The sequence below is a fragment of the Bacteroidia bacterium genome, from assembly GCA_016218155.1.
Lineage (GTDB): Bacteria > Bacteroidota > Bacteroidia > Bacteroidales > GWA2-32-17 > GWA2-32-17.
Genome location: JACREQ010000074.1, coordinates 1 through 41,996 on the forward strand (window position 1 = coordinate 1; position 41,996 = coordinate 41,996).

Sequence of the window (41,996 nt, forward strand, 5' to 3'; positions counted from 1 at the left end):
ATAAAATATCAAGAAAAACCAAGCTTAACATGGTTATTAATTAGATTTTATCTACAGAAATTCATTTCATTTATTCTCAAAAATAAGTTTAATTGTTTTGTTTAAACTGCTTGATTTAATATTACAGAAATACATTCCAGAAGCTACTTTTTTATTTAAACTATCTGTTCCATCCCAATAAACATTATGCAGACCAATGTTTAAATAATTATCTGCAAGTTGTTTAACTTTCCTTCCATTAATATCAGTAATATTAATAACAACCTTTTCAGAATTTTCAACAGTAAAACCAATCTCAACTTTTTTATTAAACGGATTTGGTGAAACATTAAATGTAGTAATATTTTCAATTGAGTTAATATTTGTCGGCAATACTGTAAATACTGTAGAATCTGACCAATCGCTCCATCTTACATTATGATCACGATATCTGATTCTCCATTTATATGATGAATCGGGAATAAGGATACCTGACGAAACTGCTAATTGTTGAAGATTAATTCCTGAATTTACATTTATAGGATTAAAATCCGGAGCTCCGGTAGTACCATAAATATCTTCAGCATCTCTAATAATATCAACAACAGAGGCAGTCCACGAATTATATTTTCCTGCTAACTGAAATTGCGATGACATTAAAGAATCAGCGCCAGAAAAAGCAGAAGCAATAAGTGTAGGCGAATCATTTGAAGTACTGTTTGGAGTTAACGCAAATGGCTTTGCAGGAGCAAATTGATTAAGTTTGCGGTGCCATTTATCCAGTATAACATTATTTAGTGGTTTATCCGGATTTCCTAAACTGTACATTGTTGTTTCACAAGTTTTTTGACTCATATCAACATCAACGAGTATATAATTGTAGTGATCTAATGAGCGTTGAGTTTCGGCATAATCAGTCTGATTTGCATACATTCCCCATCGATCAAGGTCGCCACCTCCTCCTCCACTTAGTATTGTTCTGAAATCCCAGTTCTGAGCATGCACAGATTTAATAACAGCTCTTTCATAATTATGAGAATGTCCTGTAGAATGCATTGTAACTTTGGGAAAAGATTTTAATTCACCATACACGTTGTTCCAAACATATGAACTATTTCCATCAGGCCACAGTTCGCTTTCTCCAGGCTGATGTGAGAAAGTAAAAACAAAATCACATTGATTGTTTAAATCTGAATCAAGTAATTTCTGATGTAACCAGTTTGTTTGCACTACGTTGTTATACAAACCATTAGTATTCATTGCAATGAACTGACAATTACCAACATAAAACGAATAATATTTTTCACATAATAAATTTGTAGTAGGATAATCAGAAAATTCATCATATTTCATAAAAGAATAAAACGAGGCATTTTCTCCAACATGATTTCCAATACTTACCATAAATGGAACAGAACATGATATTTTTGAAAAGGGTATAAAATATTCACTCAAATATGTTCCAATATTTGATCCATCACCCATAATATCTCCTGTATGCATTACTAAACTAACAGAATCATACCAGTTAACACCGTACAAATTAATAAATGTTTTTAACATGGAATCAGCTGTTGCTGTTGCTCTTCCAACATATGTCTGAGAATCACCAATTACTGCAAATTTCACATGTCCATTCTGGTCTCCGGAAGCAACAGGAGTTTTAAAAGGATAAATATCTGATGTATCGGTACCACTTATACATCTGTAATAATACCTTGTTGCGGGTAATAATCCGTTTAACTTAACTGTATGCCATCTGTTAGTTGAAATAGATTCATAACTTCCTGTTGTTATATTTCCAAGTGCCGGAGTAGTTCCGTATTCTACTTTTGTTGAAGATATATCGTACGAATTCCAGCTTATATACATTGAATTTGGAGTAGGACTCTGCAAATAAGGCATAATGTTAGAATTAATCAATCCACCAAGTTGAGAAACTTCATTATCGTTTAACGGTGCATTAAAAAGTGCTATCTGCGACACATTTATTGTATTATCCTCACCATTATCGTCAGCAAAAAATAAAACTGAAGGAATATCTAAAGAGAATCTTCCATTAACGGCCTGACTTGTTGCATTAAGTATTAAATGACCATCCATGTAATATTTGAAGCTTGCTCCCAAATCAACAACAATGACCAATCTATGCCATGTATTTGACTGAACAGAATAACCAGTATAACCAGTTGAAGAAATACCAATATTTCCTGAAGTATTAATAAAAACTTCTCCATCATTAGAGTTTGTCATATTAGTCTGATAAAAGCAATGCCATATCATAGGGTCTGTAATCATAAAATCGTACATAATGGAGTATTCATTAACTGTTGTTCCTCCTCCATTTGCAGCTATACCATGATTACATGTATAATAACTTCCTGCTCCAATTGAAACGGCATTATCGCCAGCAATAATTCCGGGTACTAAAGTATGAGATCCATTTAATACAAGATCATTGCCCATTGTTGCTTGTGTTAGATTTGATATATTCTCAAAAGTCCAGCGACCAACAAGGCTTGCAGGAAATATTTGTGATAATAAATTATTTGAAATAACTGTTAATAATAATGTAAATATTAGTATGGTTTTCATAATTAATAGTTTTGGATTAACAAATATAATTATATTTATTTAATTACGTAAATGCTAACAGAATGAAGTTATTTTTCTGTTTATTATAATAGCAAATATGATGGCTCAATTTTAATTATTAATCTCAACTGTGCTATGATAATTAGTCTGTCCATTTATCTTATAATTACTTATAACTTGGTAATAATCACTCCTTGGTCTATATGGGAAACATGTATTACAGCCTTTTTCTTCAATATTAACATCAGTTATATTAAATATTTGTCCTGAATTAGATAAGATTATTTTAAAGTCAAAATCAGGAATACTTTTTTTAGTATAAACATAACAATATCCTGAATTATTTAATTCACCATTTGTTATAAAACTATCAACTAATACAGTAAAATTAGAATTTTTACTGTAAGAATAAATTATAATTGTATCTAGTTCATTCTGATTAAAATTACGAAAAGCAATGTCGTATAACCCTGCACTTTCACAGTCTTTTTTTGTGCAACATGAATAAAAATTAAAAACAACAAATATTAACATTAATGAAATAAGTGTTCTCATTTTGTTTTAATATTACACAATGTTATTTTTTTTGCGGTTGAAGTTTTAATATTTCCAACTTTGCCTTTTTAGCTTCTGCATTTGCTTTTGCAATCTCTAAGTTGACAGCTGCTTTTTTTGCATCAGCATCAGCTTTTACAGCATCGGCTTTGGCTTTTTCAGAAATAGCAATATCAGCTTTTGCTTTTAATATTTCGGCATTAGCTTTTGTTGCCTCAGCTTTCGCAATAGTAGCATCATCTTTAGCTTTTTGCGCTCTTGAAAGCAATTCCTGGGCTTTTAATTTATCAGCTTCTGCCTGTATTTTTAAAGCTTCGTATTTAGGTTTTTCTGTTTCAGCAAGTTGATTCTTCAAAATTAGTGCTGACTCTACTGCTTTAGCTTTATCTGACTCAGACTTTGCTTTATCAGCTTCTGTTTTTGATTTTAATTCCTCACTCTTTGCTTTGTCTGCTTCAGCTTTTGCTTTTAATGAAATTGATTGAGTTTGCAAAGCCTCAGCTTTTTTAATTTCCAAATCCGCTTTAACCTTTATGGCATCATCTTTTGCCTTTTGCGCATCAGCCAACTTAGCACTTGCATTAGCTTTTGTTATTTCTACTTTTGCAATAACTGCTTCGTCCTTTATTTTTTGAGCTGCTGCAATTAATTCCAGAGATTTCAATTTATCAGCCTCTGCTTTAGATTTTGTTGCTTCTGCCTGAATTTTTAAGGCTTCATATTTTGGTTTCTCTGTTTCTGCTAACTGATTTTTCAATAATAAAATTGACTCATCTGCTTTTGCTTTATCAGTAGCCAACTTAAGTTTGTCGGCTTCAATCTTTATTTTTGCTTCTTCGCTTTTTGCTTTATCTGCTTCAGCTTTTGCCTTTAATGCATTTGATTGTGCCAACAAAGATTCGCTTTTCTTTAATTCAGCTTCAACTTTTGCTTTTGCCAAATCATCCTTTGATTTCTGAGCTGCTGCAATTATAGCATCTGACTTAGCTTTAGCGGCATCAGCAGCAGCTTTTATTGCACTTTGTTTTGCAATTTCAGCTTCTGCCTTTTTAATTTCAGCATCAGCTTTCATTTTATCAGCTTCAATTTTTTTGCTATCTATTTCTGCTTTAATCCTTTCAGCTTCTGCACGAATTTTATCTGCTTCTAACTTTTGTTTTTCAATCTGGGCTTCACTTCTGGCAAGAGCATAAATAGAGTCCATTTTCATTTTTTCTTTTTCAATATCAACAAGCTCAACTTCTCTAATTACTTCTACTGTTGTTTCTATTGTTTCAATAACTTCTATTTCCTTTTCAACAGTTTTTTCAACTTCAAGTATGTCAGTCACAGCCATTTCTTTGGTCAATGTTACAACCTGACTGTTAGCATCAATATTTTCAATAGCAAACCCACCTCCTTCAATTTTATAAATATCGTAACTATCTTTTTCTTCACGAATTGTTGAATAGTATCTGGTCTGACCACCTATAATATAATAATTAACATCATCATAATTTGTATTTATCGGATAACCCATAGATTCTGGTTTTGTCCATGTCCCATTATCTTTTAATTCAGAATAATAAATATCATAACCACCCAATCCTGCAAAATAACCATTTGAACTAAAGAAAAGTGTTTTTCCGTCTGGATTAATAAAAGGTGAAATTTCACTATTTGAAGTATTTATTTCTTTGCCAATATTTTTTGGTTTCCCCCAATTCTTACCCGATTTAACACATTGGTAAATGTCATATTTACCATTACCTCCTTCGCGATCACTGCAAAAATAAAGATATTTACCATCGGCAGAAATCGTAACACCAGTTTCATTTGCAGAAGAATTTATTTTTGAAACAGGCTCAGGCTTACTCCATACTTTATCAATATACCGGCTCTCAAAAATATCTTTCTGACCATCATCATCAACATATAAATATAATGTTAAGCCATCTGATGAAAGACACAAAGGAGCTTCATCATTGTTAGTATTCCATTTAAATGGTAAAGACTTTTCCCATTTTCCTGAAGCATCTTTTATAGAATAATATATATCCTGATCAAATTTACCCGTTATATTGCTTATTGTTTTATTTCCTTCTTTTGAATCTCTTCTGGTAGCAAAAAATATAATAGAATTATCAAGTGTTATAACCGGATTAGTTTCAGAATAAAGTGAATTGATATTTTTACCTGGATTTTTTAAGACAATATCTCTTGGGTTTTTAAGAGCATTTTTTGAATTAATACAATTTCTAATTACTCTGTCAACAGGAATCGGAGCATTACCTGCAAACTGATCATCATATTTAAGAAAAGTAAAAATTGCACTATCAGACTCTCCAATAGTTAAATATGTGCATCCTAAAAAATACAAGGCATCGTAAGGAGCTGATTTTTCATCATTATTATTAAAATCATATTTTTCTTTTAAATTTTTTGTTGACTTTCTAAAATACACAAGAGCTTTTGATTGCTCATCAATTGAATTAAAATAACACAACCCCATTTTAAAATTGGCATTAGCATTTTCAGAATCCTGTTCAAGTACTTTTTGCCATATTGCAATTGCTGAGCTGAATTGCCCTTTAGTTAAAAGTTTATTTCCTTCATCAATTAAATCTTTTAATTCATTATTTTTATCTTCTACAGCAATAACATTCTCTGCACAAACAAAACAAAAGATAACAAATAAGAAAATTATATTAAAGTGTTTTTTCATAGTATAGTTAATTAGAGTTTGAGTATTAATTACTAAATTTTGTTATATTACAATTATTATTTCATGATAAAAAGAAATTGTCCACCCTCATCACCTGTATTCTTTACAGGAGCTAATTTTGGACTTTGCTCAGAGTTATTAATTACTGGTATTTTTATTTTGTTATATATCTGCCCTACGTCAAAAAACTTACTATCATTTTCCTTTAATGTTTTAAGCAAGTAATATGCAAAAACAGAATGCCCATCTTTACCACCATCCATAACAGGTTCTATACCACCAGAGGTCATTGCCTGACGTGATGATAAACTATGAACTTCTTTATAATATTTTTCAGATTCTTCGAAAGGGACAGTAACAGTTTTGCCTCTGAAAATATCTCCACTAAAACATGCATCAGCAACTAATAATGTATGTTTAGACTTAATACCACCCAGATAAGTTTGTAAATCGGCATTTGAAATATAGTTTGCCGAAGAATTAGTAGTAGCATCAATAGGCACCCAGAAACCTTTATTAAGTTCCTTTTTAAATTCGCCGTGACCGGAATAATAAATTAAAACATTATCCTGTTCTTTCACATTCTCTGTTAACCATTCAAGTTTATTAATTATTCCAACTCTTGTAGCTTGTTCATCATAAAGAGTCTGAAAATTATCAAATTTATATTTTTGTTTTAGCAGTACTTCAATTTCTTTTGCATCATTTACAGCATTCTGTAGTGGAGTCCAGTTTCCTTTATATTTATTAATTCCTATTATTAGAGCATAATATTTTCCTATAACCATATCTTTTGCTTTAGGAACATTCATTCCTGCTAATGGATCTCCACCACCTCTATATAACACTTCAGGTGTCTCGGTTTGAGTATTAGCTTCTGCAAAGGTCATATCAGTAGTTGGCAAATTTTCATTCATTTTAACTTCTAATATTAGGTCGTTTGCATTTGTATATGCACCTTCCAAATTTAAACCTATATTAATTTTTGGTTTATTAAATTCTTTAGTTGTATAAAATTCAACACTAACCTCTTTTTCTTCACCAGGTTCTAAAGTCGGAATTAATTCCGAGAGTTTATTTACAGCCATAACATTAGGTGGAAATATATAGCCGATTTTAGTGTTTTTTGCAATCCCACTTGATGTATTTTTAACCTTTAATTTTAGAGTAATAGGTGCTCCAATCTCAGCTTTTCCGGTTACAGAACTGTACGCCTGACTTGTAATCATAACATAACAATAACTTATACCACCACGAGACTGAAAATTAATTTTTACCGGTGCTACATTAAACCCGTTTGCTTCCTGAATTTCTACATTAAAAGTCCCTGATGCAGTTTCTAATAATGAATCTGTAGATATTGGTATAACAACGGTCATATATTTATCAGATTCAAGATTACCTATGGATATTTCTTTTTCAAAATGCAATCCTATTACAGTATTATCTATCGAAATTTTTGCAGTTAAATTATATGCCTGTCCTTTTCCAGAATTTTTTAGAATAAATTTTATAGTTGGATTCTCAGGATTCTCGATAATACCATTATGATTATCCTCATTTAATGTAACATTAGATACTGTTAATTTAGGTTCACCTGCGTCTTTTACGAATTTTTTCTTTCCAATTTTAAGATTACTGTCATCCCATATTTTCAAACTGGCATCATTGCTAACAGATAGCAAAATATTTCCTTTATCAGAAAAAGCAATTGAATTTATGTCACTTTCATGTGCATCAAATTCTTTTACAATTTGTTTAGATTCAATATTCCAGATTGAAATTTTCTTATCAGCACCTGCAATAGCGATGTATTGTACATCCGGACTAAAAGCTACAGTATTAACCTTTGACTTAAAATCAGTTTCCCAGAATTTATTTCCTGAAGATGCATCCCATATAATAACTGCACCAGTTGAACCACCACTTAAAATATATTTACCATCAGAACTCCAAGCAATAGCAGTAACCTCTTTAGAATCGGCATTGATAGTAGATTTTATCTGCCCGGTTACTGCATCCCATATCTTTATTGTATAATCAGATGATCCTGTAACAATATTCTTTCCATCAGAACTATACGCAACTGCGGTTACAGCTTTTGTGTGCTCTCTTAATGTAAATAATGAGCCACTTGAAACACCATCCCATATTTTTGCTGTATTATCCTTAGATCCCGTAACAATATAATCATTAATTGGATTAAATGATATAGAAGTTATATCAAGAGTATGTTCTTTCTGAATTTTCTTAATTTTCCATTCGACGGCATCAAAAATTATTAATTTACCATCAGAAGAACCGGTAGAAAACAATTTTCCATTAGAACTAAATGCTGTAGCAGTAACCGGAGCAGAGTGAGCAAAAACTTTTAATTTATCTCCTGTTTTTGCATCCCAAATCTGTGCACGTTTATCCATTCCACTGCTAACAATAAAACTTGCATCACTATTAATTGCGACTGAAAGAATCTCACCGGCATGCGCATTTTCTTTATTTTTTAGCAAAACCTGAGAAAAAGATGCTGTATAACACATTGCTAAAATAAAAAAAACTAACATTATTTTTTTCATAATTAAAAAATTAGATGGTAATTACCTTATACAAATCTATTAAAAAAAACAATTGATATCATATATTTAAAATTAATTTATCTAAGCTTATAAAAAATTAAAAATAAACGTTTTAAAATTTCACATTTTAAATTAATTATTCTAATTTTCAGATTATTTTCGAAAATAGTTATTGAATTAAGTTTTATGTTATGAAAAAAATTATTGCCTCAATTTTTACATTATTTTTTTATCAGTTTTGTTTTAGCCAAGTAGTTGATTTTACATATTCACAAACCTGTATTGGTTCTGTTCCAACAACTCTTACAGGCTCTTCTACTTATCCTGATTCAGACATACAGACTTGGGAATGGGATATTAATAGCGATGGATCATGGGACTATACAGGCAAAACAGTAACAGTATATAGTTTCATTTCACCAGGCGTTTATTCTATTCCGGTTACATTAAGAATAACTTTAATTACTGGTCCTAGTTTTTCAAAAATGAATAATGTGATTCTTGATCCTAAACCAACTGTTGATTTTATTGTTTCCAACCCATGCGTTAATGATATGGCAATATATACAAGCCAATCAAATATAATTTCAGGAAGTATCGTAAAGTATATCTGGGATTTTACAAACGATTTAATGCCAGATGACAGTTCAGGAAGCACTGTTAATTATTTTTGCAGTACAATTGGAAGCATTAATTCTAAGCTAAAAGCTGTATCAGATAAAGGTTGTAAAAATGAAATTATTAAAACTGTACAAATTTATTCAAAACCTATCGCATCATTTTTAGTACAGAATAATTGTACAAATAAAAACACTTTATTCATAAATTCATCATCAATTGGTTTTTATTATTGGAATTTTGGTGATGGCACTCAATCTACTTCTACTGGCCATGTTTCTCATATTTATAATAACTCTGGGAGTTATAATGTTACATTAATTAATACAAGTAACGGATGTAGTGATACAGTTACAAATAACATATCAATTTATCAGTCACCTACTGCCTCGTTTTCAATATCTAATATATGTCAAGGACAAAATACAATGTTTAATCCAACCCAGATTGCTAATAATTACCACTGGGATTTTGGTGACGGTAATCAAGTAAATACTTCAGGGAGTGCTACACATACTTATATTAATTCTGGTAATTATTATGTGACCTTAGTTGCTTCTAATAACAACCCATGTAATGATACAATAACAAATAACATAAACATTAATCCAACTCCAATTGTTAGTATTTCAGCACCAGATACTATGATATACGGAAACGGACAAATACAACTTACTGCAAATGGTGGAGGAAATGTTCAATGGTCAAACGGAATGCAAAACCCAACTATTTCTGTAAATACTGCCGGACACTATTCCGTTACAATTACCGACCAGTATGGTTGTTCGGGAACATCAAGTATAAACATATATCAAACAGGCAATAATAATTCTGGTTCTAACATTATCGTATCATCTAATATTATTACTCCAAATGGTGATGGTGTTAACGACTATTTTACAATTAACAATTTGCAATCATTTTTCAACAACGGAAGCAACGGCAATAGCGGTTGTAGTGTTGAGATATACAACATGTGGAATGAAATAGTATATTCTTCAAATTATTATAATAATGACTGGAATTGTCAATATTTTGACGGAAAAAGTCTTCCTGATGGTGCATATTATTACTACATTCAGTGTGGAAGAGATACTTTAAAAGGGAATATAAATATCTTAACGCACAATAATAACAATAGATAAAATACATTCATTAAAATGAAAAACATAAAATACATTTTATTTATACTGACAATTGTTTTTTGTTTTGGGCAACTAAGTTCAATTGCCCAACAATTAACTTTAAGCAATCAGTATATTGTTAATAAATTTTCACTTTCACCTGCATATGCCGGTCTTAATGAAAAATTTGAAATTTATGGCTCAACAAGAAATGAATGGATAGGAGTTTATGGTGCACCTTTAACAAATTCAATATCGGCAAATGGTGCAATTGGTAAAAACATGGGGATTGGTGCAAGTATTTCAAATATGCAGGCAGGTATTTTTATCAATATTTCTACCAGTTTATATTACTCATATCATATTCGTTTATCAAAAACAAAATTTCTTAGTTTTGGTTTAGGATGTGGCATGCTTGAAAATCATATTGACTTAAATAATAACGATGCTCAATCAGATCCTATTTTTATGAGATCCGGATCAAAGAGTGCAATGATTGATGCTAGTTTTGGCATATTATATAGCAGTAAAAAATTACATATAGGTGCTTCTGCACCAAGATTATTAGGAAGAAGAACTGATAATAGCCTTTATGCTCTTTGGCCGCATTACCAAGCTTTTATGAGCTACAAACTGAATTTCAGTAAAACATGGGCTATAAATCCAACTGCAATAATTCATTATCCTGTAGATGCTCCTTCATTTTATAATTTTACTATTCCTATTATTTACGATCAAAAAGTTTGGTTTACATTAATTTATAAAGAAACTGGTGACGCTGGAATCGGTATTGGAGCAAATCTTAAATCTAACCTTATTTTCAATTACACTTTTGAATGGTATGAGCATGGTTTGGCTCATAGATCAGGAGGCTCGCATGAATTAACACTAGGCTGGAGAATGAATAAAAAGAACACAGATCAACTTAAAAAGAATAAAAAGAAACCATATTACGAATGGGTTAACAAATAAAAAAGGAGGCAATGCCTCCTTTTTTATTTGTGTTTTATTTTGCTTAATTATTTACTATTGCTATTTTATTTGGTGGGTTATTATATGCTTCGGTAGTAACATCATTTAAAGATTTTGATTTCTTTGAAAGAACAAATCTGCATTTAGCAAATTTAGATACTGGCCAACCATACCATAATACATAATCACCATACTGGTCTTTCATGTTATAACGGGCAGTAGTTTGGTTATCCCATACCCAGGTCATTTTATCACCGTCATCATTAAAAGAAACACCAACATTTATAAATTTATGATAAACAACTGTTTTTAACCATTGTGCTTCTACATTGAATAAAGATAAAATTTCAGCTAATGTATTTGTAGCACCGCCTCCAACTCCTTCGAGTTTCATTTCAAGAGCAAAACGATCAGGTGTACCATCTGCTACAAAAAATTCACCTCCGTTAAATGTAAGGTTTGCATAATTAAACCACTGGTTAATATTTGAAGAAATTTGAGTGAATTTACTATCACCATAAACCAAGTATGTAACCATTGGACCAGCTGTTGACAATACAGTATTATCACTACTCAAATAAAAAGCAGTCAAAGGAAGTAAGCTATTTTGCATTTTAGGTAAAATGTTAACACCGGATGAGTCATAAGCCTCAGAAATTACCCAAACACCTTCCATTTTAGTTTTAGTAGGTGTTTCATCTTTTTCCTTCTTACAACTAGAAAAGAAGAAAGTAACAGAAACAAGTGTAACAATTGTTAAAAATAGTGTATTCGTTTTTTTCATATTTGTGGTTTTTATTATTAAACAAAAATAAAACTTTTATTAATACGAATTAAAATAAAAATTAGTTTCAATTGCAAAATTATATTCTAAAACTAAGAAAATGATATTTCACTTTTTTAATCTTTTCTTCTCCATATTTATTATAAAATTCTTCGAGGAAAGTATTAAAAAAAACCTTTCCCTCTTTTGCCTTTTCTTTGGCTTCAATTGTTATATCTGAAAATTCGATATTAACTGTTCTTTTAGGAGCTAAAAAAAAGAAATTAATAATCACAATAAATATGCCTTTTAAAAATGCCTTAAAAAATGAGGGAGATTTACCGGTTTTAGCTTTTGACCACATACTACCCCACAAACCACTAATTCTAACTCCAACAATCTCAGTATTTTCAGGAATTTCAGATACAACAACCCAAGCACTTTTTTTGTTTTTAATTTTTTCAAATCCTTGTTCTGCTGTTTGTCCTGATGGATAAAGCAATACATTTTTACCATCTTTTATTGCTTCTATAACACTTTTATTTATCCTGTCAAGCACTGATGTATCTCTGCTACCTGCCGTTAAATCACTAACAGGAACAGCTTTTATACTATTTAATACTTGCTTTAATAAAGGTATTTTAAAATATGTTTCAGTAACTATTGGCATTACAGGTGTGTACTTTGAAATATGCGTAAAAAGGATTTGCGGATCAACAATAGCCTGATGATTTGGCAAAAACAATTTTGGGTTTTTAGAACTAAGTAAATCAATTCCACGAATATTAACTTTGTACCGAAGCCTTAAAAGGTTTCTATATATAAAAATAACAATACCCATAGATTAATTCATGGTAAAATTCTATTAACTCTTTCCCTCATTTCAGGTACAAATCTTACAAGTAGAAATGTTATGACAATAACCGATAAAAGCAAAAACAAAAAAACCATATTTGTTCCAAATTTACCGGAAATAAAACCAAATAATCCTGAGCCAATAAAAAGCATTAAAAATGTAATAAAATTAGAATATGCAATCATGTCTCCCTGCTTTCGACCCTCAATTTTAGTCTGAATATAAGCACTTAACGGTACCATAAATATTCCGCTGAACATTGCTATAAAAAAGATAAAAACTGAAAACAAATAAACATTTGTTGGCTGAATTATGTAAACCAGAATTAAGAAAATTGCCATTCCAAAACCACCAATTGGAGTTAAAAGCAATTCTACTTTGCCTTTCGATATTAATCCCGAACTTAAACTTCCCAATCCGATTCCAATCAAGGCGATCGACATTACCATACTCATTTCTGTATTCGATAATTTAAGTATTCCGGGGCAATGAACAATTAAATTCATTTGTAACATACCATCTATCATCCAGAAAGAGCCTAAACCTAAAACAATCAGATTCATTCCCTTAAATCCTTTTACCCATTTAAATGAATTAATTAAAAACATAATTGGATTAATTGTTTCCGAAGAGCTTTTTAATGGCTCTGTTTCATTAGCTTTTATTAAAACAGTTGTAATAAAACTTAATACTGAAACTCCTATTAAAACAGCAGCCAGCAAATGGTAATTATAATGATCAGAAATTATTGAAGCCACTACAGGCCCCACAATGTTTCCGAAAAATACAAGCATTTCCATTGCTCCAGTTCCGAAAGAAATACCTCTATTACCACCAATATCGCGAATTAAACCATATTTTGCAGGTGAAAATAATGTACTCACAACTCCAAGCAAAAAAATACAAACCAAAACGACATAAATATTTTCAATATAAAATCCTAAAGCTCCAATCACGTAAATTGGAAACTCAACTATTCTGGAATACAAAATAATCTTCTTTTTATACATTATCTGCGCTAGTTTCCCTGCCAGTGGTGAGAAAAAAATGTACGGAACAAAAAATAAACCTGAAGCTAACGAAACAATATACGAATCGGCTCCTGAGTCTTTTGGAAACCAAGCTACCGAAATAGTAATTATCAGTAATTTGAAATAATTATTGTTGAATACTCCTAAAAAGTTAGTAGAAAGTAGTGGTATCCATTTAGTTCCAGACATTAAAATTATTTATAGTTTTTTATTATCTTGGCGCAAGTTAATTAAAAAATCATTTTTATATGACAGGAACCCCTTGGGTTGATGCTTTTATTTTTGGAATAATAAGCGCAGTTTCTTTACCGTTAGGTGCATTACTATCCTTTATTTGGAAGCCAAAATCAAAAATCACAGCAGCACTTATGGCTTTTGGTGGTGGCGCTCTTCTTGCTGCTTTAACAATTGATTTAGTTGCAGTTGCAGTTCACAATGGTCATTTTTGGATATTAGCAATGGGATGTATTATTGGAGGAATATTCTATTTCTTTCTAAATCAAATAGTAAATAACAATGGTGGATTTCTTAGAAAAACTGGTACAGCACTTTCTCATTTAAAAAAAGTAAGACGTAAAAATCTAAATGAATTAGCAAAAAGAATAAGCACAATTCCACTTTTTCAACAATTACCTGCAGATGAACTTCAGTCAATTATTCCCTACATTCAGAATAGGACTTATAAAACAGGAAAACACCTTGTACATCATGATGATCCTGGAGATAGATTATTAATAATTGAATCGGGAAAAGTTAAATTAATTGACGAAGATAAAAACCTAACATTATTTGCCGAACAAAATGCTGTACTGGGCGAAATAGAACTATTAACCGGAAGTAAGCACGAGTTTAGTATTATTGCCGAAACAGACGTATCTGTTTTTATGGTTTTAAAAACAGATTTTGATAAAATTGTTTCACAATCAGCTTTATTAACAAAAAAAGTTGAAGAAATTATTAATAATCAAATTGAATTATTAAAAGAAAATCATATAGTTAGCAACGAAAAAGCTGAAGCCTGGTATAAAAAAGCTATTTCCAACTTAGATGGAAAATCAAGCAGCATACATTCAAGCGACCTTAAAAGTCAATCAGTAAAACATGCGGGAGGCGCTGCACTTGCAATATGGTTAGGAATTATGTTGGATGGTATACCAGAATCAATTGTTATAGGTTCAAGCCTGCTAACAATGGGAACTATGAGCTTATCTTTACTTGCAGGTTTATTTTTATCAAATTTCCCGGAAGCATTATCTAGCTCAATAGGCTTAAGAGAACAAAAATTTTCAAAAATGAAAATATTGTTTATGTGGACAACCATAATGTTATTAACTGGTGTAGGAGCAATTGCTGGAAATGTTTTTTTTGCAAATGTAACTCATTCATACCTTGCTCTTATTGACGGATTAGCTGCAGGTGCTATGCTAACAATGATTGCAGAAACAATGTTACCTGAAGCATTTCATATGGGAGGATCGGTAACAGGATTATCTACATTAATCGGTTTTCTAACTACAATTGCCTGTAAATTCATTTAATTAAAACCTTGAATATTTATATTTAAAGAACCATAAATTCTGGATTAACAAAAAATATAAAAATGAATTCTATAAATTTTCAAGAAAAACTTAAAATATTCTCAAATTACTTTGAAGGTGACGTATATACCGACGAAACAACAAGACTACTATATGCAACAGATGCATCTGCTTATCGCGAAAAACCTATTGCAGTTATTCGTCCAAAAAATGTAAGCGATGTTAAAAAAGTTGTTGCATTTGCATCAAAAAATAATGTACCAATTATTCCCAGAACCGCCGGAACCTCATTAGCCGGACAAGTTGTGGGAAACGGAATTATTGTTGACGTTTCAAAATACCTTACCAAAGTTATTGAAATTAACGAACAAGAAAAATGGGTTAGAGTTGAACCAGGTGTGGTATTGGATGAATTAAACAAAATTCTTGCACCAAAAGGATTGTTTTTCGGACCCGAAACATCAACTTCTACAAGATGTATGATTGGCGGAATGGTTGGCAATAATTCCTGTGGGGCTCATTCTTTAATTTATGGAAGTACAAGAGATCATCTTTTAGAGTTAAATACTATTTTAAGTGATGGTTCAATTGCAGAGTTTAAACAAATTAATAATGATGAATTTAAACAAAAGCAAAAAGGTGATAAATTAGAAAATAAAATATACCAGAATATCAATGAAATCTTATCTGACAAATCAAATATTGAGGAAATAAATAAGCAATATCCTGATTCAAGAATTCATCGAAGAAATACTGGTTATGCAATTGACATACTGAGTTTAACCTCTCCATTTTCAGAAAATGAGACACCATTCAACTTTTGTAAATTATTAGCCGGATCTGAAGGAACTCTGGCTTTTACTACAGAAATAAAACTTAATCTTGTTGACTTACCGCCGAAAGAAATAGGTTTGGTTTGCATTCATATGAATTCTCTGGAAGATACTTTTAAAGGAAATCTTGTAGCCCTAAAACACAATCCTACTTCAATTGAGTTGATGGACAAAGCAATACTTGATCTTACAAAAGGAAATATTGAGCAAAACAAAAACCGTTTCTTTCTTGAAGGTGATCCTCAAGCACTTTTAATTGTTGAATTTGCAAAAGAAACCCGTGAAGAAATTATCGAAATTGCAAAAAGTCTTGAAACCGATATGCGTGCGAATGGTTTCGGATATCATTTTCCTGTTGTGTTTGGTGCCGATACAAAAAAGGTCTGGAATCTCAGAAAAGCAGGCTTAGGTGTACTAAGTACTTTACCAGGTGACGCTAAACCAGTTCCTGTAATTGAAGATACAGCTGTTCATCCTGATGTACTTCCTGAATACATGGCTGACTTAAACAATTTATTTAAGAAACATAATCTAAGTTGCATATACTATGCACATATTGCAACCGGAGAAATTCATATGCGCCCGGTTTTAAATCTCAAAATAAAGAAGGATGTAGAGCTTTTCAGAACAATTGCAAAAGAATCTGCGGAGCTAGTTAAAAAATATCGTGGCTCATTAAGTGGCGAACATGGTGATGGTAGGCTAAGAGGTGAATTTATTCCTTATATGATTGGCGATCACTGTTATTCGCTTTTAAAACAGATAAAAGAGACTTGGGACCCAAAACATATATTCAATCCTGGGAAAATTACTGACACACCTCCCATGAATTCGAGTTTAAGGTTTGAAACTGATAAAGAAATTAGAAAGATTGAAACCATTTTTGATTTCTCTCAGGATTTGGGAATTTTAGGTTCAGTAGAAAAATGTAACGGCTCTGCCGATTGTCGAAAATCTGAAATTATTGGAGGTACAATGTGCCCCAGTTTCATGGCGAGCAAAAATGAAAACCAATCTACCCGTGCAAGAGCAAATATTTTACGCGAATACTTGACTAATAGTAAAAAAATAAATCCATTCGCACATAAAGAAATTTATGAAATAATGGACCTTTGCTTATCGTGTAAAGCATGTAAATCAGAATGTCCAAGTGGTGTAGATGTTACAAAAATGAAGGCAGAATTCCTTCAACATTATTATGATGAGAATGGAACTCCTTTAAGGACAAAAATGATAGCTTTAAGTCCAAAAATTAATCAATTTGGATCCAATTTTTCCGGAATTTTTAATCTGTTTTCTAACCTAGGAAAATCGTTTATTGGATTTTCGACTAAGAGAAAAATTCCAAAAGTTTATAGTGAAACTCTTATTCAGTATTTTGAAAAAAACTCAAATCGTCATTCTGGACTTGTTTCAGAATCTCCTAAAAAGGTTTATTTATTTGCTGATGAATTCACAAATTTAAATGAACCTGAAATTGGTATTAAAGCTATCCTCCTGTTAAATAAATTAGGTTACGAGGTAATTATTCCAAAACATGTAGTTAGTGGCAGAACTTATTTCTCAAAGGGTTTATTACGAAAAGCAAAAGTTATTGCCGAGCAGAATATAAATTATCTCTCTGAAATAATAACAGAAGAAACTCCTTTAATTGGAATCGAACCATCAGCAATTTTAGCATTCAGAGATGAATATCCTGAAATTGTTGAAAAATCATTAGTCGAAAAATCCAAAGTATTAGCAAAAAGCACTTTAATGATTGATGAATTTATTGCTGCAGAATTTGCAAAAGGAAATATTAAATCAGAATCATTCACTTCAGAAGCTGCAGAAATAAAACTACATGGACATTGTCAGCAAAAATCTATTGCCTCCACTGCTCCTACTTTAAAAATGCTTACTATTCCAACAAATTATAAAGCTACCGAAATCCCTTCGGGATGTTGTGGTATGGCAGGCTCATTTGGTTATGAAAAGGAGCATTACGAACTATCAATGCAAATTGGTGAATTGGTATTATTTCCTGAAATCAGAAAAACAGATACCAAAACTATAATTGCTGCGACAGGAACAAGTTGTCGTTGCCAGATTGAAGATGGAACAGGAAGAAAAGCATTGCATCCAGTTGAAATTTTGTGGGAGGCGATGATTTAATGATGCTTACAAAAGTTATTCTTTTATAACTTTCCTAATTATTTTTTCATTATTAATATTTGTTACAACAATAAAATACAATCCCCCTTTAAAAGAACTAATATCTACATTTGAAAAATTCTGCGATATTTCCCTTATTTTCTCTAAATTGTTAAATATTTCAATTTTCTTTATTGTTCCAAAATCTTGTGAGATTTGTAAATTGATTATACCTGATGTTGGATTTGGATATATTTTAATAAAGTTATTAGTGTCAAGTAATTTTTCATCAATTTTTACGAAACCCCCATTGGCATCAGTTTTAATTAAATAAACATCATAATTTGCAGTTCCTGAAATGACAAATCCTCCATCAAAAGTTTGAGCAACACAATTTCCCCAGGAATGATAAGTTTTCACATAATTATTAGACCACAAAGTATCTCCATAGCTATTTGTCTTAATTAAATAGACATTATCTGCACCTGTAAACATATGTGACTTGGTTCCTGCAACTATAAATCCACCATCGTTAGTTTGTACAACAGAATTAAAATTAAAATAAAAATCTAACAAACTATAAATTTTTGTCCATATTATATTTCCATTTATATCAATTTTGTTTAAGAAAGCAGACCAATCAGTTACAGAGGTTTGAATATCTCCTGCTATAACAAAGCCTCCATCACTAGTTTTTGAAACTGATTTGCCAGAGTCGTCACCAGTTCCACCAAATGTTTTTGTCCATAATGTATCTCCATTTTCATCTGTACGTATTATATATACATCTGTTAAACCTGACCCAAAACTTTCTGTTACTCCAGTAATAATATACCCATTGTCATTTGTTTGAATAACAGAGTTCCCATAATCATGACTTTGCCCCCCATAAGATTTTGTCCACAAAGTATCTCCATTTACATCAATTTTAATAAGATACACATCCAAATCAACTGCACCATTGGTATGAGTTGATCCAGTTATAATGTAACCATTATCATTTGTTTGCGAAATAAAGAATCCTGCATTACCTTCAGGTCCACCAAAAGTTCTAGTCCATAAAGTATCTCCATTGTCATTAAACTTAATTAAATAAACATCATTACCACCTGCGCCAAAACTTCCTGTAAATCCTACTGCAATGTAACCACTATCGCTAGCTTTTGTTATAGAAAGTCCATATTCATCACCTGTACCACCTATTTTTCTTGTCCATATGGTATCTCCAATATTATTGGTTTTAATTAAATAAACATCACTATATCCTGAAATATTTACTTTTCGACCAGTTACAATATAACCGCTGTCTAGGGTTTGAATAACAGAAAAGCCATAATCATAATTTTCGTCTCCATAGGTTTTATCAAAATACATTTGTGACATAACTGAAAAAGTAAATAAAAAGCTACCAAGCAAAATAACGAGTTTTTTCATAATTAATATTTTAAAAACATTATACTAATAATTAGCTACCAAAATAGCTAAAAGTGTATTACAAAAAAAATAATTAATGTACATCTCTTTTAATTAAAAATAACTTATGTCCGAAATCTAATTCTTTATATACTTTAAAACCGTGTTTGTTATAAAATTCTATATTTTTCTGCATCGAGGTTTCTAAATATATTGGACGCTTTGTTATTTCACTTTCTTTAATAAGATCCTTTATCAGTGAACTTCCTATTCCTTTACTTTGTACTGTTGAGTTTACACCAATAAACCATAAATAAAATATTGGTTCTTTAGGATATGAATTTTTTATTTTTGAATTACGATCCTGTACTTTTTTTATTCTGGTTAAACCTATTGAGGAATAAGCCAATTTTAAATCAAGTAGAATAGTTTTTAATGTCGTTTTTTGCTTATCTGGGAATAAAGTCAAAGCGCAGGCATTTCTATCTTCCGACAAATAAACATTTCCAAACAAATAACAGATATCAAAAGAATATTCCATTAATTTTTTTATTCTTTGTTCTCTTTTGTTGTCTTGTTTTATCACATAATTTACACTGTTATTATCATCAAATACCTTAGTAAGAATATTTACAATATGAGATTTATCTTTATAGTCAGCTTTAATCACGTGTTATTTTTTTTGTTTAATTTAATTTTTAATATTTATTCGATATAAAAATAACATATTTATTAACGACATAAAACACCTTAATGTCATACTGTCCTCCGCTGTGGCGGAGCAGCGAAGCTATATATATCTAGTATATAGATTCTTCACTTCGTTACACTACGTTCAGAATGACAAAGAAGATATAGTATTTAGCATTTTATATTTTTTTAAAATCATTCCATCTCGTATTCTTCCAGCTTTTTTGCTCCTCTTTAGTTAAAAACGACCATGCTAAAATACGGCTTGTTTTATTTCCTTGTCCCATTGGAATAGTCTCCACTTCTGTTGCCTCAAGGTGCTTAAGCAATTCATAAAAACCTCGTAAATGTGTTTGCTTTGCAACTAATGAAGTGTACCAGAAACAATTTTTCGAAAACTTTTTGCTTTCGCGAATCATATTTCCGACAAATCGCTCCTCTCCGCCTTTATAGCAAAGTTCATTATACTGACCACCAAAATTTCTTATTGGCTCAGATATTTCATGCTTATTTAAATTAGATAATTTCCTTAATGTACCTGATTGTGCTTCCTTTATGGTTGGATGAAATGGAGGATTACAAATTGTAAAGTCAATTATTTCATCTTTAGAAATAACACTATAGAAAAAATCTTTAGGATTCTCCTGCATTCTGCATTCAACTTTTCCTTTTAATAATAAATTTTCAGAAATAATATTTTTTGCATTAGCAATAGAAATTGGATCGATATCTGAACCAATAAAGGACCAGCCATATTCTTTTACACCAATAATAGGGTAAATACTATTTGCTCCAATCCCAACATCCATGCATTTTATTTTTTCACCAACAGGAATTTTACCATAATTATTTCTGCATAACAAATCTGCAATATGATGTATATAATCTGCTCTACCAGGAATTGGCGGACATAAATAACCTTCGGGAATATCCCAGCTTTCAATTCCATAATGATATTTCAAAATTGCTTTATTAAGAACTTTTACAGCTTCCGGATTAGCAAAATCTATGGATTCATCATTATACAAATTCAATTTAACAAATGACACTAATTCCGGACAACAAGCTTTAAGTTCTTTAAAATTATAACGCTCACGGTTTTTATTACGTGGGTGTAATTTAGGTTTTACCGTAGGTATTTCTTTCTTTTTTTGTTGCATTCCTGATCTTAAAGTTTTAAATAGACTTCAAATTTAAACAAAAAAGCAAGACTCTTTTCAGAATCTTGCTTAAAATTAAAACACCGGTTTAATTATATAAACCTCTTCTTCCTTTTTTTATCCTTTTCTTCACTTTCTTTTTTTAGTCTTTTTGACTCATCGTATTTTTCAAGATTCTCGACAGAGTATTTAGCTTTTAATGAATATACAATTTGTATTCTAGGTTCTGCAAAATCGGCGTTTAAAACAACATCAAACTGATTAAATGGTATTTTGTTATAATATATTGTTTTATTCTTGTCAGAATATTTAACAATAAATTCGGTGTCATCTTCTTCGTCGTTATTATTAACATTAATGTTTACTGTTGCATTTTTTCCAGTAATAAATGTGTTCTTTCTTGCATATTCTTTTTTCTTTTTAGCAACTTTAATTTCTTCAATTGAACTTCCTGTGTAGAAAGCTGTATAGCTTGCATATCGCTCCAATGGGTATGTTGCGTTAAAGCCATCATACATGTTTAAAATATCAATTTTTAAACCCATTTTCGTAAAATCTCTTTCTTTGTTTTTTATAATATCAATTGCAGTATTTCGTATCGTATCGAAATATAGTTTTAAATTGTCTAAATTATAATCTACCTTAACAATATCGTAAATCTCAGCCTTTGCCATTATTGTGGTGAGTTTGTCAAGCAAGTCATAATTATAGATTAGCACGTGAATATTCTTTTTTAATTGAAAGCCAATTGGAATTTCGTTAGCTGTTTTACCGAATTTTTTTGCCTCAAGTTTTAACGAGTATGAAGGTACAAATGAAATAAGATCAATATGAATACTTGACTTATTTATTCCAATTGCAGCAAGTTCAGCACGAACAGTGTTAATTCTGACATTCATCAGGGAGTCGGTTTCTACTGCTGTTGACCCGTTTTGTGTAACACTAAAAATAACAGTGTAACTGCTTGCAGGAACATTCATAAGTACTTCTGCGCTTATTTCAGGGTTATTATCGTAAGCCTGCCTCATATTTACACTAAATTTCTGTGGAGTCATTACGTATGGATTGTTGTAAATCACATTTCCTGCGGATTGCCCATAACTTGAAATATCAAGCAAACAAAGCAATATTGCGGTTAAATAAATTATTATTTTCATATATTATGTATTTTGTTATACTAAACCATTTTAATTCTCAATCGCTTTATAACCTTTAATTTTAGCAACTTCCATTATTGAGATATTTACTGCATTGCCAAAATCATCCTGTGTATTGCTTGCCTTTGTTTGACTTGCAATATAATCCATACGTTTTTTTGAAAGTTGTGAAATTTCCTTTTGAATATCATCTCTTTCTTTAGTTTTCTTTTCTATTTCTTGCTGTAATTGTTCTTTGTTAAGATTCTGATATTCTTTCGGAAGTGTTTTTACATCAACATTTTTAATATAAGTAGAATCAGCAGAAATTTTATCAACCAAATCCCATGAAACATTATTATAAACCGATTTTGATTTTGAAACAACTCTTTCTGTGGCATTTGCAGTTGAAATTGATCCGGCATTCATATCCTGTGCACTTTGGTTTGTATAACCAGTATATCCTGCCGATCCATAATAAATATAAGTTTTATTTAATCTGATATTACAATTATTTATTTGCTCATCATAAGGTGTAACAACATATAAAACTTTTTCATTAGAATTTATACAAAAATATTTTCCTTTGCCTCTATCGGCTCCGTCTTTCCAACTTCCCTTCTCGCCTTCCAAACAGCTGCCACAATGAATTGTATTTATATAAATATCTTTACTTACAGCTTCACTAATTGCCTCTTTGTAACTAACACTTCCCTGAGTGAAAGGCTCATTGCCTGCAATATAAATAAGTTTCATATTATAACTTTCTCTTCCCCAGTCAAGTTTTTTTACAGCCTGTTCAATAACAGCACCGCAATACTCGGAGCCACCATTTGTTGTTATTGCAAATAATTTTTCAGAAATTAAATCCAAATCGCTTGTAAACGGAGTTACCTGTCTGATAAAATTTGTACTTGCCGACAAACCATCATTCCCATACATGTAAAGAGCTATCTCAATACCAGGTTCTTTACCTTCGTATTTAAGAGTTGTAAGTGTATTAATTATATTCCACAATCTGGATTTTGCCTGCTCAATCAAGCCATCCATACTGTTTGAAGCATCAAGTAATATTGCTACCTGAATTTTTTCACTTGTCAATTTTACTGCCGGAGCTACAACTGTTGTATCCTGTGCATTTCCACTACGACACCCAAATAATGTCATCAAGTAGAAAACCGCTGTAATTACTGTTATTTTTTTCATATTGATTATTGTTAAATGTTATAATATTTCAAACTTTGTTTTTATTTCAAATCTTAATTTGATTGATGGAACATGTGATTCACTATTGCCAGATCCTGAACCTGTGCTTGGTTGGTACATTACCGAATTAGAAGTCATATTACTGTAATTATTATTAAAATTGCCATACCATGAATTATTATTCAATATAGGTTCTTGTATTTCTATAACTTCCAATACTCTTCCACATTTCTGACCAATAGCCTCTAATAAAACCTGAGCTTTTTCTTTTGCAGCCTTTATAGCTTCTACTTTTACCTGTCTTCTGTAGTCTGTTATTTTTGAATGTGTGCTTTGTGTAATTCTTAAACTACGAATGAAATCTGTGTCGAAGTCTTTAATAAAACTCAAATCATACTTTGCACAATCAAATTTCAATTTATAAGTTTTTGTATCATAATAATGTCTATAATCCCACCACCAATAATACCAATAATAAGGATTATCCATAGAAATAAATGAAACTGCCATCTTTGGAATGTTATGAGCTTCGAGAACAGAAAAAAACTTTTTCTCAACTTCATCCATAGAATGCTTGGAACTTTTGTAATTAGAACTTAAAATAATTTCAAGTTCAATCTGGTCGGGAATAATACTCATTTCGGCACTTCCTGTAACCTCAATCATTGGTTGAGTTATGTCCTGTGAATAGATTTTGCTTACTATAAACAGGGCGAGAATAAAAAATAATGTTTTCATAATTTTGTGATTTAAAATTTGATCAAAAATACTTTCATAAATAATTGTATTTTAATACAAAAGGGTGTAATAGTATTTTGACTTGGTAAAACAGTTACCTTAAATGATAAAATTTCTTTTACTTTGGTATATAATTTCAAAACGATGTTTAAAAGAGCAATTATTCTTTTTTATCTGGTAGCTGTTTCTTGGTCTATTGCTACAGCTCAGTCAATCTCAGCAGATACTGTAAGCTTAATTAATAACAATAGCAGTATTAATAATAGTGCATTACAGCTTCAAAATTCATTAAGTTCAAATCAAAACAGTTCAGAAATTTCTGCAGGATATTTCGATTTAGCAATGGAATTAATCAAAACCGGAGATTTTGCAAAAGCCGAGGTTTATATGATTAAAGCTGTTCAAATTGAATCAGGAAAAAAGAAAAAAAGCAATAGAATAAGCGAATATTATAGAGAACTGGCAAAAATTCAGGAAATCCTTAAAAAAAATGATGTAGCATCAGACAATTTTTTAAAAGCATCTGAATACACTACTGATAAAACACAGAAACAAATAAACCAGAATGATGCATACCGCTTAAAAGGCAATACAAATACTAAGGTAAAACTTCAATATCTGCAACAAAATTCGGTATTATTAAATAATAGCAATAATAGTTCAGAAAAAGTACAAAACCTTACACAAATGGCTAATGCTAATTTAGCATTGAATAATAGCGATCAAGCTCTCGAAAATTATAATTCGGCTTTAAATATTGTTGATAGTAACAGTGAAAAATCAATGCTTATTAAAAGTGATATTGCTAATTTATATGCAGAAACAAATAATTTCGATAAAGCAATAACCGTTCAGAAAGAAGTTGTAGAACAATCATTAAACATTGCAAATGTTGAGACCCAGTTGCAGCAAATGCAAAAATTATCTTCATTATATTTTGCTAAAAATAGCGTTGATGAAGGACTTAAGGTATTGCTCGACGCTTACAAGCTTTCATTAGATAAAGGAAATATCAAAGCAGCAAAATCAAGTCTTGAAATGTTGGCAAATTATTACGAAAAAAATAAAGATAATCTGAATATTGTTAAGCTTTATAAGAATTTCATTGGTAATTTAGAAACACTTATATCAAAAGACAGTAGTCTTGTTGATAAACAAATATTTAATATTAACGAAAAAAAGATTTCTCAGCTTGAAAAAGAAAAAACTTTAAAAGACGAATTAATTGTAAGAAAAAACAATTACAATTATGTACTGGTAGGTTCTGTATTAATTTTATTATTTCTTCTGGCAATAATTATCAAAGCATGGATTTCTATAAAAAAGAGAAATATCAGAATCGCTTTGCAATCATTAAGACGCGAAATGAATCCACATTTTATTTTTAACAGTCTTAATAGTGTTAACCAGTTTATAGCCGAAAACAATGAACTTGAGGCAAACAAATATTTAACATCATATTCTAATTTAATGAGAAATATGATGGAAAATTCTAATAAAGATTATGTGACTTTAAGTTTAGAAATTGAGCAGTTAACCAAATATCTTGAACTTGAGAAACTTCGTTTTGCTGACAAATTTGAATATATTATTGAGGTTGATGAAAATATTGACAAGGATACTGTTCAAATACCAAACATGATTATTCAACCAAACCTCGAAAATGCTATCTGGCATGGCTTACGCTATAAAGAATCAAAAGGACTTTTAAAATTAAAATTCACAAAAGAAGGTAATAAAACTGTTGTTTTTATTGACGATAATGGAATTGGTTTACAAGAAAGTAAAAACATTAAAACAAAAAATCAGAAATTGCACGAATCGCGTGGATTAAAGAATGTACACGAAAGAATTTATTTGCTTAACAAATTATACAATAATAATATTCGTTTTGAAGTTACAGAAAAATCTGAAGTTGAAAGTGGGGTTATTGTTAGGATTGAGTTTTAAATCGTTTTGTCATTCTGTCCGCCGCAGCGGAGGAACATCACGATTTTGTCATTCTGAATGAAACGAAGTGGAGTGAAGAATCTATTCTAGAATAGATCCTTCACTTCGTTCTGGATGACATTCTAGTTTTTGTCAGTAATCAAAAACGGAGCTCATATTAAATTTTTTATTAATTTTATCAAAAACTACTGTCAGTTTAATTTCTAATGAAAATAAGAAGTGTAATAGTAGAAGATGAGCAATCGGCAAGGGAAGCATTAAAATCTTACCTAACTAAATACTGTCCGCAAATTGAGGTGGTGGGCGAAGCTAAAGATGCAAAACAAGCTGTACCACTTTTACATGAATTAAATCCGCAACTCGTTTTTCTTGATGTTGAATTACCATTTGGAAATGCCTTTGATGTATTAGATGAATGCAAAGATTTATATTTCGAAACAATCTTTGTAACCGCTTTCTCAGAATATTCATTAAAAGCGTTAAACCAGAGTGCTGCATATTATTTATTAAAACCTGTAAGTATTGAAGAACTTATTATTGCAGTTAACAAAGTTCAGGAACATGTTATAAACAAAGAAATTTTTGACAGAAACAGAGTTGTTGTTGAAAATTTTCGTGAGCAGGAACCTGAAAAGCGCCAGGTTATATTGCCTACACTTGAAGGTTTTGAAGTAATAAAAATGGAAGAAATTATTCGTTTGCAGGGTAACGGAAATTTTACAGATATCTATCTTAAAGATGGTAGCAAAAAAATGGCTTGCCGCTTTTTAAAACATTATGCAAAAATACTCCCCTACCCTTTTATACGTGTACATAAATCGCACATTATAAATTTAAATTGGGTAAAATCATACCATAAAGGTTTAGGCGGTTACGTAATACTAAACAACAATACCGAAATTGATATTTCTGCAAATTACAAAGACAGTTTTTTGAAATTCTTCAAATAATAAAAAAGAAATGAGATTAAGTATAATTTTAGCTTTCATTTTTATAGTAAATATTTGTAATGCCCAAACTGAAAAAACAACAGATATATTTGGCTATAAAATCACTTACCTAAGGTATTCTAATGGTAAAATTGAAGAAGAACAAGATCCCATTGTTGTAATTACTAACAAAAAAGAAACATTATTATCTTCTGAAAATATTCAGTCAAACAAAATATCTTATCCATTTGAATTAACAAGAATTAACCGGGCTGATAATTCTTATATTCAGATGGCATTTTTAAATAATAATAGTACTACAGCATTTATTGATTCTACATCTATTGCAAAACAGAACTTAGAAATAATTAACGAAACAAAAACAATACTTGGTCACATTTGTAAAAAAGCAAAAACTGTTATTAATTCAAATACCATTGAACTCTGGTACACAAACGAACTGGATGTTAAAGGCGCACCTGGAATGCTGGGTCAGAACTTAGGATTGGTTTTAGAAACTATTAGAAATGGGAATTATGTTATAACAGCATCAAAAATCGAAAAATTAACAAATTATAAGCCAAATATTGTGTCATCTGGTTTTAACACTACTCCCAAAACCGATGTTTTAACCTACCGTGACCTTATTTGGCAAAGTAGATTTACTACAATAAAAGTTTTTGATGAAGAACTTGTAAGATTTTCTGATGAAGCAAAATCAAACGATAGTATTTTAAGATTTGCAAAAGGGCTTATAATAATTCGTAAAATTAAATTTCCACCTATTAAAAAAGGACAAAATGTATTTATCGATATTCAACAATGCTCAAATGGCGATGCATACGATAGAACAGGTACTGCTTTTATTATACCAACCGATAAATCAACTTCATTTTTGGATGGTTTGCAAAAAGGCACTAAAGAATTACCAAAATACACAAACGGAAATGGCTCAGAATATCAGGGTGTAGTAGCAACAGAAAATTATCTGCCTTTACTGGAATTAATGAGATTTTTTACTCCATTTGGCATTTTAAAATACAATTATTTAGAACAAAAAGGTAAAAAATGGCATGAAATAACACCGTTCAGACAAGACATTACAGATCTTGCAAGTTATTTAAGCAATAGAGAACTCTGGGTTGGTGTAACTATTGGAAATTATGATAAAGGTGGGCATAAAATCTCGATGAACATTACAATTCATCCTGAAGAAAATCCATCGCTAAACAGCCAGGCCTTTTCAGAAAGCAAAGTATTGCCTTTATTCAATACTGTAAACATATTGGAAATGGATGGTCAGAATTACGGATCAATGTTCAGCAATGAAAAAGGTTTGGAAGTAACATTTAGCATAGATAAAGACATTAAAAGTGCAAAACTGAAATTCATAACAACAGGTCATGGTGGTTGGGAAAACGGTGATGAATTTCTACAAAAGAAAAATACAATTTTGCTGGATGATAAAACTGTCTTCTCATTTATTCCATGGAGACAAGACTGTGGCTCATACCGTTTATTTAACCCCTGCTCTGGGAATTTTCCAAATGGTTTATCATCATCTGATTTAAGCAGATCGAACTGGTGTCCCGGAACTGTAACAAATCCTACATACATTGATCTTGGAGATTTAAAAGCAGGTAAACATACTATAAAAGTTCAAATACCAATAGGTTTACCAGAGGGTGGAAGTTTTAGTTCATGGAATGTGTCGGGTTGCTTAATCTGGGAGTAAGAGCATTTATATTCTCTTAAAACAAAAGCATAGTAAATATTGATTTCTCTGCTTAATTATGAACTAAGCTGTGTGGGCATTGCTCACTCGCTGGTAGCGAGCGAATGCAAGGACGAGTGCATGGATTAATCAACCGATTCATTATAACTTGTAATTGTCTCAGATATAAATTGCCCTATTCCCAAAACATCTTTTATTGGGGATTTTGATTTCAATTCTTTTGAATATTCTAATAAGTTATAGTAGCTTTTTGGATCATTATCTTTATTATTAAATATAAATTCTAACTTTTCTTTATTATCATATTTTTCAATTATTCCATAATTTTTAGGTAATACTTCATATCCATATAAGAGTAATTCATTATGTATATCCAAGCTTTTATTAATTATATTAAGCTTTTCAAATACATTTTGTGTTTCAATTTCATCCCAGAAAATATATTGATTTTGTTTCCAATAATAAAACCCTGTTAGTTGTGGAAAATCTGATATTTTAGCCAATAATATGAACATTGAACTACATAAGTGAAAATATAAATAGTCCCAATATTTTTCCTCTACTAAACAAATCTGTGCATTTAAATTGTCTATTCTTGATGAAAATTCTAAATATTCAAATCGATCTAATTTTGGCAAAAACATTGATGCATTAATTAGATTTTTAAAGGATAAATCAAATTCTTTTTTTTCAAATAACAATTTCGATTTCAATATAATTAATTCTATTAAATATTTAAATTCAGTATTATTATATCTTTCTGTTATTTCAATAGTATTTATATACTCTAAGGCCTTTTCAATATCTGCTTTTTCATAAAGCATTGCTAACTTACAACAAAATGAGAGATTATAATCATTGTACTTTGAAAAGGAAAGATCAATAAATTCAATTCTATCAGCTGATCTAATTTTTTCTTTTTGCAAATAATTAAGAAAATTATTTACAAGTCTGTATGAGTCATCAAAGTTAAATTCAAGGTAATTTTTCAAGTAAAATTCCTGAAAATCAGCAAAAATATTCTGAAAGCCATTTTGTTTATAATTTTTGTCTAATAACTTATTAAAAGCTGTTATTTTTATACCATCACCTTTAAACAAGAAAATTTTGTCATATGTGCTTTCTTCTATAGTGCTCAAAATAATTTAACTTTAATTATTTCTAAAAACCAAATATAATCAATAACATATTAATTAAAAAACAAATATAAAAAATGATTAAAGTAAACTGATTTATGAACAAATACAATAATTACTCCTCTAATTTTGCATTAATTTCGGCACTAAGTTTTGGCAAATGATTAATAACAATACTCCAAATTAAATCGTCCGAAATTTTATCGTAACCATGTGCAATTCGATTACGTGTTCCAATAATTTTTTGAGCGTTTTCTATTTCAAAATTATTATCCTTTTTTAAGATTCGGTTTATTGCTTCTCCAATAATTTCAATATCTCTTTCGATTGCACGCTTTGTTTTAATATCTTTTAAATAATCTTCGAATTTCTTAGGTTTATCAATAAAATAACTTTCAATCTCACTAATGGCCTGTTGTATATCAAAAAGCCATGTTTTAATTTCGCTATCCATAAACAAGTTGTTTTGATGAATCAATTGATTTTCTTAAGTATGGATTACTAATTGCCTTATCTTCCAATAAATCTACTTTATGTTTAAAAATATTTTCAAGTGAAAATTTTAATTCAAAATAATTATCGGCATAATCATACAATTCAACACCATTAAAATCAACAACTAAATCAATATCACTATCGTTTTTAAATCTATTTGTTAGCACAGAACCAATAACAAATAGCCTAGCTACATTATGCTTTTTACATAAATCACGAATTTTGTCAATATTGCTTTCTATCAGATTCATAAAGCAAATATACTAATTTTAAAGAAACAATAAAAATGATTAAATAATTCTGATTTATAAACCTAAAAAGCACTCGCTCGCAGAATGCTAGTGTGAGCAAGAAAAAAATCAATTCAACTTAAAATTTAATGGTATTTGAAATAACACATTAACTAAATGCCCTTTATGTTTTCCTGGTTTCCATGCAGGCATAGCTGAAATTACTCTTATAGCTTCTTCATCCAAAATTGGATTGGCGCCTTTTAAAAGTTCAACTTCAGAGATATTACCATCTTTACCAATAATAAACTGAACAAAAACTTTTCCCTGTATACCTTTTTCTTTAGCAATTTCAGGATAAATTACAGTTTGGGCAACCCATTTCATCATTTCATATTCACCACCAGGAAATTCAGGTTTAGTTTCAACAACGTAAAAATTGATATTATCACTTGTAGTATCATTTTTATTAAACACAATATTTTCTTTGAATACTAACTCACCATTTGAAAACAAAGTGTATTTTTTATCTTTTATAGTTACAATAAATGTATCTTTTGAAAACCTTGTAACATTTGAGAACCATCTTTTTGACAATAAGCTATCATTCGTATTTATTACACCAAAAATGCTACTACCATCACCATAAGTATCTTCATTAGGATTATCCTTTCCTACTACTGCAAAACCATTTGAAAATTTTTCTACAATTTTATATTTATATGGAATTACTAATTCTCCTTTTGTATTAATATATCCATAATATCCTGTTCCAAATTTTTCGAACTTACGAACAAAGGCTAAACCATCTGAAAAAGAACCAGCATTGAAATATTCTTCAAGAAAAACTTTTTTCCCTTTTACATCAATAAAAGTATAAAAAGGTATAAAACCACTAGATTCCCTAACTAATGCGATTCCTTCACTAAAAAGCTCAGCCTGATAATATTGAAATTTTATTACTACTTTTCCTTTATTATTTACATAACCCCATTTACCATCTTTTTCTTTTGGAGTTAAAGTATTTACCTGGCAATAAATTAAACTATAATTAAAAAACAGAAGTAAATAACAAATAACAAATTTAAATTGTCTCATGACAAATATCTTAAAATTATATTTTTATAATAAAGTCATCTGCATCTTTCCACGCAGGAAATTTTTCTTTAGCATCGTTTAGTAATCCAAGATTTATTGTGCATGTTATTATTTCTTCTGCAAAAGGTTTTGCAAATGCCATTTCTCTACCAGCATAGTCTATAATCATGCTGTCGCCACTATGAGAAATTTGCTTACCATCATTACCGACTCTGTTTACTGCAGCTACATAGCACTGATTTTCCATAGCACGAGCATAAAGTAATTTTTTCCATGCATCATTTCTGCGCTCAGGCCAGTTTGCAACAAGTAACATTACATCATAATCATTTTTATTGCGCATCCACACTGGAAAACGTAAGTCGTAACAAATCTGCAGAAAAAATCTAAAACCTTTATATTTTACAATTGTGCGTGTATTTCCGGCTGTGTATTCGTTATGTTCACCGGTAATAGTAAATAAATGATGTTTATCGTAATAATGAATTAAACCTGAAGGTTCGGCAAAAATAAAACGATTAAAATATTTTCCGTTTTCTGTAATAATAACACTTCCGCCAATTGCAAAATTATTATGTGCAGATTGTTTGATAATCCAGCTTACAGTTTGTCCATCCATTGCTTCTGCAATCGGACGAGGATTCATGGAGAATCCTGTAGTAAACATTTCTGGCAATAAAACAATATCGGTTTTTCCTTTTAAGTCTGAAAAATTATTTTCAAACTTTTTCATATTTTCGGCAGGATTTTCCCAAACTAGATCGCTTTGTATAAGCGAAATTTTAATTTCTTCCATATTAGCTTTCTGTAGTAAAACCTTCAGGATGTTTAGCTTTTACACCAACATAACAAGCTTTTATTTTAAGCATATCGGCATCAAAGTCGCCGGTTGGCTCGAATATCCAAAGTGGTCCAAGTTGTTTTTTTCCGTAATCAACAGTTGATACAACAACAGGCACTTTAGCTTCAGTTGCTATCTGATAAAAACCTTTTTTCCACCGTTTCACTTTTTTACGTGTTCCTTCAGGAGTTATAACAAGGAAAAAAGAATCACGTTTTTTATATTCAGCAACCATTTGAGCAACCATATCGTTATGCCTGTCTCCCCTTTTCACAGGTATTGCACCTAATGCCCGAATTATCGGTCCTACCGGGAAAAAGAAAAACTCTTTTTTAATTACAAATTTTGCACTAATTCCAAAGCTGTGTAAACCCAGCCAACCCATAATAAAATCCATAATGCTGGTATGTGGTGCTGCAATAACCAAAAGCTTTTTGGCATCGGGAGGAAATGAACCAATTAAATGCCATCCCATTATTTTCACTACAGTTCTTGCAAATCTTTTAGCAGCCATTATCTAATTTAGAATTTACGATTTTCGAATTAGGATTTTATGAATTACAAATATAACTTAAAGTTTTATTTTAAATAACAACAAATTAATAACATATAAACTAATGTCATTCTGAGTGTAACGAAGAATCTAAATTCGAAAGCAGATTCTTCACTACGTTCAGAATGACAAAAAAAATGTAAAATAAAACAGTCAGGCCGAAAGACCTGACTGCATAAAAATATCAAAAAAAATACTACTATAGTCATGGTGAGCGGAGTCGAACCATGACCCTTCGACTTCCCTTCGTCAGGCTCAGGGCAGGCGCTCAGGGGGACTTTAGTGGCTTTTAGAAATTTTCTCCCAATAACTCAAAAAATGCTTTTGGATGTGCGCATACCGGGCAGTTTTCCAAAGCTTTTGTACCTTCATGAATATATCCGCACTCGCGGCACATCCATTTTACTTTTTCGTCTTTCTGAAAAACCTTTTCGTTTTCAATATTTGCCAATAATTTTCTGAATCTTGCTTCATGTTCTGCTTCAATTTTTGCAATTAATTTAAAAGCTGTTGCAACATCTTTAAAGCCTTCTTTTGAAGCTATCTCTGAAAATTCAGGATAAAGCATTGTCCATTCCTCGTTTTCGCCATTAGCTGCAGCTAAAAGATTCTGAGGAGTAGTTCCAATAATACCTGCAGGATAAATTGCAGTAATTTCTACAGGACCTCCTTCAAGAAAATTAAAAAATCTTTTTGCATGAGTTTTTTCCTGTAATGATGTCATCATAAACATTTCGGAAATTTGCTCGTAACCTTCTTTTTTAGCCACTTTAGAGAAAAATTCATAACGATTTCTTGCCTGTGATTCGCCTGCGAATGCTTTTAACAGGTTTTTTTCTGTTTGTGTTCCTTTTAGACTCATAGTTTATTTGTTAAATATCATTTTTTGTACTTCAACTCCATTTATTTTTTTAAGCTCTGATTCAAACAAATCCATTTCATCAACCAAGCCTGTTAACTCTAATATTACCAGTCCGCTTAAACTGCAATAATTGTCAACTACCTCATGTAAACCTAATCTTGTTTTAATAGAACAACCAAATTTAGTAAACAAATTCTGGATTGCAATAGCATCTTTATTTCTTTCAGAAACATATATGCCTAAAATTCTTATTTCTTTCATAGTTTTTATTGTTTCTGTCATTCTAGAATCTATTCTAGTTTACCCTTCGATCCGCCGCGGCGGACGCTCAGGGTGACTCTAGTACCACTCAGGATGACAAAATATTTATATCGAAAAATTCATTTCCTGAACTTCAATTCCACCAATTTCTGTAAGTTCCATTTTTAATTTAAAAAATTCTTCAGGTGCATCAACAATTTGTAGAATAATAAAACCTACTCTACTGCATGTGTTTTCAGAAACCTCATGAAAACCCAACCTTGTTTTAACAATGTGCGCATATTTCGACAAAATTATCTGAGTTTTATTTGCCTCTTTAATTCTGTCTTTTATTGCAATACCAATAATTTTATAGCTTGACATATTTTTATAAATTAAAAATATAAATCGTGTTTTCCTTGTTTAATAAGCTCAATTCGTTTTTTTAGTTCTTCGGTATTTGCATTATTCTCCAAACCGGCTAATTCTTTATCAATTGCTTTCCAACCCTCAATCTTAACATCAGGAGTAGCATAATCCATTAAATACTCAGCCAAAGTTAAAATTGCATTCGGAGTACAAAAACGTTTTATAAAGCCGGGAACAGAAAATTCCATAAAATGTTCTCCTGTTCTACCCTGTCTGTAACAAGCTGTACAGAATGAAGGCAAATAACCTGTATGTAACAAATCACGAATAATTTCATTCAATGATCTGTCATCATTAATCTTAAATTGCTCACGGTTTAAATCCTGCTCCTGATTCTTAAATTTGTAATATCCGCCAAGCTCAATTTTGGTTCCACCGTCGATCTGCGAAACTCCAAAACTAATAACCTCATTACGAATCTCGGCATTTTCGCGGGCAGTTAAAATTAAACCAGTATACGGAACAGCTAATCTTAAAATTGCAACCAATCTGGTAAATTCACTATTGCTTACCATATATTTAGGATCAACATTTAGTGAAGAGGCATCCTGAATTCTTGGGAAAGATATTGTATGCGGACCAACATTGTAACATGCTTCAAGATGATTTGTATGTCTTACCAATGAAAGCACTTCAAACCGCCAGTCGTATAATCCAAATAAAACACCAATACCAACATCGTCAATTCCGGCTTCCTGTGCACGATCCAACCCAGTCAGACGGTAATCATAATCTGCTTTTTTACCACCAAGGTGATATTGTTTATATGCTTCGGGATTATATGTTTCCTGAAAAATCTGATAAGTTCCAATACCTGCTTTACCAATTGTTCTGAATCCCTGAATATCTAATGGTGCTGCATTAATATTAACTCTTCTGATTTCTCCGAAATCTTTTTTAACATTATACACTAATTCAACATCGTGAGCAATACGTTCAGGAGAATATTCTTTATGTTCACCGTAAACAAGAATCAATCTTTTTTGTCCATTTTCTTCCAATGCAACAACTTCTTTTACGATTTCTTCGTCGTTAAGTGTTTTTCTTATCGCTTCAGTATTTGTTGAACGAAATCCACAATACTGGCAATTATTAGAGCATTTATTGCCAATGTACAATGGGGCAAATAAAACTATTCTGTTTCCGTAAACTCTTTCTTTAAGAGTTCTTGCACCTTGTTTTATTTCTTCAATCAACTCAGGATCTGTAGCATTAATAAGCACTGCAGTTTCTTCGAGCGTCAATCTAAGTTTACTTAATGATTTTGCAATTACTTCGCGAACTCTTTCTTTTGTTGAAACAGTATTATTAATACAGTTCCAAATCTCACTCTCACTTATAAATGGCTGCATCCTTTTATCGGGAATAACACATTTTTCTGGATTAAATTTCATTTTTTTAGATTTAGGAATCAGCAAACTTTATTCTTTTGCATTACAAAATTAGTTTTAATTAATATATGTTTAGATGATTAAAGTTTGGTTATATTCTGTTATTTAATATCATATATCTAACCATTTAGATTTTAGAATAATTCATTTTATATTCATTGACTACAAAAGATTTACATTCTTAAATAATTAAATTAATAATTTTATTTACATGTCCTTTAACACTTAAAATCTTTTTATTTATATTTGAAACATGAAAAAAGCAATTTTAATAATAGCATGCAGCCTTTTTTGGTTTGGAGTTCAAGCACAAAAAAAGAAATCAAAAGATAATCCCACATGGTTTAATCTTGAATTAAAAGGTGGTGGCGGTATAAGTTTACTCGCAAACAGCAACATCTGGGGTGACGACAAAATAAGTTACTTTCATTTTAAGTTTCAGCCTGCATATGGGATAGGACTTGGTTCACACATTGTAAAAGGACTGGCTGTGCAGTTTGAAAAAAGCTGGTCAACATTCGGCCAGAAATTTTCATATAATAATAATCTTCCCGACCAGAATTACGAATTCAAATCAAATGAATGGGCATTTTATGTTAGAAGTACTGGCGAAAGTGACAATGGAGGATTTGTAGGATTAGGTTATAGAGCTTCAAGTATAAGTGGTACTGATTCAATTTCTAAATTCAGAAAAAATTTAAGTTTTATTCAACTTGAATTTGGCGGACCAGTATGGCAAAACAATATGCTTGATATAAACTTAAACATGAGAATAGGATATTGCATAAACGATATGGTAACTGCAAAAGATTACCACCCTGGAGCATATACTACTTATCCAAAATATACAGGAACCCACCCTATTACTGCTCAATTATTGGTTGGATTAAACTGGCACATTGGTTACTGGGCAACCTCAAATTGCAAACATAAAGGGTTTAATTTCTTTGGTCCAAATAGTTAGAAATAACATTATTCTCAATATTTCTCTCCTATAACCTAAGTTTTATTTTTCAGCCTGAAATTTTTTAATCTTTTCTATTTCTGCTTTTAGGTTATTAATTTCTGAAGCTTGCGAATTAAACTTTTCGTTTTCCTGAAGCAGTTTATTTATTTGAATTTGCTGCACATCATTAATTTTTTTCTGATCCTGCAATGCTTTTATCAATGGAGAAATAAAATTACTGTAATTCACTGTTTCAACTATGCCATCATAATTATAACTGACAAATAAAGGGTTAATTTTTTCTACTTCTTCAGCAATTAATCCAAATTGTTTTTTATTAAAGTTATCATTCTTATAAATGTAATTAACAGGACGAAGTTGATATAACCAATCTATATTTTCCATATCGGAGATATCTTTCTTATAGCGTTTTGAAGAAGCTACATATCCTAATTTTCCAGTATTATCAATAAACAAATCACGATTTGTAGTTCCTACAGTTGAATTATAAACAGCTGGCAAGTAAGTTTCTCCATTCTTTAAAACAGTCATTGCATTGGTTCTCGAGGATGCAGTTGCGCCAATACCAATAATAAATAACGGGTCGGTTGCAATCCAGTTTGTCATACCTGTAGCAGAACATGTTGTATCGTTATATCTTCCTATTACAAATGATGCATAAGGCTTTGCATTAGTTCCCCTACTAAATGCAGTTGAATAATCACCTCCAGCCCTGTTTATGTAACCCATGGCAGTTGAATATAAGCCTGCTGCTGTATTTAATTCTCCCAAAACAGTAGAGATACCACCACTGGCAGTATTATTTCTACCAATTGCAACAGAATAGCTTCCGGTAGCTTTTGCATTATATCCTATAGCTGTAGCAGAATATCCACTTGCAACTGAATTTGCACCAATTGCACTGGCATATTTCCCGCTGGAAGTTGAATTAAATCCGATTGCTGTGGATGATTCGCCACTTGCTTTAGTTAATTTACCCATTGTTGTTGCATACCAGTTATTAGCTTTAGTTTGATAACCCATGGCAAGAGAATACCATCCCAATGCCGTATCCTGAGTACCAAATGCAAAAGCTCCTTTTCCGCTGGCTATTGATCCCATACCAAAAGCATATGAGTAGTTGCCGCTTGCAATTGTGGGATTAGTAGGTGCACCAATAGAATCAACTCCTGAAGATCCGATTGCAAAACATCTCAGACCCTGGGCTTTTGCTCCCGAGCCGATAGCATAAGAAGCACTGTCGCCGGCAAAAGCATAGTTACCCAAAGCATATGTGTTAGGACCTTTAGCAGTTGCAAAATATCCTATTGCAGTTGCATAATTCCCTCTGGCAACAGTTTTATAGCCCAACGCCTGAGACTGCATACCTATTGCTTTTGACTCAAAACCGGAAGCAAAAGAATTTACTCCCACACTATCTTTATTTTCAATAAGAACTCTGCCTGTTAAAAAAGCCTCTTTTGTAGGATACCACAATATTCTGGCTTTACTCGGATCAATAATTTCAGTAGTATCAACGCTTACATTTAAATAATCTTTAATTCCGCCTGAATTAATTCCCATTACAGCAAAACCATCATTATTAATATCTTCATTTAAAAAAATTCTTGTTTTATCTGGTGTTACTTTCAAATAATTATGTGTTATTGCTTTTGCGTTATTTCGTCCACTTACTGCAAAACCACCTCGGTTAGATTGAATAGCATCATCGTTTACAAACACATTAACGCTATCTTGATATACTACAAAAACTGTCTGGCCTAATGAATTTTTAACCTCAAATAACGGATCAGTTGCCAATGCAGTTGAACTTCCCTGAATAACCATTCTACCAGATGGATTATTAAGTCCAACACCTACATTACCATTATTTGCATTGTAAATATTGTTACCACTTTTATTCCACAAAGTATCAACATTCCCTGCGGCTTGAGAATACATAGCATATGGAACAGAAAGAAGTTGAGTAGTTCCCATATCAATATAACCACTGCCAAGATCTGCTTCTACCTTAATAAAATGATTTGATGCTCCCCAGTTTATTGTTGAAAAATTTCCTGTAACAACAGTTCCATTTCCTACAGATAAAGATACTATTCCAAATGTATTCGTTGTTAAGGTATGTGTCTCAACATATTCTGCAACACCAACAGCAGAAACAGGAATAATACTTAATCTCAAATTTACTGATTGAGATTGTAACACATTACCAGAGGCATCACGAATTACAGCCTGATATTGAAAAGACTGAGGTGTCTGAGCAACAGAAGTTAATGTTATAACTGTTGCAAAAATCGAGAACAATATATTTTTCATAATGTTATATATTATTTAAATTTTTCAAAAAAAATTTCATAAACTAGATTAAAATAATAATCAAATTAATAACTATATTAAATTTGTTACTTCTCAGACTGATACTTTTTAATTTTCTCAATTTCAGCTTTAAGGTTATCTATTTCTTTAATTTTCGTATAAAGTTCAGCGTTTGCTTGCTTTAATACCGTTAATTCCGTTTCTAATGAATTATTTTTTGCATTCAATTCCTGAATAGATTTTACCATAGGCATAATAAAATCAGTATAGCGTAAAGAATATACTTCCTTGTTATTTTTAGGTATTTCAATTCCAGGAAAAATAAAGCCACAATCATTAGCAGCCTTTTCAACATCTTGTGCAATAAAACCAATATAACGAATCTTCTTAATTTCAGAATGATCAATTTTTGAAAATAATGAATCAGGTGTTCCCCATAATTGATGTAATATTTCTGGATTTTCATTATAGGTTACTGGCTTTAACTTAGTAATAAAATCAAGCCCATGAACATTATCAGAGATGTTAGATTTAAAACGGCTATCAGAATAAGCAGTAATTCCTGTTACCTGTGCCCTGATCTCAGTGATTGCAGTATTCCCTAATAAAATCTGATTATCTCCTGTGCACTGAGCATTGGCAATTCCGTAACCTAATAAGGTAACATTGGTGCGGCTAGTAGTTAGGTAGGTATCTGTTCCAACAAAGGTACATCTTGTGTTTACTACCCCAAAAGCACCCATTCCAGCATAACGCCCTAAAGCAGTATTATCACTTCCTGTAGCTCCGTTATAAAGCGAATAGGCTCCGCATGCAGTATTTCTTAGCCCTGTTGTATTGGAGTAAAGCGCCTCTGACCCACATGCAGTATTTTGTTCGCCAGATGTATTATATAAAAGCGTCCGGGATCCGCATGCTGTATTATAATATCCATAGGTATTACGATAAAGCGCATATGATCCGTAAGCACTATTATAACTTCCATTAGTGTTGTAATAAAGTGTGCTTTCTCCTGTTGCAATATTGCTATGTCCGGTTGTATTGGAAAAAAGTGACCACTTTCCAATTGCACAATTCACCGCTCCTGATGTATTAGAATACAAAGATTGATGTCCATATGCTGTATTGTCATATCCGTCAATATTGTTATAAAGCGACTGATAACCACTAGCTACATTATATGTTCCTGAACTATTAAAATAACCAGCTTGGTAACCAATAAATACGTTAAAGTCTGCCAGATTACTAAATCCAGAATTATATCCCATAAACACATTGTATTTACCTGAAACATTAGAATATCCACTCATATTACCAATAAAGACATTTCTATTTCCATCAGAATTTAAAAACCCAGCACTATCACCAATAAAAATATTACTATAACCATTATCATTACTGTATCCTGAACAATATCCAATAAAATAATTTTTATATCCTGAAGTGTTAAAGAAACCACTTTTATAACCAATAAATGAATTATATTTACCTATTGTTAATGATTTACCTGCCAGATGTCCTATTAAATAATTGTTCGGAGTCATTTGCATATAACCGGTTTTATTAGTTCCATTAATATTTTCAACTCCAAATCCTTTTAATGTATCTTTTGTCCATATTTTAGAATTATCCGGAGTAACGTGCAAATATTTATTTGTAAATGCTTTTGCATTATTTCTTCCACTAACTGCAAATCCACCTCGATTTGATTGAATAGCTTCATCATTTACAAAAACATTTACGCTATCTTCATAAACAACGAATACTGTTTGACCTATTTTATTTTTTACTTCAAATAGTGGTTCAGTAGCAGGTGCTGTTACACTTCCCTGTACAACCATTCTACCAGTGGGATTATTTAACCCAATTCCTAATCTTTCATTTGAGTTATCCCATGTAAAATTTGAGTTTCCATCAAACACTCCGGAGTTATTAAACTGAATGGTTTTATTTAAACCACCCGGAGTACCTGTGTTTAAGTCGGTACTGCTGATATTAAAATTCGGATAAATTCCTGTGACCGTTGTTGCACCTCCTTGGGTTAATGTTACCGTTTGATCTGGTGAACTGTTTGAAAAAGTTGTACCTGTCAAATTTAATCCTGAGCCTGCTGTATATGTTGTATTATTATCTGAGCTACTTATTGTGAAATTTGGATAAGTTCCTGTGACTGTTGTTGCACCGTTTTGAGTTAATGTTATTGTTTG

General features: G+C 31.0%; 33 protein-coding genes. 8 read left to right on the forward strand and 25 right to left on the reverse strand.

What is annotated here, in order from left to right; all coding sequences use genetic code 11:
• Window positions 1–66: 66 nt before the first annotated feature.
• From HY951_13425 to HY951_13440, 4 genes are all read right to left on the reverse strand, one after another.
• Entirely contained in the window at window positions 67–2,574 is a 2,508-nt protein-coding gene (locus HY951_13425; protein MBI5541060.1) for a fibronectin type III domain-containing protein, read from the reverse strand.
• Between the two features lie 111 nt (window positions 2,575–2,685).
• Entirely contained in the window at window positions 2,686–3,129 is a 444-nt protein-coding gene (locus tag HY951_13430; GenBank protein ID MBI5541061.1) for a hypothetical protein, read from the reverse strand.
• Window positions 3,130–3,151: 22 nt separating this feature from the next.
• Entirely contained in the window at window positions 3,152–5,833 is a 2,682-nt protein-coding gene (locus tag HY951_13435) for a PD40 domain-containing protein (protein ID MBI5541062.1), read from the reverse strand.
• Between the two features lie 56 nt (window positions 5,834–5,889).
• Complete coding sequence (locus HY951_13440; GenBank protein MBI5541063.1) at window positions 5,890–8,406, reverse strand: caspase family protein; 2,517 nt, start codon at window positions 8,404–8,406, stop codon at window positions 5,890–5,892.
• 191 nt (window positions 8,407–8,597) lie between these two features.
• On the opposite strand from HY951_13440, the gene HY951_13445 reads away from it, so the two are divergent.
• Both HY951_13445 and HY951_13450 read left to right on the forward strand, forming a co-directional pair.
• Window positions 8,598–10,169 carry a PKD domain-containing protein gene (locus tag HY951_13445; GenBank protein MBI5541064.1) on the forward strand — a complete coding sequence of 524 codons (1,572 nt, stop codon included), beginning with the start codon at window positions 8,598–8,600 and terminating at the stop codon, window positions 10,167–10,169.
• A 15-nt stretch (window positions 10,170–10,184) separates the two neighbouring features.
• The gene (locus HY951_13450) at window positions 10,185–11,120 is read left to right on the forward strand and encodes a PorP/SprF family type IX secretion system membrane protein (GenBank protein ID MBI5541065.1); all 936 of its coding nucleotides are present in this window, start codon (window positions 10,185–10,187) and stop codon (window positions 11,118–11,120) included.
• A gap of 43 nt (window positions 11,121–11,163) precedes the next feature.
• On the opposite strand, the gene HY951_13455 is transcribed toward HY951_13450, so the two are convergent.
• The 3 genes from HY951_13455 to HY951_13465 form a co-directional block, all read right to left on the reverse strand.
• The gene (locus HY951_13455; GenBank protein MBI5541066.1) at window positions 11,164–11,904 is read right to left on the reverse strand and encodes a hypothetical protein; all 741 of its coding nucleotides are present in this window, start codon (window positions 11,902–11,904) and stop codon (window positions 11,164–11,166) included.
• Between the two features lie 79 nt (window positions 11,905–11,983).
• Complete coding sequence (locus HY951_13460; protein ID MBI5541067.1) at window positions 11,984–12,724, reverse strand: 1-acyl-sn-glycerol-3-phosphate acyltransferase; 741 nt, start codon at window positions 12,722–12,724, stop codon at window positions 11,984–11,986.
• 8 nt (window positions 12,725–12,732) lie between these two features.
• Entirely contained in the window at window positions 12,733–13,959 is a 1,227-nt protein-coding gene (locus HY951_13465; protein ID MBI5541068.1) for an MFS transporter, read from the reverse strand.
• Between the two features lie 59 nt (window positions 13,960–14,018).
• Between HY951_13465 and HY951_13470 the strand changes: the two genes are divergently transcribed.
• Window positions 14,019–15,308: a cyclic nucleotide-binding domain-containing protein gene (locus HY951_13470; GenBank protein ID MBI5541069.1), complete on the forward strand. Its 1,290-nt coding sequence runs from the start codon at window positions 14,019–14,021 to the stop codon at window positions 15,306–15,308.
• 62 nt (window positions 15,309–15,370) lie between these two features.
• Window positions 15,371–18,295, forward strand: a complete 2,925-nt coding sequence (locus HY951_13475) for an FAD-binding protein (GenBank protein ID MBI5541070.1) — start codon at window positions 15,371–15,373, stop codon at window positions 18,293–18,295.
• A 15-nt stretch (window positions 18,296–18,310) separates the two neighbouring features.
• Here HY951_13475 and HY951_13480 read toward each other — a convergent pair whose 3' ends face one another.
• The 6 genes from HY951_13480 to HY951_13505 all read right to left on the reverse strand — a co-directional run bounded on the left by HY951_13480 (window position 18,311) and on the right by HY951_13505 (window position 24,617).
• Entirely contained in the window at window positions 18,311–19,708 is a 1,398-nt protein-coding gene (locus HY951_13480) for a T9SS type A sorting domain-containing protein (GenBank protein ID MBI5541071.1), read from the reverse strand.
• Between the two features lie 73 nt (window positions 19,709–19,781).
• Window positions 19,782–20,357: a GNAT family N-acetyltransferase gene (locus tag HY951_13485; GenBank protein MBI5541072.1), complete on the reverse strand. Its 576-nt coding sequence runs from the start codon at window positions 20,355–20,357 to the stop codon at window positions 19,782–19,784.
• A gap of 199 nt (window positions 20,358–20,556) precedes the next feature.
• The gene (rlmF, locus tag HY951_13490) at window positions 20,557–21,537 is read right to left on the reverse strand and encodes a 23S rRNA (adenine(1618)-N(6))-methyltransferase RlmF (GenBank protein MBI5541073.1); all 981 of its coding nucleotides are present in this window, start codon (window positions 21,535–21,537) and stop codon (window positions 20,557–20,559) included.
• Window positions 21,538–21,629: 92 nt separating this feature from the next.
• Window positions 21,630–22,694 carry a hypothetical protein gene (locus HY951_13495; GenBank protein ID MBI5541074.1) on the reverse strand — a complete coding sequence of 355 codons (1,065 nt, stop codon included), beginning with the start codon at window positions 22,692–22,694 and terminating at the stop codon, window positions 21,630–21,632.
• A gap of 30 nt (window positions 22,695–22,724) precedes the next feature.
• Window positions 22,725–23,879 (reverse strand): hypothetical protein, encoded by a 1,155-nt coding sequence (locus HY951_13500; protein MBI5541075.1) that lies wholly within the window; start codon window positions 23,877–23,879, stop codon window positions 22,725–22,727.
• Window positions 23,880–23,897: 18 nt separating this feature from the next.
• Entirely contained in the window at window positions 23,898–24,617 is a 720-nt protein-coding gene (locus tag HY951_13505; protein MBI5541076.1) for an SIMPL domain-containing protein, read from the reverse strand.
• A 144-nt stretch (window positions 24,618–24,761) separates the two neighbouring features.
• On the opposite strand from HY951_13505, the gene HY951_13510 reads away from it, so the two are divergent.
• The 3 genes from HY951_13510 (at window position 24,762) to HY951_13520 (ending at window position 29,231) form a co-directional block, all read left to right on the forward strand.
• Window positions 24,762–26,567: a histidine kinase gene (locus HY951_13510; GenBank protein MBI5541077.1), complete on the forward strand. Its 1,806-nt coding sequence runs from the start codon at window positions 24,762–24,764 to the stop codon at window positions 26,565–26,567.
• Window positions 26,568–26,773: 206 nt separating this feature from the next.
• The gene (locus tag HY951_13515) at window positions 26,774–27,517 is read left to right on the forward strand and encodes a response regulator transcription factor (GenBank protein MBI5541078.1); all 744 of its coding nucleotides are present in this window, start codon (window positions 26,774–26,776) and stop codon (window positions 27,515–27,517) included.
• Between the two features lie 10 nt (window positions 27,518–27,527).
• Window positions 27,528–29,231 carry a peptide-N-glycosidase gene (locus HY951_13520; protein MBI5541079.1) on the forward strand — a complete coding sequence of 568 codons (1,704 nt, stop codon included), beginning with the start codon at window positions 27,528–27,530 and terminating at the stop codon, window positions 29,229–29,231.
• 125 nt (window positions 29,232–29,356) lie between these two features.
• On the opposite strand, the gene HY951_13525 is transcribed toward HY951_13520, so the two are convergent.
• The 10 genes from HY951_13525 to hydG all read right to left on the reverse strand — a co-directional run bounded on the left by HY951_13525 (window position 29,357) and on the right by hydG (window position 36,509).
• Window positions 29,357–30,223: a hypothetical protein gene (locus HY951_13525; GenBank protein ID MBI5541080.1), complete on the reverse strand. Its 867-nt coding sequence runs from the start codon at window positions 30,221–30,223 to the stop codon at window positions 29,357–29,359.
• 259 nt (window positions 30,224–30,482) lie between these two features.
• On the reverse strand, window positions 30,483–30,821 hold the full coding sequence (locus HY951_13530) for a DUF86 domain-containing protein (protein ID MBI5541081.1): 339 nt from the start codon (window positions 30,819–30,821) through the stop codon (window positions 30,483–30,485).
• Window positions 30,814–31,113, reverse strand: coding sequence for a nucleotidyltransferase domain-containing protein (locus HY951_13535; GenBank protein MBI5541082.1), 300 nt, complete (start codon window positions 31,111–31,113; stop codon window positions 30,814–30,816). Before HY951_13535 ends, HY951_13530 begins: the two co-directional genes overlap by 8 nt.
• A 108-nt stretch (window positions 31,114–31,221) precedes the next feature.
• On the reverse strand, window positions 31,222–32,190 hold the full coding sequence (locus HY951_13540; GenBank protein ID MBI5541083.1) for a TonB family protein: 969 nt from the start codon (window positions 32,188–32,190) through the stop codon (window positions 31,222–31,224).
• 16 nt (window positions 32,191–32,206) lie between these two features.
• Entirely contained in the window at window positions 32,207–32,986 is a 780-nt protein-coding gene (locus HY951_13545) for an amidohydrolase (GenBank protein ID MBI5541084.1), read from the reverse strand.
• Window position 32,987: 1 nt separating this feature from the next.
• The gene (locus HY951_13550; protein ID MBI5541085.1) at window positions 32,988–33,506 is read right to left on the reverse strand and encodes a 1-acyl-sn-glycerol-3-phosphate acyltransferase; all 519 of its coding nucleotides are present in this window, start codon (window positions 33,504–33,506) and stop codon (window positions 32,988–32,990) included.
• A gap of 367 nt (window positions 33,507–33,873) precedes the next feature.
• Complete coding sequence (locus HY951_13555) at window positions 33,874–34,446, reverse strand: rubrerythrin family protein (protein MBI5541086.1); 573 nt, start codon at window positions 34,444–34,446, stop codon at window positions 33,874–33,876.
• 3 nt (window positions 34,447–34,449) lie between these two features.
• A complete protein-coding gene (locus tag HY951_13560; protein ID MBI5541087.1) occupies window positions 34,450–34,728 on the reverse strand; it encodes a hypothetical protein in 279 nt (92 codons plus the stop codon).
• Window positions 34,729–34,812: 84 nt separating this feature from the next.
• Window positions 34,813–35,070: a hypothetical protein gene (locus HY951_13565; GenBank protein MBI5541088.1), complete on the reverse strand. Its 258-nt coding sequence runs from the start codon at window positions 35,068–35,070 to the stop codon at window positions 34,813–34,815.
• An 11-nt stretch (window positions 35,071–35,081) separates the two neighbouring features.
• Window positions 35,082–36,509, reverse strand: a complete 1,428-nt coding sequence (gene hydG, locus HY951_13570) for a [FeFe] hydrogenase H-cluster radical SAM maturase HydG (GenBank protein ID MBI5541089.1) — start codon at window positions 36,507–36,509, stop codon at window positions 35,082–35,084.
• Window positions 36,510–36,759: 250 nt separating this feature from the next.
• On the opposite strand from hydG, the gene HY951_13575 reads away from it, so the two are divergent.
• A complete protein-coding gene (locus HY951_13575) occupies window positions 36,760–37,470 on the forward strand; it encodes a hypothetical protein (protein MBI5541090.1) in 711 nt (236 codons plus the stop codon).
• A 42-nt stretch (window positions 37,471–37,512) separates the two neighbouring features.
• On the opposite strand, the gene HY951_13580 is transcribed toward HY951_13575, so the two are convergent.
• Window positions 37,513–39,789 carry a tail fiber domain-containing protein gene (locus tag HY951_13580; protein ID MBI5541091.1) on the reverse strand — a complete coding sequence of 759 codons (2,277 nt, stop codon included), beginning with the start codon at window positions 39,787–39,789 and terminating at the stop codon, window positions 37,513–37,515.
• An 86-nt stretch (window positions 39,790–39,875) separates the two neighbouring features.
• On the reverse strand, window positions 39,876–41,996 hold a 2,121-nt coding region (locus tag HY951_13585; protein MBI5541092.1), incomplete at its 5' end, for a tail fiber domain-containing protein.

Coding starts and splice junctions, on each gene's coding strand:
- HY951_13505 (MBI5541076.1), bottom strand. CDS start 24,617: ATGAAAACATTATTTTTTATTCTCGCCCTGTTTATAGTAAGCAAAATC.
- HY951_13475 (MBI5541070.1), top strand. CDS start 15,371: ATGAATTCTATAAATTTTCAAGAAAAACTTAAAATATTCTCAAATTAC.
- HY951_13430 (MBI5541061.1), bottom strand. CDS start 3,129: ATGAGAACACTTATTTCATTAATGTTAATATTTGTTGTTTTTAATTTT.
- HY951_13495 (MBI5541074.1), bottom strand. CDS start 22,694: ATGAAAATAATAATTTATTTAACCGCAATATTGCTTTGTTTGCTTGAT.
- HY951_13540 (MBI5541083.1), bottom strand. CDS start 32,190: ATGAGACAATTTAAATTTGTTATTTGTTATTTACTTCTGTTTTTTAAT.
- HY951_13445 (MBI5541064.1), top strand. CDS start 8,598: ATGAAAAAAATTATTGCCTCAATTTTTACATTATTTTTTTATCAGTTT.
- HY951_13515 (MBI5541078.1), top strand. CDS start 26,774: ATGAAAATAAGAAGTGTAATAGTAGAAGATGAGCAATCGGCAAGGGAA.
- HY951_13545 (MBI5541084.1), bottom strand. CDS start 32,986: ATGGAAGAAATTAAAATTTCGCTTATACAAAGCGATCTAGTTTGGGAA.
- HY951_13450 (MBI5541065.1), top strand. CDS start 10,185: ATGAAAAACATAAAATACATTTTATTTATACTGACAATTGTTTTTTGT.
- HY951_13435 (MBI5541062.1), bottom strand. CDS start 5,833: ATGAAAAAACACTTTAATATAATTTTCTTATTTGTTATCTTTTGTTTT.
- HY951_13460 (MBI5541067.1), bottom strand. CDS start 12,724: ATGGGTATTGTTATTTTTATATATAGAAACCTTTTAAGGCTTCGGTAC.
- HY951_13510 (MBI5541077.1), top strand. CDS start 24,762: ATGTTTAAAAGAGCAATTATTCTTTTTTATCTGGTAGCTGTTTCTTGG.
- HY951_13455 (MBI5541066.1), bottom strand. CDS start 11,904: ATGAAAAAAACGAATACACTATTTTTAACAATTGTTACACTTGTTTCT.
- HY951_13500 (MBI5541075.1), bottom strand. CDS start 23,879: ATGAAAAAAATAACAGTAATTACAGCGGTTTTCTACTTGATGACATTA.
- HY951_13535 (MBI5541082.1), bottom strand. CDS start 31,113: ATGAATCTGATAGAAAGCAATATTGACAAAATTCGTGATTTATGTAAA.
- HY951_13555 (MBI5541086.1), bottom strand. CDS start 34,446: ATGAGTCTAAAAGGAACACAAACAGAAAAAAACCTGTTAAAAGCATTC.
- HY951_13480 (MBI5541071.1), bottom strand. CDS start 19,708: ATGAAAAAACTCGTTATTTTGCTTGGTAGCTTTTTATTTACTTTTTCA.
- HY951_13440 (MBI5541063.1), bottom strand. CDS start 8,406: ATGAAAAAAATAATGTTAGTTTTTTTTATTTTAGCAATGTGTTATACA.
- HY951_13580 (MBI5541091.1), bottom strand. CDS start 39,789: ATGAAAAATATATTGTTCTCGATTTTTGCAACAGTTATAACATTAACT.
- HY951_13470 (MBI5541069.1), top strand. CDS start 14,019: ATGACAGGAACCCCTTGGGTTGATGCTTTTATTTTTGGAATAATAAGC.
- HY951_13530 (MBI5541081.1), bottom strand. CDS start 30,821: ATGGATAGCGAAATTAAAACATGGCTTTTTGATATACAACAGGCCATT.
- HY951_13575 (MBI5541090.1), top strand. CDS start 36,760: ATGAAAAAAGCAATTTTAATAATAGCATGCAGCCTTTTTTGGTTTGGA.
- HY951_13425 (MBI5541060.1), bottom strand. CDS start 2,574: ATGAAAACCATACTAATATTTACATTATTATTAACAGTTATTTCAAAT.
- HY951_13565 (MBI5541088.1), bottom strand. CDS start 35,070: ATGTCAAGCTATAAAATTATTGGTATTGCAATAAAAGACAGAATTAAA.
- HY951_13465 (MBI5541068.1), bottom strand. CDS start 13,959: ATGTCTGGAACTAAATGGATACCACTACTTTCTACTAACTTTTTAGGA.
- HY951_13560 (MBI5541087.1), bottom strand. CDS start 34,728: ATGACAGAAACAATAAAAACTATGAAAGAAATAAGAATTTTAGGCATA.
- hydG (MBI5541089.1), bottom strand. CDS start 36,509: ATGAAATTTAATCCAGAAAAATGTGTTATTCCCGATAAAAGGATGCAG.
- HY951_13520 (MBI5541079.1), top strand. CDS start 27,528: ATGAGATTAAGTATAATTTTAGCTTTCATTTTTATAGTAAATATTTGT.
- rlmF (MBI5541073.1), bottom strand. CDS start 21,537: ATGCAACAAAAAAAGAAAGAAATACCTACGGTAAAACCTAAATTACAC.
- HY951_13550 (MBI5541085.1), bottom strand. CDS start 33,506: ATGGGATGGCATTTAATTGGTTCATTTCCTCCCGATGCCAAAAAGCTT.